This window comes from Pectobacterium polonicum (genome assembly GCF_005497185.1).
In the GTDB taxonomy this organism is placed as follows: domain Bacteria; phylum Pseudomonadota; class Gammaproteobacteria; order Enterobacterales; family Enterobacteriaceae; genus Pectobacterium; species Pectobacterium polonicum.
In genome coordinates this window covers 58288-112527 of sequence record NZ_RJTN01000013.1, presented here as the reverse complement: position 1 = coordinate 112527, position 54240 = coordinate 58288, and the positions used below count along the sequence as shown (strand labels likewise).

Here is a 54240-nt window from a genome sequence, read left to right as displayed (position 1 = left end):
TTATCGCCAACGCTCGCTACAGTTCTCTCGTTTACCCTACGAACCTAAGTCTAAATAGCGATTCCCCTCATTCCAGTCTAAGACTGTTTTTGCCGTGGAAAACATCCCTTTCCACGGGTTACATTCTTACACAGCAAAAATGATTTTCTACTTGCATATCGGCCCGCACAAGAGGTTAATAGAATGGCAACCTAATCTTTTATCACGCGAGGCAAGATATGAGTAAAGGACTGGATAGCAAAAAGAACAGTAAGAAGAAGCCTCTGAAAACGGCCGCAGAAAAACGCGCCGACAAAAGAGCAAAAAAACCACAAGCTGATATTACCTGAGTCCTAATATTACCCAAGTAATCTGTCATGCCGATCGGGTAAACCCGAAAGCGGGTTTACCCTCATAACCGCAGTTGCTAGCCCTTATTCATGACCATCCGCAACCATTTCAAGCACCATCAGCAAAAAAGCATATTCCAGCGCGATATCATCATAGCGTTTGAAGCGACCAGATTTTCCACCGTGCCCAGCATCCATATCGGTGTATAACAACACCAGACGATCGTCCGTTTTAACTTCCCGCAATTTTGCCACCCACTTTGCAGGTTCCCAATACTGAACCTGAGAGTCGTGTAACCCAGTAGTCACCAGTAAATGGGGATAGCGCTGAGCGGTCACACCGTCATAAGGGCTATATTGCTTGATGTAGTCATAATAGATTTGTTCATTCGGATCGCCCCACTCGTCATACTCTCCGGTCGTCAACGGGATAGACTCATCCAGCATTGTCGTCAGCACATCAACGAATGGAACCTGAGCAACGACGCCCTTAAATAAATCGGGAGCCATGTTCACTACCGCGCCCATTAATAGTCCGCCCGCACTGCCCCCCATGGCGAACATGTTGTCCCTATCGCCATAGCCTTTTTCTATCAATGCCTGAGACACATCGATGAAATCCGTGAAGGAATGCATCTTATTGAGCAACCGACCATCGTCATACCACCGCTGACCCAGTTCACCACCGCCACGAATGTGCGTTAAGGCAAAAACGAACCCTCTATCCAGCAAGCTCAGACGGCTAACGCTGAAATCTGGCTCCATGCTATTTCCATAGGCACCATAACCGTAAACCAGTATCGGGTTCTTACCAGGGCTGAAATGATCGCGGTGATAAACGAGGGAAACGGGTACATCGACACCGTCCCTGACGGTGATCCATAAACGTTCGCTCCGATAGTTATCCGGGGAAAAATCTTTTACCTCAGCTTGCTTAAGTAGCTGCTGTTCCCCCGAATCCAGATTCAATTCATACAGCGTGCTAGGCGTTGTCATTGATGAGTAACCATATCTCATCAATGCCGTTTCTGGCGTAGGATTGTACGACAGCCACGTCACATAGCTCGCATCATTGAAGGAGATCGTTTTTTCTTCCTGAGTATGCCAATGGATCTGACGTAATCGGGTTAAACCACGCTCTCTTTCTTCCACCACCAGCCAATCACGGAACAGTTCAAAACTCTCCAGAACACGGTGTTCACTTGGAGCAATCAGTGTTTCCAGCGTTTGTTCATCAGGCTTATCCGAACGGTAAAGGCCGAAATTTTTCCCTTCTCGGTTGGATCGCAGATAAAATCGCCCCTGATAGTGATCGATGCCATATTCATGATCTTTCCTGCGTGGAATGCATACCTGCGGCACAGCCCCTGGAATTGTCGCGTCGAGCAATAGCACCTCAGTCGTTGTAGTGCTGCTGAGATAAATAGTGATGTAGTGCTCTGATGTCGTTTTACTCAGGCTGACATAATAAGTGTCGTCTTTCTCTTCATATATCAGTTCATCTTGTGCCGGGTCGTTCCCCAAACGGTGACGGTAGACCTGATACGGCAACAGCGTTTGCTCATGTTTCCGCACGTAGTACAACACCGTCGAATCTGCCGACCATTCCGCCCCTGCGGTCACATTTTCGATCACATCAGGTAGCCACTCGCCGCTATTTAGATCGCGAAAACGAAGCGTGTACTGCCGACGGGATAAAAAATCCTCCGAGAACGCCAGTAGCGTGTTGTCAGGGCTAACCTCAAGCGTGCCGAGGCTATAAAACTCATGCCCCTCCGCACGTTGATTCCCATCCAGCAACGTTTCCCATGCGTCTGTGGCCTGCTCAGGCTGGCGCAGGTAGATGGCGTACTCTTTACCCTGCTCATAGCGACTTTGGTAGCGATAGCCTTTTCTAACATACGGCACCGACATATCCGTCGACGGAATCCGCTTGACCATTTCGTCATACAGCGACCGTTTGCGTGCTTCATGAGGTGCCATGACGGCTTCACTATAGGCATTTTCCTGCTCCAGGTAGGACAACACCTGCGGATCGGTACGCTGGTCATCACGCAGCCAGTAATAATGGTCGATACGCGTATCGCCATGTGTGCTTATCGCATGGGGCCTTTTTTCTGCTTGCGGTGTTTTCATCACGTCGGATCTCGTTGTCTTGGCATAAAATTTTCACTCTGTAAGAAGAGTGGCACGATTGCCCGGCAATGCCAAGCCACGTCCTTGTCTCTTGGTGCGCTTTTGCGTAATGCATTCCAGTGCCTGCCCTCTTTAATGCGCACGCAAACGTTTTCGTTTATACTGCGGCCATTTTTCACAACCCGATCAGGTATAAGGTTATGTTAACGATTGGAACCGCCCTGCGTGCGGATGCCACACGAGTGATGCTGCTTGGCTCCGGTGAATTAGGCAAAGAAGTGGCGATTGAGTGTCAGCGCCTTGGAATCGAAGTGATTGCGGTCGATCGCTATGCCGATGCTCCCGCTATGCAGGTTGCACATCGCAGCCACGTCATCAATATGCTGGATGGCGACGCATTAAAAGCGTTAGTTGAAGCAGAACGTCCTGATTATATCGTGCCGGAAATTGAAGCCATCGCCACCGATATGCTGGTGGCACTGGAAAAACAAGGCCACCATGTTGTCCCCTGTGCTGAAGCGACACGCCTGACGATGAACCGTGAAGGCATCCGTCGTCTGGCTGCCGAAACCCTCGGTGTGCCGACATCCACCTACCGTTTTGCCGACAGCAAAGAGAGCTTTTATCAGGCAGTAGAGGCCATTGGCTATCCCTGCATTGTGAAGCCAGTCATGAGTTCATCCGGCAAAGGGCAAAGCCTGATTCGTTCCGCTGAGCAGTTAGAGCAAGCATGGAACTACGCCCAACAGGGTGGCCGTGCAGGCAGCGGGCGCGTCATCGTTGAAGGGTTGGTAAATTTTGATTTTGAGATCACTCTGCTCACCATCCATGCGGTTGACGGCATTCATTTCTGTGCGCCAATCGGCCACAGACAGGAAGACGGTGACTATCGTGAATCCTGGCAGCCACAGCAGATGAGTGAACTGGCACGGGAACGCGCACAAAAGATGGCCAGCGATGTCGTAAAAGCGCTCGGTGGTTATGGCCTGTTCGGCGTTGAGCTGTTCGTCTGCGGTGATGACGTCATTTTTAGTGAAGTCTCCCCTCGCCCGCACGATACTGGCATGGTGACGATGATTTCTCAGGACTTGTCCGAGTTTGCGCTGCACGTTCGTGCTTTTCTGGGCCTGCCAATTGGCGCAGTTCGTCAGTATGGCGCATCGGCTTCCGCCGTGATTTTACCGGAATTGGATAGCAGCAACGTGCGTTATCAGGGACTGGAAAGCGCGCTCCTCCCTCATACGCAAATTCGCCTGTTTGGCAAACCGGATATCAGCGGCAAACGCCGTATGGGCGTTGCGTTAGCCAGTGCGGAAACCACGGACGATGCAGTGGCAATCGCCAAACGCGTCGCAGCGGGCGTAAAAGTCAGCGGCTGATACGTTCTATTGCTGACGGGTGAAATCAGACGTCTCTGACGACAGATAACACGCCTGCCATAAAAAAGGCCACTCGCAGTGAGTGGCCTTTGTCATTCAGTAACCAGCAAACTTACGCTTTTGCGCCTGCAACCGCTTCACGCGCCAGTTCAGTAATACGTGCGTAATCACCGCTTTCCAACGCATCGTTCGGCACCAGCCAAGAACCACCCACACACAGCACGCTTTTCAGCGCCAGATAATCGCGGTAGTTATTCGGCGTAATGCCACCGGTTGGGCAGAAACGGATCTGAGCAAACGGCCCCCCGATTGCCTGAAGCGCTTTCACGCCGCCGTTCGCTTCCGCAGGGAAGAATTTGAACTCGCGCAGACCGTAATCCATACCCAACATCAGTTCAGACACGGTGCTAATACCTGGAATCAACGGAATATTGCCTTCCGTTGCCGCTTTCAGCAGCGGCTCGGTCAATCCCGGACTAATGGCAAACTGCGCACCCGCGTCAACCACCGCAGCCAGTTGCTCAGGGTTTGTCACCGTACCCGCACCCACGATAGCTTCTGGTACTTCTTTGGCAATCGCACGGATCGCATCGATAGCACAGTCGGTACGCAATGTCAGTTCCAGAACGCGAACGCCGCCCGCGACTAACGCTTTTGCCATCGGCACCGCGTGTTCCAGTTTGTTGACCACAATCACAGGAACAACGGGACCCGTTGTCAAAATCTGTTCCGCGCTCGTTTTCCAGTTTTTCATCAAAAGTTATCTCCAGTCATGCCCGAAGGCATCATTAATTATATAGCGCGCCCCTGCCACAGGGATCTGCGTTGCCGCAGATGCCAACCGCACCGTAAGCCATACATTAAAACCGTGGAATGCTGGCATACTTCGGCATTCCAACTACTGACGTATTATCAAAAAATTACTCAAACTCATTCCAGGAACGACCATCGCGAGTGATCATCGCTACAGATGCCACAGGCCCCCAGCTTCCCGCCTGGTAAGGCTTCGGTGCATCGTTGTCCATCGCCCACGCATCCATGATGGAATCCACCCATTTCCAGGCTTCTTCAACTTCATCACGGCGGACGAACAGTGCCTGAATCCCGCGCATCGTTTCGAGCAGCAGACGCTCATAGGCATCTGCCAAATGCTGCTGATTAAAGGTTTCAGAGAAGCTCAAATCCAGCTTCACCGTTTGCAGGCGGTGCTTGTGCTCTAATCCTGGAATTTTATTCAGAATCTGGATTTCCACACCCTCATCCGGCTGTAAGCGAATGATCAGTTTGTTCTGCGGCAACTGCTGGTAAGAATCATGGAACAGATTCAACGCAGGATTTTTAAAGTACACCACCACTTCTGAGCACTTGGTCGGCAAGCGTTTACCCGTGCGCAGGTAGAACGGCACGCCAGACCAGCGCCAGTCATCGATGTCGACACGAATCGAGACAAAGGTTTCCGTGCTGCTGCTTTTATTCGCGCCTTCTTCTTCCAGATAGCCCGGTACTTTGTGGCCCTGAACAAAACCAGAAGTATATTGGCCGCGTACGGTGGTTTCGTGCACGTTGGAACGGTCAATACGACGCAGTGAACGCAACACTTTCACTTTTTCATCACGGATGCGGTCAGTCGTCAAATCAGACGGCGGAGACATCGCAATCATCGTCAAAATCTGTAACAGGTGATTCTGGATCATGTCGCGCATCTGGCCGGCTTTGTCAAAATAGCCCCAGCGCCCTTCAATCCCGACTTCTTCCGCTACCGTAATCTGTACATGGTCGATCGTCCGGTTGTCCCAGTTTGAGGAGAACAACGAGTTGGCAAAGCGCAGCGCCAACAGGTTTAGTACGGTTTCTTTACCCAGATAGTGGTCGATGCGGTAAACCTGGCATTCATTAAAGAATTCCGCGACCTGATCGTTAATCACACGCGAGGACGCCAAATCGGTACCCAGCGGTTTTTCCATCACCACGCGTGCCGGGTCTTTATTCAGCTCTGCGGCTCCCAACCCTTTGCAAATCGCGCCAAATGTGCTGGGCGGCATCGCAAAGTAGTTGATAGTGGTACGGTTTTTCTGGTCAAGCATCTTGCCCAGTTTGTTGAACGCTTTCGTGTCTTCCACATCGAGATTGCAGAAATCCAAACGACTGCTTAGCGTTTCCCACAACTTATCGTCGATGGCTTCTTTCATAAAGGTGTCAAGCGCTTCGCGCACGACGCGGGTATACTCCGCTTTATCCCAATCCGCACGACCCACTCCAATAATTTTGGTGTCCGCATGGATGTGCCCTGCTTTTTCCAACTGGTACAGGGAAGGCAGCAATTTACGGCGCGCCAGATCGCCCTTGGCACCGAAAATAACCAGATCGCACGCTTGGGCTGTTGAAGTTACCGCCATGTTCATCTCCTCGTTGCAGGATGCTGTAATTTTATTACAGCGCTAATGTACTCTTTTTGACTACAGCCAGTAAACCCACCATAAAAATGCCAAATAACGGGTGGTATTGACCGAAAACCACATATAAATCGGTCTGTGCCATGGTTGGAATCACGTATTGATTTGCCATAAACCGAAATTTTTCGTCGTTTTTGACAGTCGATTACTTTTCTGAAAGTTAGACACATGTCATGTTCTGGCAAAAAAAGGACCCAACTTAGCATGTTGCCCGCTGCCAACCACCACAGGGTCGTAGTATATTTTCATGACCTGCATTTTTTCACGTAATGCATGCCAGTTGTACCTTTAGTTGAAATTGGAAAAAACTTACATGGCCCTTGTCGTATGAATATGCTGGAAAAAATCCAGAGTCACTTAGAACTCTTGAGCAAATCAGAAAGAAAAGTGGCTGAAGTGATCCTGAGCACTCCGCAGACGGCCATTCACTCCAGCATCGCGACCTTGGCAAAAATGGCCGACGTCAGTGAACCAACGGTTAATCGTTTCTGTCGTCGCCTTGAAACTAAGGGTTTTCCCGATTTTAAACTACATCTGGCGCAAAGTCTGGCAAACGGTACACCGTATGTGAACCGTAACGTTGAAGAAGATGACAGCGTTGACGCCTATACCAGTAAAATTTTTGAATCCGCGATGGCGGGCTTAGAGCAGGTGAAATCCAGTCTGGATGTCACTGCCGTCAACCGCGCCGTGGATTTGCTCACGCAGGCAAAGAAAATCTCTTTCTTTGGCTTGGGTGCCTCCGCCGCCGTCGCACACGATGCGATGAACAAATTTTTCCGCTTCAATATCCCCGTCGTTTATTTCGATGACATCGTTATGCAGCGTATGAGCTGCATGAATTCCAGCGACGGCGACGTTGTCGTATTGATCTCCCATACTGGCAGAACCAAAAGTCTGGTCGAAATGGCGCAGTTGGCGCGCGAGAACGATGCAACCGTGATCGCCATTACCTCGGACGGCACGCCGCTGGCGCGTGAAGCCTCGCTAGCACTGCGGCTTGATGTACCTGAAGATACCGATGTCTATATGCCGATGGTGTCCCGTATCGCTCAGCTAACGCTGATCGATGTGCTGGCGACAGGATTTACTTTACGCCGCGGAGAAAAATTTCGTGATAACCTGAAACGGGTCAAAGAGGCCTTGCGAGAATCACGCTTTGATAAAGATGAGCGGTTGATCAATCCCTTCAGGTGATAGGTAAGTTTTAGATTGTGCTTTGTTTTTTAGTTATATTTTAAACCCTAAATAATTCGAGTTCCAGGCAGGCGGCAAGCGAGGGAGCCCCGATGAGCTTACTCAAGTAAGTGAGTCGGGTGACTGACAAATCTGCCTTTGGCTGGTTTGAACGCTGCTTGCAGCGGTTCCTACGGGGCGAGGTACACGTAAGTGTGTCGAGTAGCGTGGCCAACGCACATGCAACTTGAAGTATGACGGGTAATGAGAAATGAGCGGTATCATCTACCTGCCTCATCTCGACGTGACCAGAGACTACGGTCATGGAAAGATGACGGGGATTACCTGTACAGTATGATAATCAGACTCAACACGATGTTCGAATAACGCAGGTGAAATAGTTTTATTGTAAAGTGACATTTTACACCGTTATTCGACGCTTAATCGCAACACGACAGCTTCACAAGTGAACGGAGTTATACATGTCCAGACGGCTCAGAAGAACCAAGATTGTCACCACCCTGGGGCCCGCTACCGACCGTGATAATAATCTCGAAAAGATTATCAGTGCGGGCGCTAACGTAGTACGCATGAATTTTTCTCACGGCACAGCAGAAGACCATCAATTACGTGCCAACAAAGTTCGTGAAATTGCGGCAAAATTAGGCCGCCATGTTGCCATTCTTGGCGATCTACAGGGTCCAAAAATCCGTGTTTCTACCTTCAAAGAAGGTAAAATTTTCCTGAATGTCGGCGACAAATTCTTACTAGATGCCAATTTAGCGAAAGGCGAAGGCGATAAAGAAAAAGTCGGGATCGATTATAAAGGGTTGCCGAGCGACGTGGTGCCAGGCGATATCCTGCTATTGGATGATGGTCGGGTACAGTTGAAAGTCCTTCAGGTTGAAGGCCTGAAAGTGTATACCGAAGTCACCGTTGGTGGGCCGTTGTCTAACAACAAAGGTATCAACAAACTCGGTGGCGGCTTGTCTGCCGAAGCCCTGACGGAAAAAGATAAAGCTGACATTATTACTGCCGCAAAAATTGGCGTCGACTATCTGGCCGTCTCTTTCCCACGTACCGGCGAAGACCTCAACTACGCACGCCGACTCGCACGTGACGCTGGCTGTAACGCCAAGATCGTATCAAAAGTTGAACGTGCTGAAGCGGTTTGTTCAGATGCCGCAATGGATGACATTATTCTGGCTTCCGACGTAGTGATGGTCGCGAGGGGCGATCTGGGCGTCGAAATTGGCGACCCAGAACTGGTGGGGATTCAGAAGAAGTTGATTCGCCGCGCCCGTCAACTGAACCGTGCGGTTATTACCGCTACGCAGATGATGGAATCGATGATCACCAACCCGATGCCAACGCGCGCCGAGGTGATGGACGTCGCCAACGCCGTGCTCGATGGCACCGATGCCGTGATGCTGTCAGCAGAAACCGCTGCGGGTCAATATCCTGCGGAAACCGTCGCGGCTATGGCGAAAGTGTGTTTAGGCGCGGAGAAAATTCCAAGTATCAACGTATCCAAACACCGCCTTGACGTACAGTTTGATAACACGGAGGAATCCATTGCGATGTCTTCCATGTACGCGGCCAACCACCTGAAAGGGGTTACCGCGCTGATCGCCATGACGGAATCTGGTCGCACTGCGCTGATGATGTCCCGTATCAGTTCCGGTCTGCCAATTTTCGCCATGTCTCGTCATGAGCACACGCTGAATCTGACCGCACTGTATCGCGGCGTCACCCCTGTGCATTTCGATAGTTACACCGATGGCGTTGCCGCGGCCAATGATGCGGTGATCCGACTGCGCGATAAAGGCTTCCTGATGTCTGGGGATCTGGTCATCGTTACACAAGGTGACATCATGGGTACCGTGGGCACCACCAACACGATTCGCATTCTACGCGTGGAATAATCACTGCATGACCGATCCGCTACGCCGTGGTGGACGGTTCATTCGAGCAAAAAGCCGGACGATTTCTCGTCCGGCTTTTTTATCTATGCGGCCAGTTAGCCCGATCTTATCTACCGTATAAGCTAGTTGCGGTATAAATCATCTCGACAGTACGGTTCAATCTCACCCGGTTTGCGGGTTTTCAACAGCTTCAGAATCCAGGTGTACTGCTCAGGATTCGGTTTGACCAGAATTTCCACTTCTTCATTCATACGCCGCGCAATATATACGTCATCCGCATCCGCTAAATCGTCCATCGGCGGGCGAATAAACACATCCAGACAGCCGTCTTTAGCGTTATACACTGGGAACAGCGGCACGATATCAGCACGACACACTTTCATCAGCCGTCCGACGGCAGGCAGCGTTGCCTTATAGGTCGCGAAGAAATCAACAAACTCGCTGTGCTCAGGGCCGTGATCCTGATCGGGTAAGTAATACCCCCAGCACCCAGAGCGCACGGAACTGATAAATGGTTTAATACCATCGTTGCGGGCATGGATGCGTCCACCGAAGCGACGGCGTAACCGATTCCACCAATAATCCACCAGTGCATTCTTCTGGTTGTGGAACATCGCCGCCATACGCTGCCCGCGAGAGGTCAACAGCATCGCGGGGATATCAACGCCCCATCCATGCGGAACCAGAAAAATCACGTTCTTCTCTTGCGCTTTAATGCGCTCAAGAATGTCTTCACCATGCCAGCGCACATATTTCTCTATTTTCTTCGGGTTACGAATCCCCACTTCTACCATCATGATCATCGACTGAGGTGCCGTCGCAAACATGTCATCAATGATGGCTTCGCGCTGTGCTTCCGTTAACTCCGGCATACAATACAGCAGATTAATGCGAGCACGGCGGCGGGCACCTTTTGATATTCTCCCGACAAAACGCCCTAACCCACCCAGCACCGGATTTCTTAACCGTGCGGGAATATAGGCCGCGAGTGCCATCACACCAACGCCTAACCAAACGCCCCAATAGCGCGGATAAAAAAAGGCGCGTTGAAACTGGGGAACAAATTCAGCGTTCGATTTTTTTTCTTTTTCCATGCCTAAACTCTTCAGATCAATCAATAAACACCATCATAATTGCCGCTCAGCGTTTAGCAACACCCGCCAACAATGACGCAAAAACACGTCTGCTCGATAATAAAAAACCAAGAACCCGTGTTCGATAAAATGCTCTATAAATGAAAATGCCGGCAGCAAGCCACCGGCATAACATGCAGTCTATATCTATCCTAGATAATTCAAGTTGCATGAAGGCGGCAACCGCACACGCAGCTTGAAGTATGACGGATATCATTAATCAAACTTAAGCTGCGGTACCACTTCCTTCACCTGCGCCAGATAATCACGGCGCTCTTTACCTGCCAGCCCTTCAGAGCGCGGCAGTTGCGCGGTTAGCGGGTTAACGGCCTGCTGGTTGATCCAGAATTCGTAGTGCAGATGCGGCCCAGTGGAGCGCCCTGTATTACCAGATAACCCGATGCGATCGCCACGTTTCACTTTCTGCCCTGGCTTAACCAGAATACGATGCATGTGCATGTAGCGCGTGGTGTACTGGCGGCCGTGACGTATAGCGACATAATTCCCCGCAGCACCGCTACGCTTTGCAATCACCACTTCGCCATCCCCAACGGCCAGAACGGGTGACCCTACCGGCATAGCAAAATCGACACCTTTATGCGGTGCGACGCGCCCGGTCACCGGATTCAAACGACGTGGATTAAAGTTGGAGGAAATTCGGAACTGTTTCATGGTCGGGAAACGCATAAAGCCACGCGTCAGACCCGAACCTTCGCGATCGTAGAATTTACCGTCTTCCGCACGAATGGCGTAATAGTCTTTGCCACCGGTATTCAGGCGAACACCGACCAGCTCACTTTGTTCACTTTTGCCATCAAGCATTTCACGGGACATCAGCACAGAGAAGGTATCGTCTTTGCGTAATTTACGGAAATCCAACTGCCATTGCAGTGCTTTGATAACTTCACGCACTTCTGTGCTGGTCAAGCCAGCATTTTTTGCACTGCTGACAAAACTGCCATTCACCCGACCATTCAGTACGCTGTTGCGCCACTCGCCTTTCAGCGTTTCAATACGCTCTTTAAAATCCGTACCCACACGCTCATAAATGCGAGTTTCACGACGGGACATCTGCCAGGTCAAACTTTGCAGATCGCCGTTCTCTGCCAAATCCCAGGAGATTTGCTGACCGATTTTCAAGTTGCGCAAATCTTTATTCTGGTCTGCAAGCTGGGTGACGTCCGCGATATCAATGCCGTACTGCGTCAAAATGCTGCTTAAGGTATCGCCCGTCGAGACAATATACTCATGTACGCCGCCTTCATCGGCAGCCTTATCATCAAGCTCATCTTGCGGGATGTCATCATCAGGCGAGGGTTGATCTATCGGCTCACTGGCTTCAGGCGTCAGAGTACGCAGTTGGCTGGTTTCCAGATCGATATCTTTCACAATGACAGGTGCATCATCGACGTGGGGGTAAACAAAAGGCCGCCAAACAGCGACGGCCAATGTCACAACGGTAAGCGACCCCAGCATGACGCGATGGGGCCGTGGTAAACTGTTATACGCCAGAGCGATAGTTCGGACTATCTGCTGCACTTATTCGTATCCTCATAATTTTTCCTCCAGACAGCTCACATACTGGTTCGATAGCTGCAACAAGAAATCGGCATAGCTATCTCTACCCAGTGCAATATTGCTTCCCAATGGATCGAGCACACCCGAGCGCACGTCGGTTCCCTTGGCAACAGCATTAATAACGGCTGGCCTGAATTGTGGTTCAGCAAAAACGCATACGGCTTTGTGCTCAACCAACTGTGTTCGTATTTGATGTAAACGCTGTGCACCGGGCTGAATTTCGGGGTTAACCGTGAAGTAACCCAAGGGACTTAATCCATAGTGTTTCTCAAAATAGCCATAGGCATCATGAAACACGAAATAGCCTCTACCCTGCACAGGCGCTAGCATCTTAACAATTTTTTCATCTGCTTGTGCAATTTTATCCGTGAAATAAAGCAGATTCGCGTCTAGTTTGTCCTTATTCTGAGGCATAAGTTCCAATAATTTTGCATGAATGGCGATTGCCGCCTGTTTTGTCATCTCCGGCGATAGCCAAATGTGCATATTGTATTCACCATGATGGTGACCATCGTCGCCGTCATCATGGCTGTGCTCGTGACTTTTTTCGTGCTCATCGTGTGCCTGCTCATGGCCATCTTCATGATCGTGTTCGGCCTCTTTTTCCAGCGCAGATTTAATGCCGGGCAACGTGGAAAGCGCGATCTGCTTTGCTGGCGAAATTTTCGCTAACGGTTTCCCAAGAAAGGCTTCCATTTCCGGTCCAACCCAAATTACCAGGTCGGCAGACTGTAAACGCTGGACATCAGACGGGCGCAAGGCATAATCGTGAGGCGATGCACCATCAGGTAATAGAACCTCAGTTGGCGTCACGCCATCGGCAATCGCCGACGCAATGAATCCTAAAGGGCGAATTGACGTAATGACCGCAGCGGATGCCGCGCTGATTGACATCCCGCTTGCGAGTAGCGCGCTGGCAACAAACACACTTTTTAACCATTTTTTTTGCTGAATAGATTGCTGCATGAAAGTCGATCCCATCGATTTTTGTTGTGTTGTTTGTTATATTATAACGTTACATGAGTTATGCAAACCGAATTCTATGTCCACATTGGTATCACTTAATAATATTTCAGTTACATTTGGCAGCCGAAAGGTTCTGTCAGATATCTCTCTTACCTTGCAGGCAGGCCGAATTCTGACGCTGCTGGGGCCGAATGGCGCAGGGAAATCGACGCTGGTGCGCGTGGTATTAGGGCTACTTGCCCCCACCTCCGGTTCACTGGTGCGCGATCCTGCGCTGCGTATCGGCTACGTTCCGCAGAAGCTGCATCTGGATACCACCCTGCCCTTGACCGTCAGCCGCTTTATGCAACTGCGCCCCGGCGTAAAAAAGCAGGATATTTTACCGGCGCTCAAACGGGTTCAGGCTGCACATCTGCTGGAGCAACCGATGCAGAAGCTCTCCGGTGGCGAAACCCAGCGCGTCCTGTTGGCTCGTGCACTGCTCAACCAGCCCCAGCTTCTGGTGCTGGATGAACCGACACAGGGTGTCGACGTCAATGGGCAACTGGCGCTGTACGACCTGATTAATCAGCTACGGCAGGAATTCCACTGCGGCGTACTGATGGTGTCACACGATCTGCACTTGGTGATGGCGAAAACCGATGAAGTCCTCTGCCTTAATCAACATGTTTGCTGCTCCGGTACGCCCGAAGTGGTTTCCCTTCATCCCGAATTTTTAGCCATGTTTGGTCATCGTGGCACCGAGCAATTGGCCCTTTATCGCCATCACCATAATCATCGCCATGACCTACAAGGGCGCATCATTCTAAAAAGACAAGGGGGAAACGACGCATGATAGAGCTGCTGTTTCCCGGTTGGCTAGCGGGGATGTTACTGGCTATAGCCGCAGGCCCACTCGGCTCGTTCGTCGTCTGGCGGCGAATGTCTTACTTCGGCGATACGCTGGCGCACGCTTCATTGCTCGGCGTCGCGTTTGGTCTGCTGCTAAACATCAACCTTTTTTCTGCCGTGATTGCTGTAACGCTCATTCTGGCACTCGGATTGGTTTGGCTGGAGCGACGCCCCTATCTGGCCGTCGATACCTTACTCGGCATCATGGCACACAGTGCGCTCTCGCTGGGATTGGTTGTCGTTAGCCTGATGAACAACGTGCGCGTGGATTTGATGGCTTACCTGTTTGGCGATTTACTCTCCGTCACCACAGAAGATCTGTGGGTTATCAGCGCTGGCGTGATCGTCGTTGTCGCCGTCATGCGTTGGCAATGGCGCGCGCTGCTTTCCATGACGATTAGCCCGGAACTGGCGCACGTCGACGGCGTAAAACTCCAACGCACCAAGCTCCTTCTCATGCTGACGACTGCATTAACGATTGGCATTGCCATGAAATTTGTTGGCGCATTGATCATTACATCACTGCTGATCATTCCCGCCGCTAGCGCCAGACGTTTTGCACGGACGCCGGAACAGATGGCAAGCATCGCGATTATTGTTGGCATGATTGCCGTGACGGGCGGTTTGGCCTTCTCGGCCGGCTACAATACGCCTGCTGGGCCATCGGTGGTACTGTGCGCATCATTACTGTTTATTGTCAGTCTGGTTAAGCGCCAACCCGCTTAATCACTGGTAAAAAACCAAAAAGAAAAGCCCTTCTGATGCCGATATTCAGAAGGGCTTTATATTTTGCAGGCTGCGCGACCGGTTTCTATTTCCGGTTAGCCATATCTGGAATGATTAAATCGCCCCGTAAGACATACGAACCCAGTACATCCTGCGTTTTTTCATTGAGCCAAGACACAATTCTGGCTGCGACCGCATCCATCGAATATTCAATTGCCGGTATTGCCGGAATACCCGGAACATCGAGAGAACCGGCAAGACTGAATACCATAATGTCTTTTGGCACCGATTTATTAAACGCCTGAAGCTGTGCAATAACACGCTTGGCTTCCAGTTCATCCGCCACCAGCAACGCATTGAAATTCAGCGTCGTGCTGTTATTGAGCAGCACTTGCAGCGCTACCGACGACGATGAAGAGGCATCCATAAAAATCAGGTTGCGGTTAAACGGCAGAAAGTTATTTTCCAGCGCTCGCTTATATCCTAACAACACCTGTTCCGCCGAGCTGCTGGCGGCGGGATTAATCAGCGCGATTTGCCGTCTCCCTTGCCGAATCAGGTAATTACATGCTGTTTCTGTAGCAAAAGCATGATCGAATTGCAGGCTGTTGGTGGTATCCGCCTCCATGCAGTCGATCAGAATAATGTTCTTATCGGCCAGATTCAGAGGAAAGCGGGCACCGATGATTAAAATGTCATCACACAAACCGCTAGTCAGTTCATCCAGCACGTTCAGCACTTCCGCCCTACTGCTGGCAAACCGCAACAAGAGATGCTTTTGATGCCGACTAAAGTGTTTTTCCAGCGCATAGAGATAGCCGGTCGTCTGGTTGATGTTGTCCTGCGCGCAAATGACGCCAATACATCCGGTTGACTGACTTAACAGCGATTGAGCGATGACATTTGGCCGATATTTAAGCTCATCAACCGCTTTTAATACCGCAAGCCGGCTGGCTTCCTTTACGCCGCGTGAACCACTCAACACCCGGGAGACTGTGGCTTTGGACACCCCAGCTAAACGCGATACATCGTTGATTGTAGACATCATTTTGCCCCTGGAGAACGCTAAATCCGACTCGAAATCTGTGCACTGACCCTAAATTATATTGCCTTGCAGTATAACCGTTTCCATTCAGCATGGAAACCGATTATCCATTTAACAGCCAATAGACATTTCAGCCACTAAGATGTGATGTAAATCTAATTAATACCGCAGGAAATCGTCACACATTGACGGGCATCACAGTTCTCTTTTCTTTGCATGGAAAACGGTTTCCATATGATATCCAATCATCCTGGCAATAACTTTTTACATTCTGCTTAGAGAAAAATGCGATCCGTTGCGGAAGAAGCATAACGGTATAAGCCTATGTTCATAAAAGGTTGCAACACGCGACATTACCACCAGGCCTGTTAATACAATGGGTTATGAGATGTAATGTAGCGATAACGTACTTGATGATGATCTATCGCCGTCACGGCGATACATAAAAAGGTGTTCATATGAGTTCCTTATATCAATCAATGATTGCCGCTATCGAACAATCGATTACCCCACTGGCTGGGCGTTTAGGGCAACAAAAGTATGTGATCGCTATCCGCGATGGCTTTACCGCAGCACTCCCCTTTATGATCATCGGCTCGTTTATGTTGGTGTTTATTTTTCCCCCTTTCTCCGCCAATACCAGCGTCGGATTTGCACGCGTCTGGTTGGACTTTTCTATCACCTATCGCGAGCAATTGATGCTGCCTTTCGAGTTGAGCATGGGCATGATGACATTTTTCATCTCCGTGGGCGTGGGAGCCAGTCTGGGACGACAGCTTCAACTCGATTCCGTGATGTCTGGCCTGTTGGCATTTATGGCTTTCCTGCTCGTCGCGGCACCTTATGCAGATGACAAAATATCTACCGAGTATCTGTCAGGGCAAGGCATCTTTACCGCCTTACTTACGTCTATCTATGCCATTCGCGTTTATGCCGCTCTGAAACAGCACAACATTACGATTCGCCTGCCGAAAGAGGTGCCAACGGGAGTCGCCCGTTCATTTGAAATTCTCATTCCTGTGTTAGTGATTGTCGCCACACTGCACCCACTTAACCTCTTCGTTGAGGCGCAAACAGGCATGATCATTCCCGAAGCGATTATGCACCTGCTGGCACCGCTGGTTTCCGCCTCAGATTCTCTGCCCGCTATTCTGCTGTCCGTGCTGCTGTGCCAGCTTTTCTGGTTTTCGGGTATCCACGGTTCGCTGATTGTCACGGGCATCATGAATCCATTCTGGATGACTAACCTGGCCGTGAATCAGGCCGCGCTGGCGGCTGGTGAAGTACTGCCACATATCTATTTACAAGGATTTTGGGATCACTATCTGTTAATTGGTGGTGTCGGCTCAACGTTGCCCTTGGCATTTCTGCTGTTACGCAGCAAAGTCACGCACTTGCGCACCATCGGCAGAATGGGTGTTGTACCCAGTTTCTTTAACATCAACGAGCCGATCATGTTCGGCGCGCCGATCATCATGAACCCGATGCTGTTTCTCCCTTTCGTCTTCGTTCCGATGATCAATGCCGTACTGGCGTACACAGCAACCAAAATGGGCTGGCTGGCACAGGTCGTATCGCTCACACCATGGACGACACCGGCTCCCATTGGCGCATCGTGGGCAGCAAACTGGAGTTTCAGCCCGCTGATCATGTGCCTGCTGTGTATGGTGTTTTCCGCGCTAATGTATTTACCGTTCCTGCGTGCCTATGAACGTACGCTAATGAAAACTGAGGAACAAAAAATACAGGGCGATATTTCGCTGACGAAAACAGTGAGCAGTAATTAATGGGATTAATAAAAACAGCGATAGATATTAAATAGAAGAAAGAAAATAAAGCGTTTAGGGTCGGGATATTTTTATTATTCACTTTCATCGACCCGGACGACATTCAAGAACGCGGCATAGAAAATACGTGCTGCGAATATTCGTTCACATAAAAATAGGTCATATGATGATTACATTAGAAGATGCAGTAATGGAAATTATCGTCAATGCGGGACAGTCACGCAGTCTGTGTTTTGAGGCGCTACACGCTGCGCGTAAAGGTAACATTGATGAAGCCAAAAATCTGTTGAAGGAAGCAGATGGTTACGCGCGCAAAGCGCACCATATGCAGACCCAACTGATCGAACAGGATGCGGGAGAAGCCAGACAGCCGATGACATTAATTATGGTTCATGCTCAAGACCATTTAATGACATCACTGCTCGCCCGCGAATTATCGGAAGAGATTATTCATCTATATCAGCGGCAATAGTTCATTTTAATACCCTTATAAGGAGGGTCGATTACGTCAGTTATTTAATTACGCCATACCCGTTTAAAAAATAACAATCACCTTGTTCTGAGCGCCGTGTCATTATTCACGACAATCAGAGCGGGATGGTTATTGTCTGAAAATAACTTACCGAATTGAGATGACGATGAAAAATTGCAAAAAACTCCCCGTTACGCTGGCAGTGCTGGCCGCCCTTTGCTCCGGTTCCGCACTCGCACAAGAAACGATTACTCAGGAACAATTAGACCGAATTGTTGCTCAGGCAGTGGAAAAAGCGCTGGCAGAGCGTCAGGCTAAGTTAGACGCGATTGCCAGCAAACAGGTCGATCCGCTGACGACACCTGAGGCTCCAAAAACCCCTGACATGGCGATACCTTATGGTGTCGAATTCACTGGCTATGCACGTTACGGCGCGCAATTCCAGAGCGGTGACCAGAAGTATGTTGCGGTTGATGGTTCTTACAACGGTGGTTCCGCGCTGGGTCGTCTAGGCAACGAAGGCAACGGCGGTGAATTTCAGCTTTCCAAGGCTTTCAAAAGTAACAACGGCGCAATCTGGGATGTCGTCGTGATGATCGACCACTGGGGCGATGAAGTTAACCTGAAAAAAGCCTATGCAGGCGTCACCAACCTTTTTGCTTCTCAGCCAAATGCCTACCTTTGGGCCGGTCGTGATTTCCACCAGCGTCCACAGCAAGGCATCAACGACTACTTCTGGATGAACCACGACGGCCAGGGCGCGGGGATAAAGAATTTTGAACTCGGTGGTATTCAATTCGATGTGGCGGCCGTCGGTGCCGTGGAATCCTGTAACCCCCAAGTGTTAGCCAATAATGCGAACCCCTCACGCATCAGCTGTACCGGTGGCTCCGGCACGGGCGATAAAGGCAATTACGCCCTGACCTCCAAAGTACACGGCATCAAACTGGGGCCGTTGGATCTTGCGCTGTACGCTAACTACGGTTTTGACTCGAAAGCAGTGGATAGCGATGCACGTCTGAAAGCCTGGCAAGGCGGCGCGGTCCTGAGCCATACGGGGAAAAACAGCCTCAATCAGTTTATTACCCGCTATTCAAATAATGCGGACAACAGCGTTTACAACAAAACGGATAATCTGAAGACCTTCTATGCCAGCTTTGAAGGTAAATACAAATTCACACCGCAAACGCAGGTCGACTATCTGTTGGCCTATCACGACTACTCGAATGACTCTGCCAGTCAGGACGACCGTCGCAACTACAATGCTATCGTTCGCCCAATGTATTTCTGGAATGATGTGCATTCCACCTGGCTTGAAGCGGGCTATCAACACGTAGATTACGGTCAGGGCGGTGATAACAAAGGGTGGAAACTGACGCTTTCCCAGAATGTCTCGATCGCCATGGGACCGGAGTTCAGACCGATGCTGCGTTTCTATGTGACTGGCGGAGAAGTGGATAACAAACACACCGCGCGGACAACGACTGGCGTCAACACGCAGCTTGATTCGTTCAACGTTGGGGCAATGTGGGAAGCCTGGTTCTAACCAGATAAATTCAGGGAGACCATTTGGCCTCCCTGAATAGGGTCGATGTGGAAAAATATGCTCAGGCGATACTACTCTTCACGCGTTAAGCCAAAATGCCGATAGGCATGCTGCGTCGCCATGCGACCACGCGGTGTACGCTGAATAAACCCTTGTTGAATAAGAAACGGTTCCAATACATCTTCGATAGTTTCGCGCTCTTCGCCAATCGCTGCGGCCAAATTGTCCAGCCCGACAGGACCGCCCATGAATTTATCGATGATCGCCAACAGCAGCTTACGATCCATGTAGTCAAAACCTTCGGTATCCACCGCCAGCATATCCAACGCCTGCGTCGCTACGGCTCCGGTAATCGCACCTTCCGATTTAACCTCAGAGAAATCACGTACCCGGCGCAATAGCCGGTTAGCAATACGCGGCGTGCCACGCGCACGACGGGCCACTTCAAGGGAACCTTCCGGTGTCAGATCCAGCCCCAGGCACTGTGCGCTGCGGCCAACGATATACTGCAAATCCGCCACATTATAAAATTCCAGACGCTGCACAATGCCAAAACGATCGCGCAGCGGCGAGGTTAACGACCCCGCACGCGTCGTTGCGCCAATCAGCGTGAAAGGAGGTAAATCGAGTTTAATTGAGCGGGCCGCTGGCCCCTCGCCGATCATGATATCCAGTTGATAATCTTCCATCGCCGGATACAGCACTTCTTCCACCACAGGCGACAAGCGATGAATTTCATCGATAAACAAGACATCATGCGGTTCGAGATTGGTCAACAACGCAGCAAGGTCGCCCGCTTTTTCCAGCACCGGGCCCGACGTGGTGCGCATATTCACGCCCATCTCATTGGCGACAATATTCGCCAGCGTCGTTTTGCCCAAGCCAGGAGGACCAAAAATTAGCAGGTGATCCAGCGCATCCCCACGTTTGCGAGCGGCTTGAATGAAAATTTCCATCTGCTCACGCACCTGTGGCTGGCCCACATACTCTTTCAGCAGCTTAGGGCGCATTGCGCGGTCGAGAAATTCTTCTTCGGGAATAGCGTCAGCGGAAATTAAACGATCGGCTTCTATCATGAATACCTCACAGCGCTGCGCGCAGTGCATCCCTGATCAGGGTTTCACAGTCAGCATCAGGACGCGCGATCTTGGAAATCATACGGCTGGCTTCCTGCGGCTTATAGCCCAGCGCCACCAGCGCCGCGGCCGCTTCCGATTCGGGATCGCTGGCACGGCTTTCTGTGCTAGCTGGCGATGCCAACGGAATATCGCTGACCGGATTAAACAGATCGCCGCTCAAGCCCTTGAAGCGATCTTTCATTTCCACCACCAGGCGTTCAGCCGTTTTCTTACCGACGCCTGGGAGTTTAACCAACGCACCGATCTCTTCACGCTCGACCGCACTGACAAACTGCGTCGCCGACATGCCAGAGAGAATCGCCAGCGCCAGCTTCGGCCCAACGCCATTCACTTTAATCAGCTCGCGGAACAGTGCCCTCTCCTGCTTATCATTAAAGCCGTACAGCAGTTGCGCATCTTCGCGAACCACAAACTGGGTAAAAATAATCGCTTCCTGATTGAGTTCAGGAAGCTCGTAAAAGCACGTCATCGGCATATGGACTTCATAACCCACACCGTTAGCTTCTATCAGCACCTGCGGTGGCTGTTTTTCCAGAATAATGCCTCTGAGACGACCTATCACGTTGCGCTTCCTTTTACGTAGGGAATGAATGGCTTGAAGTATGACGAGTATATAACATAAAAAAGGCTGGATGAATATCCAGCCTCCTGTTTCAACGCAGTCGTCCTGCCAGCGGGTTAACTTTCACCGCCGCAGTTCGCAGCAGGCTCTGGTTAAAGTGGCAATGTGTAATGGCAATCGCCAAGGCATCTGCGGCATCTGCCTGCGGACTGGCCGACAGTTTCAGCAGCGAGCGCACCATGTGCTGCACCTGCTTTTTATCCGCCGCGCCCGTTCCCACCACGGTTTGCTTGACCAACCGCGCCGCGTATTCAAACACGGGTAAATCCTGATTCACACCGGCGACGATAGCCACACCGCGCGCCTGCCCCAGCTTCAAGGCCGAATCCGGGTTTTTCGCCATGAAAACCTGCTCAATCGCCATACAGTCTGGGCGAAATTGCGTAATGATTTCACTGACGCCCGCGTAAATCAGCTTAAGCCGTGTGGGCATATCATCAACCACGGTACGGATACAGCCGCTGCCGAGATACGTCAGATGACGCCCCTGCTGACGGATAATGCCATAACCCGTCACGCGCGAACCGGGGTCAATGCCGACTATGATTGTCATAGTGCTACAATTATCATCATACCGCTCCGCCGATTCGCCCGTGTGGATAGCTGTTGCTACGTTGCATTACCGACCTGCCATTACAGCAGTTCAGCCACCTCATCGGAGATCTCACCGTTGTGGTAAACCTCCTGAACATCGTCGCAGTCTTCCAGCATGTCGATCAGACGCATCAATTTCGGTGCCGTTTCTGCATCCATATCCGCTTTGGTAGACGGAATCATCGACACTTCAGCCGACTCTGCTTTCAGACCAGCTGCGTCTAATGCGTCCTTCACATCACCGAACGTTTCCCACGGCGTGAAGACGTCAATCGCACCGTCGTCATACGTCACGACATCATCAGCACCGGCTTCCAGCGCCGCATCCATCACCGCATCTTCATCCAGACCCGGCGCGTAAGAAATGACGCCTTTCTTGGTGAAGAGGTATGAAACGGAACCATCAGTCCCCAGATTACCGCCGGTTTTGGTAAACGCATGGCGCACTTCGGAAACGGTACGGTTGCGGTTGTCACTCAGGCATTCCACCATGACAGCAGTACCACCTGGGCCGTAGCCTTCATAAATGATGGTTTCCATGTTGGCATCATCATCACCGCCGACACCACGGGCAATCGCGCGGTTCAGCGTATCGCGCGTCATGTTGTTGGACAGTGCTTTATCGATCGCAGCGCGCAGACGTGGGTTAGAACCCGGATCGCCACCGCCCAAACGGGCTGCGGTTACCAGTTCGCGGATAATCTTGGTAAAGATTTTACCGCGTTTGGCGTCCTGTGCTGCTTTACGATGCTTTGTGTTAGCCCACTTACTATGACCTGCCATAAAAATCTCCGAAAAAAGCCTGTTCAGGCCGGATAAATAACAAATTCCTCAATCGCCTGCCGGTTGCTCCAGGACTTGGTCAACTGCGCCGCATGGGGCACATCCAGCCACTGGTAAGCAAGATGCTCGGATAATTGCACCTCGCGCTCAGCAGGTAACGCCAGACAAAACCAGTGTTCGGTATTGTGCGTGACCCCCGGCGCATAGCGACGTCTCAAATGAGCAAATAGCTCAAACTCAATACAGCGCTGACAGTCAAAGAGTGATAACGCTTCCGCGGATATATCAATGTTAACTTCTTCTTTGACTTCACGCTGTGCAGCATACGGCGCACTTTCCCCTTCTTCTATACTCCCCGTCACGGATTGCCAGAATTCAGGATCGTCACGCCGTTGCAACATCAGCACCCGCCCGGTGTCACGGGCATAGATCACCACCAGAACCGAAACGGGTCGCTTGTATACCATCTTATTCGTTCTCGGATTTTCCATCCTGAGCCGCTTTCCCTTTCACAACAACCGCAATGGCAAGCTCTTCCAGCGAAGCCGGGTTGGCGAAACTTGGCGCTTCCGTCATCAGACACGCCGCCGCCGTCGTTTTCGGGAAGGCGATAACGTCACGAATGTTATCGGTGCCCGTCAGCAACATCACCAGACGGTCAAGACCAAACGCCAGACCCGCGTGCGGCGGTGTACCGTATTTCAGCGCGTCCAGCAGGAAGCCAAATTTCTCACGCTGTTCTTGCTCGGTAATGCCCAGAATACCGAACACCGTTTGCTGCATTTCACCACTGTGAATACGCACGGAGCCGCCGCCCACTTCATAACCGTTAATCACCATGTCATACGCGTTGGCGATCGCCGAAACCGGGTTAGCCGCCAATTCGGAAGGCAGCATGTCGCGCGGCGCAGTAAACGGATGGTGCATCGCAGCAAGACCGCCTTCGCCATCTTCTTCAAACATCGGGAAATCGACCACCCACAGCGGTTCCCAACTGTTGTCTTTCGTCAGGCTCAGATCGCGACCCAGTTTAAGGCGCAGCGCCCCCAGCGCATCGGTCACCACTTTCGCGCTATCCGCGCCGAAGAACAGAATGTCGCCATCTTGCGCCGCAGTGCGTTCCAACAATGCAGACAGCACGTCTTCATTCAGGAATTTCGCTACCGGGCTTTGTACGCCTTCCAGCCCCTTGGCGCGCTCGTTGACCTTGATGTAGGCCAGGCCTTTCGCACCGTAGATTTCAATAAACTTGCCGTATTCATCAATCTGCTTACGGCTCAGCTGTGCGCCGCCCGGTACGCGGATCGCAGCCACGCGGCCTTTGGCGTCGTTTGCCGGGCCGGAGAACACTTTAAAGTCGATGTTTTTAACCAGGTCGGCAACGTCAACCAGTTCCAGCGGGTTGCGCAGATCGGGCTTATCGGAACCAAAACGACGCATGGCTTCTGCGAACGTCATGATCGGGAAATCGCCCAGATCGACACCTTTCACATCCAGCCACAGCTCACGCACCAGCTTCTCCATCACTTCACGCACTTGCGGCGCAGTCATGAAAGAGGTTTCCACATCGATCTGGGTAAATTCAGGCTGTCTGTCGGCGCGTAGGTCTTCGTCACGGAAGCATTTGACTACCTGATAGTAGCGGTCAAAACCGGACATCATCAGCAGCTGTTTGAACAGCTGTGGGGACTGCGGCAGCGCATAAAATTTGCCTTTATGTACGCGGCTCGGCACCAGATAGTCACGCGCGCCTTCCGGCGTCGCTTTCGTCAACATCGGGGTTTCAATGTCCAGAAAACCGTGATCGTCCATAAAGCGGCGAACAAAACTGGTGATACGAGCACGCGTTTTCAGGCGTTGCGCCATTTCAGGGCGGCGTAAATCCAGATAGCGAAATTTGAGACGCGCTTCTTCAGTGTTGGTTTGGTTGGAATCCAGCGGCAATGCCTCAGAACGGTTAACGATCGTCAGAGCATTGGCAAAAATCTCGACTTCGCCCGTCGCCATATCTTTGTTGATTTGGCTTTCTGGACGTGCACGTACCACACCGGTAAGTTGGATGCAGAACTCGTTACGCAACTCGGATGCCAGTTTAAATGCGTCCTGACGATCCGGGTCAAAGAACACTTGAACCAACCCTTCACGGTCACGCATATCAATAAAAATCAAACCACCCAGATCGCGGCGGCGGTTAACCCAACCGCACAATGTCACTTCCTGGCCCACATGGGACGAATCCAACTGCCCGCAATAATTAGTACGCATCACGATGTCCTTTTACTCATCCGCCAGCTCACACGTTTTCACGGTTGATCACGCTTCACGGTAGATCACAATGCAAAAACCGTGGCATTTTCGCTGCGCGGTATGGTTTTTCTGGGTTACTGTTCGGTGAAAAAAGGCGGCTATTATAAAGGATAATAGCGCGGACGATAAGCATGAAGGTAACGCTCTACGATGCAGGTGCCTACTCTTTTTACGAAATTTCTCTGCTGGTTAACGAAATGTTCACCGATCAGGACAGTGTTGTTGCAAAACGCAGCACCATAACGCCCAAAGGGCATCACTTCGCAGCGATGTCGACGTGAAGCCACTTACGTTTTCCCCCTCCCAGCCCACCGCACAAGGATTTATGGAAACCCGCCTTCCCTTTTAATAAAACCTGCTAAAGTTAATAAGTAACTCATTATTTTTATAAAAATTTTAATAAAAAGCGCTTTCCCATTATTGGCTAATGCGTATGGTTTACATGGAGAACAACTATGTATTCATTTGTTGCCCGTCAACCTATTTTAAATCAGCACCTACAAACCGTTGCCTACGAGCTACTTTTTCGCATGGACATCACCAATAAATTTCCTGATGTCAGCCCTGAATTTGCGACCGCACAGCTTATTTCCGATCAGTTCTTGACCAACCCACTGACAAAATCTGTCGTAGAGCAACCGTACTATATTAATTTTCCCCATCAGATGCTGATCAATGGCCAGGCAGAAGTATTGCCACAGGAAAAGGTCGTGATCGAAATCCTTGAGAATGCGATACCTAATGATGATCTCTTTACTGCTGTAAAAAGGCTGAAAAGAAAAGGCTTCAGAATTGCACTTGATGATTTTTCAATGGGCTCAGAATGGGATCGATTTTTGCCTTACATTGATATCATCAAATTCGATTTAACCCTGTCGACTTTTGGCGACATTGAAAATTTCATCAAAAGAACCACACAGCGCAAGTTAATCTACCTGGCTGAAAAAGTAGAGACACATGAGCAATATCTGCAAAGCAAAAAGCTGGGAGTCTCCCTGTTTCAGGGATATTTCTTCAGCCGTCCTGAAATGATTAAGTCGAAAAAATTAGTTAATAACTCCAGCAACACCGTCAGGTTGCTGAGAGAAGTCAATAAACCTGAGATCAACTATGCCACGATCGAAGAATTGGTCTGTGCCGATCTGTCGCTTTATTATAAATTGATGCGCCACATCACCAATATCAAATACAACACGCGCTTTGGCATCACCGCGACCTCGATGTCTTTCCGCGCGATGGCGATGCTGCTTGGACAGCGAGAACTTAAACGTTTTGTGTCATTAATTAGCATTACCAACAGTAATGAGAATAAACCCAGCGAGCTTTATCGTACCAGCTTAATTCGCGCCAGATTTTTTGAATTATTGTATGCCTCCTTTAATGTGAAGGAAGATACCACTGAAGCGTTTCTCTGCGGATTATTATCGCTGCTTGATGCCGTGCTCGATTCCCCCATGCCGCTGCTGCTTTCACAAATCGCACTATCCGAAAAAATTAACCAGAGCTTATTAGAAAACACCGGCGAACTAGCAATTTATCTGACGTTAATTGCTAAATACGAACAGCAAGAATGGGAAGAACTTGAACACCTCTTAAACCAGTTAGGTGTCGATGAAGAAAACTTCTTTACCATGATAATGGAAGCCACACAGTGGGCGGATGAGATTTTATAAACGATTTCCCTCGGCTCACTCGCGCTCCCCTGTCAATTACGCAATAATGGCAAACATCCTATTGAGGCTCAATGACGTGATGGTGCAGTAGATGTACATCGGATTACCACAATGGCAGCACCCAGCCTGGAGTCGGTTGGGGTTAAACGATCTTGCCGACTACAGCCGCTATTTTACCTGTGTTGAAGGTAACACGACCTTTTATGCGTTGCCTTCACGCGAGGTTGTCGGGCGCTGGCGTGATATGACGCATGACAATTTCCGCTTTTGCTTCAAATTTCCCTCAACGATCAGTCATAAAGCCGCCTTGCAACACTGTGACAGCGATGTTAGCCTTTTTTATCAATGCCTTGAGCCGATTGCGCACCGTATCGGACAGCTATGGCTACAACTTCCTGCCGTCTTCAGCCCCGCACAATTGCCCGTTTTGTGGCGCTTTCTTGACGCCTTACCGCAGGAATTTAGCTACGGATTAGAAGTGCGCCACCCGCTATTTTTTGCTAAAGGTGATGAGGAACGTGCGCTCAATCAGGGGCTACAGCAGCGCGGCGTCAATCGTGTGATTTTAGACAGCCGCCCAGTTCATCACGCCACACCAGATAGTGCGGCTATGCGCGAAGCACAGCGTAAAAAGCCGCGCGTACCGGTACACGCCGTACTGACTGGCACGCAGCCGCTGATCCGCTTTATTGGCAGTGAAACACAGGAAGAAAACCTGCGCTGGTTCGAGTCATGGCGTAATAAGCTGCCGCAGTGGCCTGAGGCAAATCCCTTCTTCTTTATTCACACGCCGGATATTGGCGATGCCCCACCGCTGGCACAACTGCTTTGGCCCTTACTCGCCGATATCGACCCAACATTGCCACCGCAACCGGATTGGCCACAGCAGGCAACACTTTTTTGATCCAGCAAACAGGGGATGTGTTAGTTCGTTTAGTTATAAATACTCCTTCAACGTAACCCATTTCCGCTAAAAAAATTGGGCTTTACAGGCGACAGGTGCGCCAGGTAAAGCTATTATTCTGCAAGCCGTTTTCGGTTAGGTCACGGAGTAAAAAATGGTAAGTGCGCTCTATATCGTGCTCGGCGCAATCTTGTTGATAAAGCTGTCTATTGATGTTGTAAAACTGAGAATGCAGTATCGCGTGGCGTATGGCGACGGTGGATTTTATGAGTTACAAACCGCAATCCGAGTACATGGCAATGCGGTGGAATATATTCCGATTGCGGCGATTTTGCTGGTGCTGATGGAAATGAATGGCGCGCTTATCATCATGATCCATTTTTGCGGTATTTTATTGATCGCCGGGCGCTTAGTTCACTACTACGGCCTTCGGCATCGCGAATTCCGTTGGCGACGTTCAGGCATGGCAGCAACCTATGCCTCGCTCATTCTGATGATTGCAGCAAACCTCTATTACCTTCCCTGGGATCTGGTTTTCACGCTGTATTGATATCGTGAAACAAGAACGAGACCAGTTCCTCCCGGACGCGCGGAATTTATGCGTCCGGGAATCAAAAACCGCGTCCATACCCTGTGGACGATGAAGGTCATATACCCTAAATAATTCGAGTTTCAGGACAAAACGTTAACGTTTTGAACAACGCAAAGCGTTGGCCCCTTAGGGCAAGGCGCATTTATGGGCCTTGTAACGTGGCAAGTGAGGAAATCCCGATGAGCTTACTCAAGTAAGTGATTCGGGTGACTGACAAATCTGCCAGAGGCAGGTTTGAACGCTGCTTGCAGCGGCCCTTTAGGGCGAGGCCTACGACGGGCCGAGTAGTGAAGCCAACGCACATGCAACTTGAAGTATGACGGGTATAGCGTATTCTGCTAGAATGCGCGCCTCTTTATTACTCAGTGCACTTTCTGCCATGCCAAACCGCGATATGCTTTTTTCTGTGCCAATTGCCAATTTAGGCGACTGGACATTCGACGAACGCGTTGCCGACGTATTTCCCGATATGATCCAACGTTCTGTACCCGGCTATTCCAACATCATTTCGATGATTGGCATGCTGGCAGAGCGGTTCGCCCGCCCGGATAGCCTTGTGTACGATCTAGGATGTTCGCTAGGTGCAGCCACGCTATCCATGCGACGTAATATCAACGTGCCGGGTTGCAAAATTATCGCGGTAGATAATTCTCCGGCAATGGTGAAACGCTGCCGTAGCCACATTGATGCTTTCCGCTCCAATACCCCTGTCGAGATTGTCGAAGCAGATATCCTGAACATCGATATTGAAAATGCTTCCATGGTTGTGCTGAATTTCACCCTTCAATTTCTGGAACCTTCTCAGCGTCAGGTGCTTATCGAACGTATTTACCAGGGATTAAATCCCGGCGGCGTACTGGTGCTTTCAGAGAAGTTCAACTTTGCAGACAAAGACGTCGGTGAATTGCTGTTCAATATGCATCTCGATTTCAAACGGGCCAATGGTTACAGCGAGTTAGAAATCAGTCAGAAACGCAGTATGCTGGAAAACGTCATGCTGACCGACTCGGTAGAAACCCATAAGGCTCGACTGGCAGATGCTGGCTTTGAGCACAGTGAAGTGTGGTTTCAGTGTTTTAATTTTGGTTCGTTATTAGCCGTGAAAGCAGAGGAAAAGGCGTGATCGATTTCGGCAATTTTTATCAGCAAATCGCAAAGGGTCCGCTCAGCCACTGGCTTAATACGCTGCCTTCACAGCTCAGCAGTTGGCAGCAAGAATCCTTACACGGCAAGTTCAAGTTATGGTTTAACTCGCTGGAACATCTTCCCTCGCTGACGCCGACCTCGCTGGACTTGAACGACAGCGTCACAGCGCGTATTGAGCCCGATATTTCCGTCGGTCAGCGTGAAGGCATTGAAAAACTGCTGCGTAATCTGATGCCATGGCGCAAAGGCCCGTTTTCGCTTTACGGCGTGGACATCAACACGGAATGGCGTTCAGATTGGAAATGGCAGCGCGTTCTGCCGCACATCAGCCCGCTGAAGAATCGCCTAATTCTGGATGTAGGCTGTGGTAGCGGCTATCACCTGTGGCGAATGGTCGGAGAAGGCGCCACGATGGCGGTCGGCATCGATCCCATGCAGCTATTTTTATGCCAGTTTGAAGCCGTGCGTAAACTGCTCGGCGACGATCAGCGTGCGCACGTTCTGCCGCTCGGCATTGAGCAACTCCCCGAACTTGCTGCGTTTGACACCGTGTTTTCTATGGGCGTGCTATACCACCGTCGCTCCCCGCTCGATCACCTGTGGCAATTGAAGAATCAGTTGGTGGAAGGTGGCGAACTGGTGCTGGAAACGCTGGTCATTGAAGGCGATGAGAATCAGGTGTTAGTGCCAGGAGAACGTTACGCGCAAATGCGCAATGTGTACTTCATTCCGTCCGCGGCGGCCTTAACCACGTGGCTTGAGAAATGTGGGTTCGTAAATGTCCGTATCGTCGATAGTTGTGTCACCACGACGCAGGAACAACGCCGAACAGATTGGATGACAACGGAGTCACTGGCAGAGTTTCTCGATCCAGACGATCCAACAAAAACGGTAGAAGGTTACCCTGCCCCAGTACGGGCGGTATTGGTTGCCAATAAACCGGGTATCTATCAGTAGCGCGTATCGCGTGAGACTAGAGAAGAAGGAGGCGAGGTCGCCCTCGCCTCCTCCTGCGGCAATAGTACGTTGATAACATCTATATATTATTTGACTTTGCCAGCACGGCAACCTCACGGCGACGTACTGCGACTTTCACCAGCCAGTAGAATAGAGGGCAACCGAACCCGACCCGATCATCCAAGGAAAAATTCAGTGATTGGGAAAATACTCGTTATTACTTTCCATGTATTTTTCTGTCGCTCACTTATAAAGATATAGCCCCCTGAACGCGGAAAGTAGACTTTAAAAAACGTAAATATTTGAAAACATCCTTGTCTATTTATAAAAAAAGAGAAAATATAATGATACTTTACTATATCTAATATTTTTATCGCAGTGATGTCAGTCGAAAAATATAGCGCATATAATATATTTTCACCGCTATATCCATTTACTCCATCTAAACAGGCTTAACAAAATGCATAAGGATAAATAAATGAAAACAATACAAATCGATGCCAAATTAAATCAAATAGAGGAAGTGATTAAAGAAAATTCCGAAGGAACTCTCGGGCACCTTCAAGGTAGAAATATTAAGAAGGGGCTTGATAAAATTTACAGTGAAATCGAAAAGCTGAATGATTCAGAAAAGAAAGAAAAACGGGCTAAATCCTCTCAATTACAAGCTAAGCTCAAGATTTTAGATGAAAAAAAAATCTTGAGAGAAAATTGCGAAGGATACTCAGTTTTAATAATCCCCAAGAAGAGATTATAATATCAATCACTCTAGTGAGAATGCAGAATTACTCAAAACATCCCACCTTTAATTAAGGTGCTTTAATCATCAGATTGTTAGCCAGACAGTTATCCGCAACTGTATCTTACTCCTGCTGGCTGACTGTTTTAAAACTAAGCGTTAAACGCGTTATGTGGCTCAAAGCATTAATGTTTTATTCTGAATAATAAAATTATTGGAGTATATAATCTATTATTCAACCTAGTTTTACCGCTATTTTATGTTGAAAAAAAGCCCCAGCAACACGCTGGGGCCTGGTACTTGCCATGCAAACCTGATGGTATGCGGCGCGGCAAAATTGAAGAATGACGATGTGGCGTTTATCGCAATACGGTCCATTCCTATACTGTGAAATTTCTTACGTTATGACGCATACTGCGTTTCACAATCTGGGCTGACCGCCCGCTTCATTGCTGCGACCACGTCACCATCTACACAGTACTGACTAAATTCATCTAACTCCGCGTCAGAACACATCGACACACCGATCTTGCGATAACGCATAGGCGATGGAGCCCACTGCCCAGCAGAGCTATGTAACTCCCGGATACCCGCTTGCTGAAATTTATGCACGTTGGTTAACCGCACGCCGGAACCCGCCATAATAATAGGACCGCGACTGGCCTGCGTTAGTTCACGCAACAGCCGTAATCCATTTTCCGCAGTCTGCTGCTGCCCAGAACTCAATATGCGCGATACGCCAAAATCGGTAAGTTGTTCTAATGCAATATAAGGGTTCAGGCACATATCAAATGCTCGATGGAAGGTTACTGCCATCCCCTGAGCCACCGCCATGATTTCGCGCATTTTGGGCAAATCAATGTGTCCTTCCTCATTGAGTACGCCGACAACGACGCCGGGAAACCCCATCTCGCGAATCTGCTCAATGTCATATTTGATAGCAGCAAACTCCGTCGGGCTGTAGCAAAAATCCCCTCCTCTCGGGCGTACAATCGGGTGAACAGGAATCGCGACCTTTTCACTAGCACCACGCAGCGCACCATAGGATGGCGTTAATCCCCCCTCTCGCTGTCCTGCGCAGAGTTCAATTCTGTCGGCCCCAGACTGCGCTGCCGTTATCGCACAATCAACGCTATAACAGCATACTTCCAGTTTCGTCATCGCGACTCCTCCATGTAAACCCCCAGACTCTTTTTCTCAATCATCGAAAATCGACGAACCATCGCGCCGATTAAAGTCATAACTATGGCATTCACATTCATGTCGTGAGGAGACAGGAGTCACAATGAACACGATACATTAGCGAAATAAACATGACATAAACCACAACTTTATTAATATGTTCTACAGCAAAAGCAATTGGCATGAATAACGCGATATCGCATTTTATCTTTCAGCCATGGTTATCTTTCTGATTACGTTATGTTCAGGCTATTTACTATTTTCTTTCTATAGAGAAGATCTTTCGCTCGCGACGACATCTCGTATGTCACATGGGTGAAATTTTATTGTCACTTTCCCATTGGTTATCGCCAATGTTGGGTTAGGAATTCGTTCTTTTTCGCCTTGCGGAGCGCTAAATTTAAGCTTGATGCCCGGTGTACGCAATGCGTCATCAGACAAGCAGGCTAGCGCACGCTGATGCAACGTTTCCGCATCGCCAGGCAGTACCAGTTCTACATGCTCCCAGCCTTCATGGGGATAGTACTTCTGTCCTGGCCACGGCAGCTCAATACACGTAATCTGCCAAGGGCCAATCAGGATGGCTTTATCCAGTATAAACAAACAGATTGGGCGACCATTGATACGGTTTTCAGACAACAGACTGCCCGCTTTTAGTAACGCTGTTTTCCATGATTCAGCCGTCGTATTCTGATGGCAACGCAAAGAAATATGGTCAGCCTGAAATGCATGCAAATCCAGCTGTAGCGCACCAGCGAATTCCTGTAGTTCTTGCTCAAAACGCGCTAAATCTGTTATCAAATCATCGGGCAACATATCAGGTAAGGCTCCTCGCAACATCTCACGTATCAACGGCTATTCACGCAGCGAGAATATCACATTCATAACATTTTCTAATTAAATTATACGTTCCTCTCAAATGTATTGACTTACACTGTTGCCACATAAAACGCATTAAATGCAAAGAAAAGAAAATCATGCCACTCAGTTAATAAACGGCAATGTTTTTTACCTGACGTTAATTTGAGATACTTTTCGCAATCTATTCTGGGAAGAATCTTAAATAAGACCTAGACCATTGAACATCAGAATGGAAAAGTATAAATTAAGCAATCAAATAATAACATAGAGATATCACTATGGTTTTACTCATTATATCTATCGTGCTTATTGCTATTGCGGCATATGCTATTTTTCGTCATTTTAAAACCAGAGACTCACATAAAATTGGTGTAAATAATCGTTCAAGAAAACGTTAAGAGCGCGACTTCTATTTATTTTCATTCTGCCTAACGTTACTTTCTCTTTTTTCGTGTTCTCCTTGTTCCTTGTTTTTTTTCATATCCCCCTCTTTTTCATCCCTCGCTCGCGGGCATTTTTCATCTGAATATCTCTCAGTTCACCCCCGCCCGTCTGCTGACGGGGAAAGGCAAATATGGTATAAGCAAGGCTTGATTTTTTATTTAAGGTAAACCGGTGAATATTCAGGCTCTTCTCTCCGAAAAAGTCAGCCAGGCGTTAACTGCGGCAGGCGCGCCAGCAGACAGCGAAGCTCAGATCCGCCAGTCGGCAAAGGCACAGTTTGGTGATTATCAGGCTAATGGCGTCATGGCCGTGGCAAAAAAACTCGGCATGCCGCCGCGACAATTGGCCGAAAAAGTCGTCCAGCTTTTGGAACTGGAGGGCATTGCGGAAAAAACAGAAATCGCAGGCCCGGGATTTATTAATATCTTTCTCGATAAGCAGTGGGTTGCGAGCCAGGTTGAGAACGCCCTGAATGCACCAAAACTGGGTTTAACACCCGTTGAACAACAAACGATCGTGATTGACTACTCCGCCCCCAACGTCGCGAAGGAAATGCACGTCGGCCATCTACGTTCAACCATTATTGGTGATGCAGCCGCCCGTACGCTGGAGTTTTTAGGCCACAACATCATTCGTGCTAATCACGTTGGCGATTGGGGTACGCAGTTTGGCATGCTGATCGCGTATCTTGAAAAAATGCAAAACGAAAGCGCCAGCGAAATGGATCTGTCCGATCTCGAAGCGTTTTATCGTGAAGCAAAGAAACACTACGATGAAGATGCCGATTTCGCCGAGCGCGCACGCGGTTACGTAGTGAAATTACAGGGTGGTGATGAATATTGCCGTCAAATGTGGCGTAAGCTCGTCGATATCACCATGACGCAGAACCAGATCAACTATGAACGTCTTAACGTCACGCTGACTAAACAGGATGTAATGGGTGAAAGCCTGTATAACAGCATGCTGCCGGGCATCGTTGCCGATCTGAAAGCAAAAGGTTTAGCGGTTGAAAGCGAAGGCGCAACGGTGGTTTTCCTCGATGAATATAAAAACAAGGAAGGCGAACCAATGGGCGTCATCATCCAGAAAAAGGATGGTGGCTACCTCTATACCACGACGGATATCGCCTGTGCCAAATACCGTTATGAAACCCTGAACGCCGATCGTGTGCTTTACTATATCGATTCTCGCCAGCATCAGCATTTGATGCAAGCTTGGACCATCGTGCGTAAAGCCGGCTACGTGCCTGACTCTGTCAGCCTGGAACACCATATGTTCGGTATGATGCTGGGCAAAGACGGTAAACCATTCAAAACGCGTGCAGGTGGAACGATCAAGCTGTCCGAACTGTTAGACGAAGCCTACGATCGTGCACTGAAACTCATCGCAGAAAAAAATCCACAGATGGAAAGCAATGAGTTAGAAACGTTGGCGAAAGTGGTTTCTATCGGCGCAATTAAATACGCTGACCTGTCGAAGAGTCGCACCACAGACTACGTTTTTGATTGGGACAATATGCTGGCGTTTGAGGGCAATACCGCGCCGTATATGCAATACGCCTATACGCGTGTCGCGTCCATTTTCAAGCGTGCAGGAATACAGGAAGACACCTTAACGCAGCCGATTACGCTGAGCGATGAGCGTGAATTTGCGCTTGCCACACGCCTGCTGCAATTTGAAGAAACCATCACCACCGTCGCCCGTGAAGGCACGCCGCATGTGATGTGTAGCTACCTGTACGATCTGGCTGGCCTGTTCTCTGGTTTCTACGAGCACTGTCCGATTCTTAATGCCGAAAATGACGACGTGCGTCAGAGCCGTCTGAGACTGGCGCTGCTTACCGCAAAAACGCTGAAGCAAGGCCTGGATACGCTGGGGATCGAAACCGTCGAGAAGATGTAATTCTCCATCGACTGAAAACTTATCTATCGACTGAAAACAAAAACGCCATGGATGCAACACCCATGGCGTTTTTTTATGATGGACATCCTTGTCCGTCACCCTGCGGGCCGTTGCTGCGCAACGTTGAAAAACATTCCCTACGTTTTTTAATTCCGCAATATCGGAATGTGATTACACGCTACGGCGGGCGAAATCCCGGGGGCGGAATCCCAACAGCGCCAGCGTGGCAAAATAGGAACCCGCTCCTGCGACGACAACCAGCAGCAAGCGCAGGATGCGCATCGTCATATTGCCGTCATCCCATGCGGGCATCCACCACAGCATGCCGAGTAAAACCACCGACATCACGATAACCGCGGCCAACAGGCGAATCAAAAAACCGCCCCAACCCGGCAGCGGTCGGAAAATATCCTGCTTACGCAGTTGCCAGTACAGCAATCCTGCGTTCAGGCAGGAGGCCAGACCGATGGACAACGCCAGACCCGCATGTTGCAGCGGCCCGATAAAGATCAGGTTCATCACTTGCGTCAAGATCAGCGTGACTATCGCAATTTTTACCGGCGTCTTGATATCCTGCCGGGAATAGAAACCGGGCACTAGCACTTTGACGACAATCAACCCCATTAACCCAATCGAGTAAGCAACCAGCGCACGTTGAGTCATCAATGCGTCAAAGGCACTAAACTTGCCGTACTGGAACAGCGATACGGTTAACGGTTTAGCCAAAATACCTAATGCTACCGCGCTTGGCAGCGCCAGCAGGAAACACAAACGGAGCCCCCAATCCATTAGACGGGAGTAGTCATCGTGATTGCCACTGGCAAAACTTTTCGCCAGCGACGGCAGTAAAATCGTCCCTAACGCCACACCCAGCACGCCAGAAGGAAATTCCATCAGACGATCGGCGTAATACATCCATGACACCGCTCCCTCGCTAAGGAAGGAGGCGAAAATAGTGTTGATGATCAGCGAAATCTGGCTCACCGATACGCCTAAAACCGCGGGGCCCATCAGCTTCATGACTCGCCAGACACTGGGGTCACGCCATTTCAGGCGTGGCAAGACCAACATGCCAATCTTTTTCAGATGCGGTAATTGATAGCCGAGTTGCAATAAGCCACCCACTAATACCGCCCAGGCCAGCGCCATAACGGGAGGATTAAAATACGGCGCAGCAAACAGCGAGAAACCAATCATGCTGACATTAAGCAGCGTCGGCGCAAATGCGGGTACCGAGAAACGGTTCCAGGTGTTCAGCACCGAACCTACCATGGAGGTCAGTGAGATCAGCAGGATATAGGGAAACGTGACTCTCAGTAGATTAGAGGTCAGCTCAAAGCGTTCAGGCGTCGCGGCAAAGCCAGGAGCCGTGACCATAATGACCCAAGGGGCGGCAACCATCCCCGCTACGGTAACCAACGCCAAAATCAGCGTCAGCATACCGGAAACATAAGCAAGAAACGTTCGCGTAGCCTCATCGCCCTGCTGGCTTTTATATTCGGCGAGAATAGGCACGAACGCCTGTGAAAATGCGCCTTCCGCGAAAATACGGCGCAGCAGGTTGGGGAGTTTGAACGCCACAAAGAAGGCGTCTGTCGCCATGCCCGCACCAAAAATGCGGGCGACGATAGCATCGCGCACAAACCCTAACACGCGCGATAACATGGTCATGGAACTGACGGCAGCCAGTGATTTAAGTAAATTCATCCGATTATGTTCTGAACGGTTCAGGGGTGATTATTGACCCGTTGAGGTCATCCTGATTGCGAGGTGCGACTAGTCTACGCATTGCGCGTGTAATAGCTACCTAACATTGCCATAACCGTTGAACTTTTCAGCTTTTTCCCAGCAATTTCTCAATCATACGCTGGGACAGTAACGCCTGATTACCTGATGTTTCCGCTGGTTTCCGTTGTTCAATCGCCGTCATAAAATGCTGTACCGCACCGACAAACCCGCGTTGTTCCAACGTAGTTTGCCAGGATGGCACCGCTGGGCTGAACGTCATCCCCTCACGATCTTCACGCCATGCACGCATCTCATCCACCTGATATAAGCCTCCCTTAGCAACAGCCTGAACCCATTCCCGCTGGCTACCGGCCTGACGATGCATGCTGGTCGTTACCTGGCAGTTGCCGCTCTGGAAATGGTGCTCGGCATACAGCAGTTGACCGTCCGCATTCGCATGCAGGACACCATCAACCAACTGAGCGTCGCTGCCTGCGAGCCATAGCGCAGTATCCACCACATGCAGATAGTCATCCAGTAAGGTAAAACGTACATCCTGTGGCCCGACGCTATCAATACGGTGTTTATCCATACGCAAAGATGCGGGTTGATCCAACCGCTGTTTTAGCTGCTGATAACACGGCGCAAAACGGCGATTAAAGCCGACCATCAGAATTTTTTGTTGTTGATCCGCCAATTCGACGAGCGCTTCTGCCTGCTCCAGCGTCTCTGCCAGCGGTTTATCCACATAAACATCGACACCCGCTTTAAGTAGTTGGCTCACGACAGAGAAATGGCTCGCGGTGCTGCTGTGAACGAAAACGGCATCACAGTGTGCCGCTAACTCATCCAACGCAGAGAAACCCGCCATCCGATAGTGCTGGCAAATTCGTTGCGTTTTTTGCTGGTCAGGAGAATAGGCACCGACCAGTTCCCAGCGCTCGGCCTGACTGAGAATGGGCAAATAAGCTTTCTGGGCGATGGCTCCCAGCCCGATGACACCGATACGAGGGCGTCGGGTGGATACAATAGGCTCTGCGATGCTTTCTACGGATGACAACTGAGGCTTCATGGCTGGTATTCTCCCAGGTACAAATTCATTACGCTAACAGCGCGGCAAGCTGGCGTTTGAGTTCAGCGACCTCTTTTTCCAATGCCTCAACCCGCTCGGTAAGCGGATGAGAATTGTCGCTCGCACTTTCTTCCTCTGAAACCGCTATATCACTAACCTCACCGCTGAAAAGATGTTGATAGCGACTTTCCCGTTTACCCGCTTCCCGCGCGAGTCTGACCACAAATGGGCCATCATCCCGCCGTTGCAGTTGCTCAAGGGTGGACTCAGCTTCGCTCACATCGGAGAATTCATACAATCGAGCAGCACGCGTACGCAGTTCACCCGGAGTCTGTGAGCCACGGAGAAGAAGCGTGGTTACCAGCGCCACTTCCGCAGGAGAGAGTTTCAGGTCGCCAAATTCAGAATTACAAAAACGATGTTCGTACTTCACAACACGGTTACCAAAGCCACTGAGCGTACGCAGGAAGTGTTTTTTCACGAGCAAATCCAGCGTTTGCTGCACCTCGCTTTCGTTCAGTTCCATCACTGGCTCGCGGTTGGTTTTCTGATTGCAGGCCGTGGTGATGCCGTTTAACGACATAGGGTATTGATCCGGCGTGGTGATTTGCTTTTCCAACATACAGCCGATCACGCGGGCTTCACGAGCATCTAATTGGTATTTCATCATTACTCCTTAACGCGGAGACTTCCACTCGGCGTTGGTCAGCGCGGTTAATACATGATCCTGCCATTTCCCATCAATAAGCAGATAGTCTTTCGCATAGCCTTCACGTTCAAACCCCAAACGCGTCAATAAATTCCCACTGCGCTGGTTATGCGGCATATAGTTAGCCATGATGCGGTGCATATGCTGTTGACGCTGCATATAACGCAGCGCGGGCTGCAACGCTTCATACATCAGCCCCTGCCCCTGCCATTTCTGGCCGAGGGAATAGCCCAGATAGCAGGCGTGGAACGAACCCCGTAACACATTGCTAAAATTAGCCACGCCACACACTTCGTTTTCATTCGGATCTAACAGGAGGAAGTAATAGGCACTGCCCTGTTTATGCATATCGTTAATCACGCTCAGCCGCGCCTGCCAGCCTGATGGATAACAATGACTCGCGTCCCTCACGGGCTCCCACGGTTTGAGAAAATCACGATTTTCAGAATAGTATTCAGCCAGACGCCATGCATCGCGTTCATGGGCCAGACGCACCACCAGCCTGTCGGTTGTCAACTGCACTCTTGCTGGTGTTGAACGATAGCCAAACATTTTTCCCCCTACCTCTCCATGTTGTCGATAAGTAAAATTCATCGGCACTGAAAAAATCGTTATTCTACAATAAGCACAAAATATCGGTATTTCCGATAATCCTTACTATAACCGCATAAATTCATAGACGTAAAATCCTCATCGCCGAGTTATTGCGCAATTGAATCAGGAAAGCCATTTTTTCTCGCCAAAATGCTACTCGCATAACGTTAAATCGATAAAAAAATATTATCCAACAATAGGCTATACCAAAGTCGAATTAGAGTACAAAATAGTCACGTCTGTTATTTTCCTTCTTTTTTTGTTGTGGTGAAACATGCCTCTGATGTCGCAAGCTCGGAGCTTGGGTAAATATTTTTTATTACTAGATAATATGCTGGTGGTTTTAGGGTTCTTCGTTGTTTTTCCCCTTATTTCCATTCGTTTTGTTGACGATCTCGGCTGGGCTGCATTATTAGTCGGTATCGCCTTGGGATTACGCCAGTTTATTCAGCAAGGGCTCGGTATTTTCGGCGGGGCTATCGCCGATCGTTTTGGCGCCAAGCCGATGATCATTACCGGGATGCTGCTACGCGCCTCCGGTTTTGTGTTCATGGCCATTGCCGACGAACCCTGGCTGCTCTGGTTGTCTTGTGCGCTATCCGGCCTTGGTGGCACGTTATTCGATCCACCGCGTACCGCCCTGGTTATCAAATTGGTTCGTCCGCAGGAACGTGGGCGTTTTTACTCTCTGTTAATGATGCAGGACAGCGCAGGTGCGGTTATCGGTGCCCTCATCGGCAGTTGGTTGCTTCAGTACGATTTCGAAATTGTCTGCTGGGCGGGAGCAGTCATCTTCGTGCTTGCGGCTGCGCTCAATGCCTGGTTGCTGCCAGCCTATCGCATTTCGACGGTAAGAACACCGATCGGGGAAGGTCTGATGCGTGTGATTCGCGACCGCCGTTTCCTGATGTATGTATTAACGCTGACGGGCTATTACATGCTGGCCGTGCAGGTTCTGTTGATGCTCCCTATTATGGTCAACCAACTCGCCGGAACGCCATCTGCCGTGAAATGGATGTACGCCATTGAAGCGACGCTGTCGCTGACGCTGCTTTATCCCATCGCCCGCTGGAGCGAGAAACACTTCCGGCTGGAACAGCGCCTAATGGCAGGACTTTTCATCATGTCCGTCAGCATGTTTCCAATCGGGATGACGACAGAGCTTCAAACACTGCTGATGCTTATCAGCCTGTTTTATATTGGCTCGATTATCGCCGAGCCCGCACGCGAAACCTTGAGTGCCTCACTGGCAGACGCCAGAGCAAGAGGCAGCTATATGGGTTTCAGTCGGCTTGGATTAGCGCTTGGTGGCGCGATTGGCTACAGCGGCGGCGGCTGGCTATTTGATACCGGGCATGCGCTGAATCAACCGGAGCTGCCGTGGTTCATGCTCGGCACCATCGGACTCCTGACGCTAGCCGCACTGTACTGGCAGTTCAACCAACGTCGCATCGAACCTGCGATGTTGGGTGGTCATTAGTTTGAATATTACCGACGAGTTTGATCTCGTCGGTAAAGCCCTTCTATACTTTCCTAATACATTCAAATAATTGTTTCGTCGCGAGCCTTCTCGCACACCCGATTGACCTTGTTTGATGATGAGTTACACGCGTGGCCGCACTGCGGCCTTTGTCTATGCCCTGTAATTTAGGAGACGACGAATGAAGCTCTACATTTACGATCACTGCCCCTACTGCGTTAAAGCACGCATGATCTTCGGCCTGAAAAATATCCCTGTCGAACTGCAAATATTAGCGAATGATGACGTTGAGACGCCAGAGCGACTGATCGGCCAGAAAATGGTGCCCATCCTGCAAAAAGACGACGGCGGTTACATGCCTGAAAGTATGGACATCGTGCATTTTATCGATAATTACGACCACAAACCGCTGTTGACAGGTTCAACCAATCCGGCAATCTCCGCTTGGCTACGCAAAGTTACGGAATATACGCCGCGTTTGATTATTCCCCGCTTTGCTCAGGCAGCCTTTGAAGAATTTGCCTCCGCTTCCGCTCGGCAGTATTTTGTTAATAAGAAGGAAGCCCAGCTAGGCAATTTTGCCGACCATCTGGGTCATTCTCAGGGACTGATTAAGAAACTGAACAATGATTTACAGGATCTTGATCCGCTGATTGCCCAGCCGAATGCCTGTAACGGCGTGTTATCAACGGATGATATCGACCTCTTCCCACTGCTCCGTTCGCTGTCTATCGTTGCGGGTGTTACGCCACCTTCTCGCGTTGCGGACTACCGCAATAACATGGCGAAACAAACCCAAGTAACGTTACTCAGCAGCCTGGCAATCTAATCACTCAGTTTTACTCCGCCGCTTCGTCCCGAAGCGGCATTATCGGCTATTTCAGTGCTATCCTATTGTTTACTCTGTGTATCGGGCGCACGCTATCCATGCGGAACGATGTTGATTGTTCATATAAATAGATCGCCCGCGTAAAGAAATTGCCCGTATGAATAAATCGTGCGCATAAATGGCATTAAGAGGTCAGAATAATGAAAAAATCAGGATGGATAGCAGCGGCAGCTGTACTGCTCGCCTTTACACTCAGCGGCTGTAATAAACTCACCCAATACACGCTCAGTGAACAGGAAGTGAATGAGTACCTGCAAAAACACAATGACTATCAGAAACAGCTGGGCGTACCTGGCGTAGTGGATGCACATATCGTGTTAACCGAACTATCCAGCCAGATTGGTCGCGCAGAGCCGGGGAAAGTGACTCTAACGGGTAATGCGAAGGTCGATATCTCCTCTCTGTTGGGCAATCAGGCTGCGGATATGAAGCTTACACTGAAAGCACAACCGGTATTTGATAAAACGCAGGGCGCGATTTATCTGAAGGACATGGAACTGATTGATTACACCGTGCAACCGGAAAAAATGCAGACGGTAATGAAAACACTGAGCCCTTACCTCAATCAATCGCTAAAAAGCTATTTTGATCAAAAACCGGCCTATGTGCTGAATGCGGATAAAAGCACAACAGAATCGCTGGCGAAGAAGATGGCGAAAGGTATCGAAATCAAGCCAGGCCAGATCGTTATCCTGTTTACTGACTAATGTTCACTCGCCGATAGCACACATGACGTCTGCTATCGGCGCACCAGGTTTCATACTGCGGGGTGTCATCCCACCGTGTTATTCTTCCGTTTCCGATTCGTCATCGTCTTCTTCGCTTTCGCCCAGCTCATCCCGCATGGCTTCCAGCGCTTCGCGGCACACTATCGCCAATGTACGATAGAATGCGGTGGTAGCATGACTTTCTACTTTGCCGAGGAAACGATCGCTCCACGGTAAGAGATATTCATCAAACAGCGTAATTTGCGCCGCAGTTTCATCTTCTTGTGCCTGATCTTCCAACCATGATGCCGCCAGCAGCAAGCTACCAAAATGACCCACTGCGCCGTCATTTAACGGCATGCCGCGCTGTTGCAGAAAGGTACGAATTTCCGCATCGTCGGCATCGTTTTCATAGGACGAGCGCAACGGTGAAACCGACCCGTTCTCTTGATCGAACAACGCCTGATAATCTGCCGCCATTGCAGGCAAATCCAGACCTTTTTGCAACCGTGCTAACAAAGCATCCTGATCCAGCGGCCAGTGCTGCGCCAGCTTCCCTTCTTTAATCAACGCAAATACCGGTGTCAGCAAGGCATCCTGTGGCTGGCGATAAAACAGCGTGCCCAACAGACGGCACACAATAGAAAACTCGTTCATTCATAATCCTATTTATTTTTAAGTAACACTATTTTTAAGTAACGATTTTTAAGTGACGGCGTCACAAATCAGCCAATTCAGCGATTGCAGGCATCCCACGTTGCTCAAGGAAATTCAACACACGACGAGGGCTGACATTTAATATCCGATCCTGTGGGAAATTCACTTCCTGCAAAATACGCTCACAGTGGGTAAAGTCCCCCAGAGAAAACGCGATATGGGAATCAGAACCTAAAGAAAGTAGTCCACCGGCGTCACGTACCGCTTCAGCAATCGCCCGACAGTTTGGTTCACTGCCTTTGCGTGAATGCATAAAAGAAGAGTTATTCAGCTCCAATGCCACATTGTATTTTGCCGCCGCTTCCGCAATTGCGCGAATATCAACAGGAAATTTCGGATTGCCGGGATGGCTAATGATATGCGCATCGCCGCGCGCCATAGTCGCGATCATTGCAGCGGTATGCGTTTCTTTATCCTGCGGTGGAAAAACCGGTTCATGAAAGCCCGCAATAATCACATCCACCTGCTCCAACATCGGCCCGGTACAGTCGATATCGCCTTCGATATTTTTAATATTCGCTTCGATACCGCGCAAGATACCTACGCCATCAACTAAACGCGGCCAAACGCGCATATTCATGAAATGCCAGTAATGCGGTGCATCCGCCATATCTGGCCCATGATCGGTAATGGCAAACAGACGAATATTCTTCTGCTGCGCCTCGACGATGTAATCATGCAGAGTACTGTAAGCATGTGTACTGGCAACGGTGTGCATATGTAAATCGACGGGATACATAGATTCTCCTGAGTCAACGAGTGCAAGTTAGCATACCATTTTCAGGGGTATTCCGCAGCCAATAAGCGGAATTACAACGAATGATTAACACAAATGAAACATTGTTTTTTGAAACAACGTAGGGTAATAAACGAGTACAGACGTAAAAAACGGAGAGAAAAGCAACAAATTGCGTTAACTTTGGCTCATTGCGCACATTGGGTGCAGAAGTTTGTTGACGCTGTTCAGCAATTTCCCTACATTAGCGCCGTCCACCAGCATGACATACGGCGAGACCACGGTGAGGTGTCCGAGAGGCTGAAGGAGCACGCCTGGAAAGTGTGTATACGTGAAAACGTATCAAGGGTTCGAATCCCTTCCTCACCGCCATACATTAAACAAAATCAATGAATTAAGTATCACATTTGGTTTTGTACTGCATAAAGTAATACATAAAAAGTTCGCTTCGGCGGACTTTTTTGTTGTGCCCAGAAAACCCCCAGCTAGGCTGGGGGTTCAGTAAAGCTTTCAGCTTTGGGCCAGTTATAAAAACCCCTTTTGATTTGTTAAAACAGTTTGCGGTCTGGCAACTGCAAACGTTCAACAAGAAATCAAAAGGGGGTCCCAATGAGGGACGAAAAGAGCTTAGCGCACACCCGATGGAACTGTAAATATCACATAGTTTTTGCGCCGAAGTACCGAAGACAGGTGTTCTACGGGGAAAAACGCAAAGCGATTGGCAGTATTTTAAGAAAGCTGTGCGAATGGAAAAACGTGAATATTCTGGAAGCAGAATGCTGTGTGGATCACATCCATATGCTTCTGGAAATCCCGCCGAAGATGAGTGTCTCGGGATTTATGGGGTATCTGAAGGGAAAGAGCAGCCTGATGCTTTATGAGCAGTTTGGCGATTTGAAGTTCAAATACCGTAACAGGGAGTTTTGGTGCCGAGGGTATTACGTTGATACGGTAGGGAAAAACACGGTCAAGATACAAGAATACATAAAGCACCAACTGGAAGAGGATAAAATGGGTGAGCAACTCTCGATCCCATATTCTGGTAGCCCGTTTACGGGCCGTAAGTAATCCATAGATGCAAATGTCAGATCGCGATGCGCCTGTTAGGGCGCGGCTGGTAAGAGAGCCTTATAGGCGCATATGAAAAACCTCCGGCTATGCCGGAGGATATTTTTTTGTGCATGGGTGACATGATCTATTTTATGACATGGTGCAATCAGGCCGTTCCACGTTTGCGCAAAATTTTCTCGCGCAGCTGTTGCTTTTCTTGCTCGCTGATAAACGCAATGTTCAGGCCATTCTCCTGCGCTTTACGGGTTTCGACTTCCGTCAGGCCTGCAAGGGGAGCTGCGACTTCATATTCATGACGGATTTCAATGCCTTGAACCGCAGGATCGTCTGTGTTGATGGTGGCTGGAATGCCGTAACGCAGGAAGTGAATCAACGGATGTTTATCCAGTGACTCCACCGTACTGGTCTGGATGTTGGATGTCAGACAGGATTCAATGCCAATCCCATTTTCCGCCATGTGTGTCATCAGGCGAGGATCGATAATCGCAGTAACGCCATGTCCAATGCGCTCGGCGCCCAAATGATTAATCGCCTGCCAAATACTTTCTGGCCCGGCGGCTTCACCCGCGTGAACGGTGATGTGCCAGCCAGCATCGCGAGCCTGTTGGAAATGGGAAGTAAACTGCGCGCCAGGGTGCCCCAGTTCATCACCCGCCAAATCGAGCGCCACGATACGATCGCGTTGGGACAACAGGGCATCCAGTTCTTGCTGACAAGCCTCAGTGCCGAATGTCCGGCTCATGATGCCAATCAGGCGAATGTCGGTATCGAAATCACGACTACCTGCGGTAATACCGTCGATTACCGCTTCAACAACGCCAGCAATCGGTAGTTTATGATTCATCGCCATATAGTAAGGAGAGAAACGCAGTTCGGCGTAATCCAACCCGGCTTTCATCGCATCTTCAACGTTCTCATAGGCGATACGGCGACAGGCGTCCAGTGAACCGAGCACGGCGACACCCCAGTCGAGTTTTTGTAAAAAACTCAGTAAGTCTGGCTCGTTTTTAGTGATCTGAACATGAGGGCGGAGTGCCTCAAGATCGTTGGCAGGTAATGCAATATTGAACTGACGTCCAAGCTCCAGAATACTCTGGGCGCGGATATTGCCATCCAAGTGGCGGTGGATATCCGCCAGTGGCAGGAGTGAATCAATCATAATGTTATTGTCTGATTACTGTTTTTCATACGACAAAGTATAAAAAGAAATCGAGGTAAATAGCTAATTGTTACCGCTAAAATCCAAGCATTCTGGACAATCATTGAGCAAAAACAATCTGTTATTGTTTTTTTTGCTCTGTTTCTGGCGCATTTAACCTAGGGATAACCCGGATATAAATAAGCTCGCTGAGTAGCTCGACTAAGGTTTGGCTGACGATCACGGCCGGAAGTAGCGGCAACGCGCCCGGTATCGCCAACGCGAGCGGTAGAATAACCAAAGAATTGCGCGTGCTGGCACTAAACGCCACGGACCTCCCTCCAGCAGAATCCAACCGGAACGCGCGGCTAGTCAACCAGCCGAGCAACGGTGCCAATAGTGCGAAAAGCAGATAAAACGGTACGGCGAGTAAAACCACCGCCCAAGTGGTTCGCAACAGGAGAATGACTGCCACAACCACAATAAACAGTACCAACGCGGTAGCGGGAACAGGCAGATAACTCAACGCATCCGAAAATACTGCCATCGTACGCTGGCGTGGTGCTAGCCATTGTAGAAGGGCAGCCAGCGCTAAAGGCACGGCAATCAACCAGATAAATGCGTCGATAAAGGGCGAGAAAGCGATAAGCTCAGCGGCATCATGGCCAAGGAATAACGTCAAATAAACGGGCAACGCCAGCATTTGTAGTATCAACAGTATGGGGGTTGCGGCCAACAGGCGGCCGGCATCGGCACGCCCCAAATGCGCGAATGTCACCACGTAGTCAATACACGGTGCAAGTAACACCAATATGATGCCCAGTTTGACCAACGGTTCGGCAGGAATAAAGGGTAGCAGTGCCGCGACCAGCAAGGGGATTACGACGAAGTTAGCGACGAGCAGTGCGCCAATGAACCTAATCTGAGTGATGCTTTTTCCGATCGTAGTCAACGGAACTTGCAGGAACGTGACAAACAGCATCAGTGCCAGCGCCGGATTAATCACGACATCCAGTCGCTCTGTGTTCGGTAGAACTATGGCTGTTGCCACTGCGGCTATTACCGCAAAAAAGTAGATCGCGGCCTGATAGGTTTCCATAAGCGGTTTCAGCGCGGACATGACGTTATCTCAATATCAAGCAGAAGATGCGGGGCAGAAAAAACGGTGGACGAAAGGGCGTCCACCGTGTGTTTTAACGCGTAATGCTATCGAACGCTGGATTACTGCGCTGGTGGCGTAACAGGTTCTTCTTGTGCACCGGGCAGAGACTCTTCACCTTCTTCCGTGGGAACGGAGAAATAAGGTGCGATGAAATCGGCTAGCGATATTTTGTTGCCATTGAAGTCAATTTGACCATCAGCGTAGTGCAGTGAACTGGTAATTGCATTGTCTTTGGTGACGCTCAACTGATTTCCCTGACCGATCTCGGCCATCATATTAACCTGTTGTTTCGCCATATCCTCCAGTTGCTTTTGCTCTTCCGCATTGGCCGTTTTGGGGCTGATTTGTACCATCAACTCCGTCAGCATATCCAGAGGGACATTGAGTTTAGCATCGAGCTTTTTGACAGACTGACGAATGATTTTTTCTTCATCCGATACCGCCGCGTCAGCGGCTTTATCTGTGCTCTGCAATGGATCGGTTAAATCCAGCACCAGGGTGAATGCCCCTTCGCCTTTGCTGTTTTTCCAACTGACGGGAGAGATTTCAACGCTCGGGTTGCCTTTCAGCAACTGTGGCAGATATTGCAGAACCGACATGGCAACGTCGTGCTGATAAGCATCGGGGTCAATCGTGCTCGGGTCTTGCAACAGTTTCTGTACTCTTGCCTGATAGGCCGCGAGGAATTGCTTCGTGCCTTCGCCATCAAGCTGCGAAATAGACATCTTCACGTTACCTGAGCCCAGATTGCGGTCGCCGATAATTAAGGAATCCAGCGTAATGGCTATTTTGGCTGCCAAATTTTTGTCATCTTCTGTCGCGCTGCTTTGCAGAGAGAAGTTGTTAAGTTTAACGGGCTCGCCACCTTCTACGGTAAACGTCATGGATTTAAGGGATAGGGCGCCATCACCTAAATCAAGGTCGAATTTGCCTTTCTGATTGGTCCCCTTGATGGAGAAATCGGTGACATCGACATTTTCTGTCTGGCCCCAGGCATTCTTCCTTTCCATCTTCACGCTGCCGATGGTGGTATCTATCTTGCTGCTGCGCAGGTCGTGCCCGATATCCAGCAAGATATCCGCACCGCTGAAGGAAAATTTCTGTTCTGGCGTTTGATGGTCGATCGGCACCAGCGTAATAAGTGACTGTGTGTCACCGCTGTAGGCGACGCGGGTTTCTGCCGTAAAGAACGGCTTATCTTTAGTCAGTTCAAACCAGGCTTTGACGGCCGGCGTGTTAGCCAACTCGGTATGGACAGAGCCCATCGCCGGTGCGAGGTTGAATTTCTTGAGCTGTGCCAACGGGAACGGTCCATGAGAGACGGTTTCGTTGAAGACAAGTTCTTCACCGGGCGCAAGGAATTGTGTGCCTTTTGCTGTGCCATCGCTCTGTAATACATAGGCTAGCGTGCTGCTGAATACGCCACCCTGATAGTCACGATAAACGACTTTCAATCCTGAATTTGGGTAGGCCTGTTTAATCTGGGTATTCAACGTATCGGTAAAACCATCAATCTGCTGAGCCAACTGCTTGCCGGTGTACCAGGATGCACCGGTCCAGATGGCACCCAGAGCGACAATAACGCCTACGGCGACTAGCGATTTCTTCATCTTTATTCATCCTTTAGTAAAAAATGCGCGTTTTCAACGCGAAACGCAGATAATTTTTCATGCGATACACGGGTAATTTTCAGCGCTATACCCGTGTAACAACAGTGTACGGAACGCGTTATCGGTTAAATACGCGAGCGAGACGCCCTTGTCCCTCAACCGTTATCGGTGACTCACTGGCGGAAATAAAGCACGATTCTCCTGGGCGTAGCGAGAGTCGCTGCTCATTTTTTTGCAGGACGGCATGACCGTCAACGCAAAATACAATAGCAGCACTGTTTTGGCTGAGCGTTTGTGGATTCTCGCTCAGTTCATGCAGTGAAAAAGCAAAATCATCAACCGGGATAGGGAAATGTAGTTCATTTCCCCTGCGGTGTGGCGTCGTCAGTAATTGGTTTGCCGGCTTGGCCTCAAACACAACATTTTCCAGTAGCTCTGGAATATCAATGTATTTCGGTGTTAACCCTGCACGCAATACGTTATCCGAGTTAGCCATGACTTCTAATGCCACGCCTTTCAGGTAGGCATGCGGCGTTTGAGCAAACAGGAACATGGCTTCGCCAGGCTGAAGCGTAACCACGTTTAGCAGCAGTGGGGAGAACAACCCGCTGTCATCGGAATAATAGTGTGTAATCGCGCGGATCGTCGCCCAGGGTTCACCGTTCTGACTGTTGAGCGCGGCTTTCAATACGCCGAGCGCCCGTGATTTTTGTTCGCCTTCCATGCTGAGTAGATTGGTGAACAGCATGGCGAGATTTTTCGCGTCGGGCTGTTGTAAAAACGCGACGATTGACGGATGTGCACTGGCTATCGGCTCGAGTAGATGCACAATTTCAGATAATTCTCGAAACCCGTTCATCGCCTGAAAAGGCGTTAACGCGTAGACCAATTCTGGTTTGTGATTGGCATCTTTATAGTTTCTTTCCGCTGCATTCAGCGCGATACCGGCCGCATTCTCTTTCTCAAAGCCTTGTTCTGCTGCTGATTTACTTGGATGAACCTGAATGGAGAGTGGTTGCTCTGCGCATAACACCTTAAACAAAAAGGGTAATTCACCAAAACGCTGCGTAACCGCTGCGCCAAGATGAGTTATGGCGTCTTCGGCAATGACGTCACGTAGGCTGCGAGTGTTGCCTTTTTCATCAATGATCGCTGAACTACTTTTGGGATGGGCGCCCATCCACAGTTCTGCCATCGGTAAATCATTAGGGTTATCAATGCTATAAAGCTCAGTTAAGGCGTGCTTGCTGCCCCAGGCGTAGTGCTGGACGCAATTGAGCATTTTTTGCATGTCGGCTCCCTGCTATTGCATTAAATTGTTAATTTTTGTGATGCCAGCTGTTAACTACTTGAATGATTATGAATACACTGCATCTTCTTCGCTTCATGGTAATGTTTTATGTAGCGCGATACCAGACCGTGTTAGTAGACACAATAAGTGTTATAGGCCAGTCAGTGTTATCAGAATAGGCCCAGCGATGTGATTCGATGTCTTCTACTATTTGAATCTGTGTTTTAAGGAGGAAAGGTAATGAGCACGACGCGTAGTGAAAAAGACTCAATGGGGCCAATTGATGTTCCTGCTGAACGTTTATGGGGAGCTCAAACGCAACGGTCACTGGAGCATTTCCGTATTTCTGAAGAGAAAATGCCACAAGCGCTGATTTATGCGTTGGCGCAAACCAAGCGTGCAGCGGCTCGTGTCAACATGGACCTCGCGCTTCTGCCTGCCGAACGAGGAAATGCGATTATTCAGGCTGCGGATGAAGTGTTAGCGGGTAAACACGCGAGAGAATTCCCGCTAGCGATCTGGCAGACGGGGTCTGGCACGCAAAGCAATATGAATATGAATGAAGTGTTGGCTAATCGTGCCAGTGAGCTACTGGGGGGAGAGCGAGGCAACAATCGGCTGGTTCATCCGAACGATGATGTCAACAAAAGTCAGAGCTCTAACGATGTGTTCCCGACGGCGATGCATGTTGCGGCCGTGGTTGCGATCAACGAACATCTGATTCCTGAACTGAAAGCATTGCACGCTACGCTAGCGTCGAAGGCTGAGCAGTTTAAAGATATTGTCAAAATCGGTCGTACGCATTTACAGGACGCAACACCGCTAACATTAGGGCAGGAAATCTCTGGCTGGGCGGCGATGTTACAGCATAACCTGAAGCACATCGAAAACAGCGTGCCGCATATTTGCGAGCTGGCACTGGGCGGTACGGCGGTAGGAACCGGATTAAACACGCATCCTGAATATGCGGTACGTGTGGCGGCGGAGTTGGCTGAACTCACCGGCCAGCCATTTGTTACCTCACCGAATAAATTTGAAGCGCTGGCGACCTGTGACGCACTGGTCCATGGGCATGGTGCCTTGAAGGGGTTGGCAGCATCGTTAATGAAGATTGCTAACGATGTGCGTTGGCTGGCATCTGGCCCGCGCTGTGGCATCGGTGAACTGAGTATTCCTGAAAACGAACCGGGCAGTTCAATCATGCCGGGCAAGGTCAATCCGACCCAGTGTGAAGCGCTGACAATGCTGTGTTGCCAGGTGATGGGCAATGACGTCGCCGTGAATATTGGTGGCGCTTCTGGTAACTTTGAGCTGAATGTGTACCGCCCAATGGTGATTCATAACTTCCTGCAATCGATTCGCCTGTTGGCTGACGGTATGAAGAGCTTCGATGAGCACTGTGCAGTGGGGATTGAGCCTAACCACGATCGCATTACCCAACTGTTGAACGAATCGTTGATGCTGGTAACCGCGCTCAACACGCATATTGGCTATGACAAAGCGGCAGAAATTGCCAAAAAAGCGCATAAAGAAGGGCTGACGCTGAAGGCGGCGGCGCTCAAATTGAACTACCTCACCGAAGCACAATTTGATGAGTGGGTTCGACCGGAAGAGATGGTCGGTAGCCTGAAAAAGTAATGGCGCGATAGTCAGCGTTTTATCCTGTAGCCTGCCGGTGTTTACTCGCAGGCTTTTTCTTTTTTATTCCGGTGCATCGGTATACAGATGCAAACGCGGGATGAGCAAGCGCAGTTCGGCTGCTTTCGGTTTGTGCTTATGTTTGATGTTGTTGGCGTCATAAGGATTCAGTTCGCCGATGATCGGCACCTCGCCGCCGGGTTCCTGCTGACAAAGCACGAGCAGAGGAGACGGGCAGGGATGCTGTACCTGTTTCTGCTGCTCGGGATACCACACGCGTGCGATGGGCTGCACTTTTACCGGACGCTTGATCTTCAATACCGCCTCTTCCGGCAGCGGCAATACGGCATCCATCTCCTGTTCAACATGCTCAATCCACTGCGCTTTGGTATATGGCGCCACATGCTTTGCTGCGTTCAGGCTTTTGGTCAGTTTCTCCAGCACCTCGCCACGCGTCATGTTTTTGATGATGTGCTTATTCGCCCAGCCAAACCGGACTGATGCCGGATTCGTTATGAGCGTTAACGAACGGTAAGCGCTGAGCGTGATCAACCCCTTCAAATGCGTATGGACGAACTCAAAGCGTTGTTCCGGCTCTAGCCCGGACTCGACGGTAATCATCTTCTCCAGATCCTTTTTCAGCGCATTAATTTCCGCGATGAGTGACTGCGCCTGTTGATATTGTGCGACGTTTACCGAAAAGCAGAGTGCACCCGGTAAACGAATCGCACTTTTGCTACTGAGCGTTTCCGGGTAGTGGTGAATGAACAGACGCTGAAAATGCGCCAAGCCTCTATCGCACGCTTCTTGGCCAACGTACTGTGTAACGGCTATTCGCTCGACAGGATCATGCTCCGTTCCTTTTTCCACATTAGGAAGCGCGTAGACGCGACCTGCCAGCAGTCGATACGCAGAGAATTGTTTCTGCATCACGGCTAGTTTTGTCTCTAAGGTTTGGAAACAGCGGTTCATGCGTTCGATGAGTGCGTAGCGATTCATATATAAACTCAATTTAGTTACAACATACTTAAGTTTATACTGTTAAACACACACTTCAGCAATCGTGATTATCATTATTTTCAAGCAGCGTATTAGGGGATATATAATGAGGAGTTTACCCTGGTTAGGTAAACTCCTATAAGAAAAGGGGTTAAAGGCGGCGTTTCAGTATCAGGCTGACTCCCAGTGCGAGGAATAAGAGTGTCGCAAGAAACACAGTAATCCCCATCCATCCAAATGAATGCCAGAAGAATCCCCCCAACGTACCAGCCAGGCTCGACCCCAGATAGTAAGAAAAAAGATACATGGATGAAGCCTGTCCTTTGGCGCGTCTTGCCCGTTGACCAATCCAACTACTGGCCACCGAGTGAGCAGCGAAAAAGCCGGCGGTAAAGAGCATCATCCCGCCAAAGATAGCGAATACGGGTGTTAGTGCCGTTATTCCCAGTCCTGTCAACATCAGAAGGATCGCAATACTCAACACCGGGCCACGGCCGTAGCGGGAAGTCAACGCGCCAGCTTTTGGTGAACTGTAACTTCCAGTGAGATAGACCACGGAAAGTAAACCAACCACTGCCTGGCTGAGCAAATATGGCGAAGCTAAAAGCCGATACCCGATGTAGTTAAACAGGGTAACGAATGCGCCCATCAACAAAAATCCCTCAAGGAACAGCAGCGGTAAACCCGCATCTCGCCAGTGTAGTTTACTATTTAACAGCAACGTTTTCGGGCGCAGTGAACCGGGGCGGAAATGGCGTGATTCCGGCAGAATGCGCCAGAACGTTATCGCCGCAATGAGCGCCAGTACGCCGATTGCACCAATGGCAACCCGCCACGGGAAATAATCCGTTAATACGCCGCTGACTAAACGTCCACTCATCCCGCCGATCGAGTTACCGCTGATGTATAACCCCATCGAAAATGCCAGTACGCTGGGGTGAATTTCTTCACTCAGGTAGCTCATCGCGACGGCTGCGACGCCGCTTAGCGACAGGCCGATCATCGCTCGCATAATCAATACGCCGTTCCAACTGGTCATGAACGCGCAAATCACAGTACAGATTGCTGCCAGCATCAGCGACACGACCATCACATTTTTACGACCCAGCGTGTCGGAGAGTGGGCCGGTGAACAGCAGCCCAAATGCCAACATCACCGTTGAAACAGAAAGCGACAGGCTGCTGGTTGCTGGAGAAATACCAAAATCCTGAGATAACACCGGCAACAGGGGTTGTACGCAATATAGCAGGGCAAACGTGGCTAACCCGGCAGAAAATAGCGCCAGCGTGACACGCATAAATTGCGGTGTACC

At 49.9% G+C, this 54240-nt stretch carries 49 protein-coding genes and 1 tRNA gene; 23 read left to right on the top strand and 27 right to left on the bottom strand.

Going from position 1 to position 54240, the window contains the following annotated elements:
• Window positions 1-413 precede the first annotated feature (413 nt).
• The gene (locus EDI29_RS14210) at window positions 414-2465 is read right to left on the bottom strand and encodes a S9 family peptidase (protein ID WP_137741404.1); all 2052 of its coding nucleotides are present in this window, start codon (window positions 2463-2465) and stop codon (window positions 414-416) included.
• A gap of 200 nt (window positions 2466-2665) precedes the next feature.
• On the opposite strand from EDI29_RS14210, the gene purT reads away from it, so the two are divergent.
• The gene (gene purT / locus EDI29_RS14205; RefSeq protein ID WP_137741403.1) at window positions 2666-3844 is read left to right on the top strand and encodes a formate-dependent phosphoribosylglycinamide formyltransferase; all 1179 of its coding nucleotides are present in this window, start codon (window positions 2666-2668) and stop codon (window positions 3842-3844) included.
• Window positions 3845-3956: 112 nt separating this feature from the next.
• On the opposite strand, the gene EDI29_RS14200 is transcribed toward purT, so the two are convergent.
• Window positions 3957-4598, bottom strand: a complete 642-nt coding sequence (locus EDI29_RS14200; protein WP_137741402.1) for a bifunctional 4-hydroxy-2-oxoglutarate aldolase/2-dehydro-3-deoxy-phosphogluconate aldolase — start codon at window positions 4596-4598, stop codon at window positions 3957-3959.
• 166 nt (window positions 4599-4764) lie between these two features.
• Window positions 4765-6240, bottom strand: a complete 1476-nt coding sequence (gene zwf / locus EDI29_RS14195; RefSeq protein ID WP_137741401.1) for a glucose-6-phosphate dehydrogenase — start codon at window positions 6238-6240, stop codon at window positions 4765-4767.
• A gap of 384 nt (window positions 6241-6624) precedes the next feature.
• Here zwf and EDI29_RS14190 point away from each other — a divergent pair, with 384 nt between their 5' ends.
• Window positions 6625-7494 (top strand): MurR/RpiR family transcriptional regulator, encoded by an 870-nt coding sequence (locus EDI29_RS14190; RefSeq protein ID WP_010275858.1) that lies wholly within the window; start codon window positions 6625-6627, stop codon window positions 7492-7494.
• A gap of 461 nt (window positions 7495-7955) precedes the next feature.
• Window positions 7956-9398 (top strand): pyruvate kinase, encoded by a 1443-nt coding sequence (pyk, locus tag EDI29_RS14185; RefSeq protein ID WP_107170657.1) that lies wholly within the window; start codon window positions 7956-7958, stop codon window positions 9396-9398.
• A 122-nt stretch (window positions 9399-9520) separates the two neighbouring features.
• Here the strand turns inward: pyk and lpxM are convergent, their stop codons facing one another.
• From lpxM to znuA, 3 genes are all read right to left on the bottom strand, one after another.
• Complete coding sequence (gene lpxM / locus EDI29_RS14180; RefSeq protein WP_137741400.1) at window positions 9521-10492, bottom strand: lauroyl-Kdo(2)-lipid IV(A) myristoyltransferase; 972 nt, start codon at window positions 10490-10492, stop codon at window positions 9521-9523.
• A 255-nt stretch (window positions 10493-10747) separates the two neighbouring features.
• Complete coding sequence (gene mepM, locus EDI29_RS14175) at window positions 10748-12070, bottom strand: murein DD-endopeptidase MepM (RefSeq protein WP_137741399.1); 1323 nt, start codon at window positions 12068-12070, stop codon at window positions 10748-10750.
• Between the two features lie 12 nt (window positions 12071-12082).
• Entirely contained in the window at window positions 12083-13075 is a 993-nt protein-coding gene (znuA, locus tag EDI29_RS14170) for a zinc ABC transporter substrate-binding protein ZnuA (RefSeq protein WP_137741398.1), read from the bottom strand.
• Between the two features lie 76 nt (window positions 13076-13151).
• On the opposite strand from znuA, the gene znuC reads away from it, so the two are divergent.
• Complete coding sequence (gene znuC / locus EDI29_RS14165; protein WP_137741397.1) at window positions 13152-13910, top strand: zinc ABC transporter ATP-binding protein ZnuC; 759 nt, start codon at window positions 13152-13154, stop codon at window positions 13908-13910.
• Window positions 13907-14692 carry a zinc ABC transporter permease subunit ZnuB gene (gene znuB / locus EDI29_RS14160; RefSeq protein ID WP_137741396.1) on the top strand — a complete coding sequence of 262 codons (786 nt, stop codon included), beginning with the start codon at window positions 13907-13909 and terminating at the stop codon, window positions 14690-14692. The genes znuC and znuB overlap by 4 nt, the downstream gene beginning before the upstream one ends.
• Window positions 14693-14777: 85 nt before the next feature.
• Here the strand turns inward: znuB and EDI29_RS14155 are convergent, their stop codons facing one another.
• A complete protein-coding gene (locus EDI29_RS14155; RefSeq protein WP_137741421.1) occupies window positions 14778-15737 on the bottom strand; it encodes a LacI family DNA-binding transcriptional regulator in 960 nt (319 codons plus the stop codon).
• Window positions 15738-16195: 458 nt separating this feature from the next.
• On the opposite strand from EDI29_RS14155, the gene EDI29_RS14150 reads away from it, so the two are divergent.
• The 3 genes from EDI29_RS14150 to EDI29_RS14140 all read left to right on the top strand — a co-directional run bounded on the left by EDI29_RS14150 (window position 16196) and on the right by EDI29_RS14140 (window position 19542).
• Window positions 16196-17524, top strand: a complete 1329-nt coding sequence (locus EDI29_RS14150) for a PTS sugar transporter subunit IIC (protein WP_137741395.1) — start codon at window positions 16196-16198, stop codon at window positions 17522-17524.
• A gap of 166 nt (window positions 17525-17690) precedes the next feature.
• The gene (locus tag EDI29_RS14145) at window positions 17691-17996 is read left to right on the top strand and encodes a PTS lactose/cellobiose transporter subunit IIA (RefSeq protein ID WP_005967750.1); all 306 of its coding nucleotides are present in this window, start codon (window positions 17691-17693) and stop codon (window positions 17994-17996) included.
• A 166-nt stretch (window positions 17997-18162) separates the two neighbouring features.
• A complete protein-coding gene (locus EDI29_RS14140; RefSeq protein WP_137741394.1) occupies window positions 18163-19542 on the top strand; it encodes a carbohydrate porin in 1380 nt (459 codons plus the stop codon).
• 71 nt (window positions 19543-19613) lie between these two features.
• Here EDI29_RS14140 and ruvB read toward each other — a convergent pair whose 3' ends face one another.
• The 6 genes from ruvB to aspS form a co-directional block, all read right to left on the bottom strand.
• Window positions 19614-20618, bottom strand: coding sequence for a Holliday junction branch migration DNA helicase RuvB (ruvB, locus tag EDI29_RS14135; protein WP_137741393.1), 1005 nt, complete (start codon window positions 20616-20618; stop codon window positions 19614-19616).
• 7 nt (window positions 20619-20625) lie between these two features.
• Complete coding sequence (ruvA, locus tag EDI29_RS14130; RefSeq protein WP_137741392.1) at window positions 20626-21243, bottom strand: Holliday junction branch migration protein RuvA; 618 nt, start codon at window positions 21241-21243, stop codon at window positions 20626-20628.
• A 91-nt stretch (window positions 21244-21334) separates the two neighbouring features.
• Window positions 21335-21856: a crossover junction endodeoxyribonuclease RuvC gene (ruvC, locus tag EDI29_RS14125; protein ID WP_005967743.1), complete on the bottom strand. Its 522-nt coding sequence runs from the start codon at window positions 21854-21856 to the stop codon at window positions 21335-21337.
• An 80-nt stretch (window positions 21857-21936) separates the two neighbouring features.
• Window positions 21937-22680 carry a YebC/PmpR family DNA-binding transcriptional regulator gene (locus EDI29_RS14120; protein WP_010275900.1) on the bottom strand — a complete coding sequence of 248 codons (744 nt, stop codon included), beginning with the start codon at window positions 22678-22680 and terminating at the stop codon, window positions 21937-21939.
• 23 nt (window positions 22681-22703) lie between these two features.
• Window positions 22704-23147 carry a dihydroneopterin triphosphate diphosphatase gene (gene nudB, locus EDI29_RS14115; RefSeq protein ID WP_010275904.1) on the bottom strand — a complete coding sequence of 148 codons (444 nt, stop codon included), beginning with the start codon at window positions 23145-23147 and terminating at the stop codon, window positions 22704-22706.
• 1 nt (window position 23148) lies between these two features.
• Window positions 23149-24945: an aspartate--tRNA ligase gene (gene aspS, locus EDI29_RS14110; RefSeq protein WP_137741391.1), complete on the bottom strand. Its 1797-nt coding sequence runs from the start codon at window positions 24943-24945 to the stop codon at window positions 23149-23151.
• Window positions 24946-25118: 173 nt separating this feature from the next.
• On the opposite strand from aspS, the gene EDI29_RS22775 reads away from it, so the two are divergent.
• From EDI29_RS22775 to EDI29_RS14080, 7 genes are all read left to right on the top strand, one after another.
• Window positions 25119-25268: a hypothetical protein gene (locus EDI29_RS22775; RefSeq protein ID WP_167494512.1), complete on the top strand. Its 150-nt coding sequence runs from the start codon at window positions 25119-25121 to the stop codon at window positions 25266-25268.
• A 174-nt stretch (window positions 25269-25442) separates the two neighbouring features.
• Window positions 25443-26660, top strand: coding sequence for an EAL and HDOD domain-containing protein (locus EDI29_RS14105; RefSeq protein ID WP_137741390.1), 1218 nt, complete (start codon window positions 25443-25445; stop codon window positions 26658-26660).
• Window positions 26661-26751: 91 nt separating this feature from the next.
• The gene (locus EDI29_RS14100; protein WP_137741389.1) at window positions 26752-27564 is read left to right on the top strand and encodes a DUF72 domain-containing protein; all 813 of its coding nucleotides are present in this window, start codon (window positions 26752-26754) and stop codon (window positions 27562-27564) included.
• 154 nt (window positions 27565-27718) lie between these two features.
• On the top strand, window positions 27719-28114 hold the full coding sequence (locus tag EDI29_RS14095) for an MAPEG family protein (protein ID WP_010275916.1): 396 nt from the start codon (window positions 27719-27721) through the stop codon (window positions 28112-28114).
• Between the two features lie 421 nt (window positions 28115-28535).
• On the top strand, window positions 28536-29279 hold the full coding sequence (cmoA, locus tag EDI29_RS14090; protein WP_137741420.1) for a carboxy-S-adenosyl-L-methionine synthase CmoA: 744 nt from the start codon (window positions 28536-28538) through the stop codon (window positions 29277-29279).
• Window positions 29276-30259: a tRNA 5-methoxyuridine(34)/uridine 5-oxyacetic acid(34) synthase CmoB gene (gene cmoB / locus EDI29_RS14085; protein ID WP_137741388.1), complete on the top strand. Its 984-nt coding sequence runs from the start codon at window positions 29276-29278 to the stop codon at window positions 30257-30259. Before cmoA ends, cmoB begins: the two co-directional genes overlap by 4 nt.
• A 478-nt stretch (window positions 30260-30737) precedes the next feature.
• A complete protein-coding gene (locus tag EDI29_RS14080; protein ID WP_137741387.1) occupies window positions 30738-31016 on the top strand; it encodes a hypothetical protein in 279 nt (92 codons plus the stop codon).
• A 384-nt stretch (window positions 31017-31400) separates the two neighbouring features.
• On the opposite strand, the gene cutC is transcribed toward EDI29_RS14080, so the two are convergent.
• Together cutC and EDI29_RS14070 are read right to left on the bottom strand one after the other, a co-directional pair.
• Complete coding sequence (gene cutC / locus EDI29_RS14075; RefSeq protein WP_137741386.1) at window positions 31401-32159, bottom strand: copper homeostasis protein CutC; 759 nt, start codon at window positions 32157-32159, stop codon at window positions 31401-31403.
• A 288-nt stretch (window positions 32160-32447) separates the two neighbouring features.
• Window positions 32448-32996 (bottom strand): VOC family protein, encoded by a 549-nt coding sequence (locus EDI29_RS14070; protein ID WP_137741385.1) that lies wholly within the window; start codon window positions 32994-32996, stop codon window positions 32448-32450.
• 660 nt (window positions 32997-33656) lie between these two features.
• On the opposite strand from EDI29_RS14070, the gene argS reads away from it, so the two are divergent.
• On the top strand, window positions 33657-35387 hold the full coding sequence (gene argS, locus EDI29_RS14065; RefSeq protein WP_137741384.1) for an arginine--tRNA ligase: 1731 nt from the start codon (window positions 33657-33659) through the stop codon (window positions 35385-35387).
• Window positions 35388-35558: 171 nt separating this feature from the next.
• On the opposite strand, the gene murJ is transcribed toward argS, so the two are convergent.
• The 4 genes from murJ to rimJ form a co-directional block, all read right to left on the bottom strand.
• The gene (murJ, locus tag EDI29_RS14060; RefSeq protein ID WP_137741383.1) at window positions 35559-37094 is read right to left on the bottom strand and encodes a murein biosynthesis integral membrane protein MurJ; all 1536 of its coding nucleotides are present in this window, start codon (window positions 37092-37094) and stop codon (window positions 35559-35561) included.
• Between the two features lie 127 nt (window positions 37095-37221).
• Complete coding sequence (locus tag EDI29_RS14055; protein WP_137741382.1) at window positions 37222-38187, bottom strand: Gfo/Idh/MocA family protein; 966 nt, start codon at window positions 38185-38187, stop codon at window positions 37222-37224.
• A 28-nt stretch (window positions 38188-38215) separates the two neighbouring features.
• Window positions 38216-38854 carry a YceH family protein gene (locus tag EDI29_RS14050; protein ID WP_137741381.1) on the bottom strand — a complete coding sequence of 213 codons (639 nt, stop codon included), beginning with the start codon at window positions 38852-38854 and terminating at the stop codon, window positions 38216-38218.
• Between the two features lie 9 nt (window positions 38855-38863).
• The gene (gene rimJ / locus EDI29_RS14045; RefSeq protein ID WP_137741380.1) at window positions 38864-39448 is read right to left on the bottom strand and encodes a ribosomal protein S5-alanine N-acetyltransferase; all 585 of its coding nucleotides are present in this window, start codon (window positions 39446-39448) and stop codon (window positions 38864-38866) included.
• Between the two features lie 316 nt (window positions 39449-39764).
• On the opposite strand from rimJ, the gene mdtH reads away from it, so the two are divergent.
• The 3 genes from mdtH to EDI29_RS14030 all read left to right on the top strand — a co-directional run bounded on the left by mdtH (window position 39765) and on the right by EDI29_RS14030 (window position 42566).
• The gene (gene mdtH, locus EDI29_RS14040; RefSeq protein WP_137741379.1) at window positions 39765-40970 is read left to right on the top strand and encodes a multidrug efflux MFS transporter MdtH; all 1206 of its coding nucleotides are present in this window, start codon (window positions 39765-39767) and stop codon (window positions 40968-40970) included.
• A 181-nt stretch (window positions 40971-41151) separates the two neighbouring features.
• Window positions 41152-41799: a glutaredoxin 2 gene (gene grxB / locus EDI29_RS14035; protein ID WP_137741378.1), complete on the top strand. Its 648-nt coding sequence runs from the start codon at window positions 41152-41154 to the stop codon at window positions 41797-41799.
• A gap of 200 nt (window positions 41800-41999) precedes the next feature.
• Entirely contained in the window at window positions 42000-42566 is a 567-nt protein-coding gene (locus EDI29_RS14030) for a lipoprotein (protein ID WP_137741377.1), read from the top strand.
• Between the two features lie 78 nt (window positions 42567-42644).
• On the opposite strand, the gene EDI29_RS14025 is transcribed toward EDI29_RS14030, so the two are convergent.
• Together EDI29_RS14025 and EDI29_RS14020 are read right to left on the bottom strand one after the other, a co-directional pair.
• Window positions 42645-43223: a TorD/DmsD family molecular chaperone gene (locus tag EDI29_RS14025; protein ID WP_137741376.1), complete on the bottom strand. Its 579-nt coding sequence runs from the start codon at window positions 43221-43223 to the stop codon at window positions 42645-42647.
• Between the two features lie 61 nt (window positions 43224-43284).
• On the bottom strand, window positions 43285-44022 hold the full coding sequence (locus EDI29_RS14020) for a phosphatase (RefSeq protein ID WP_137741375.1): 738 nt from the start codon (window positions 44020-44022) through the stop codon (window positions 43285-43287).
• Between the two features lie 279 nt (window positions 44023-44301).
• On the opposite strand from EDI29_RS14020, the gene EDI29_RS14015 reads away from it, so the two are divergent.
• Both EDI29_RS14015 and tnpA read left to right on the top strand, forming a co-directional pair.
• A tRNA-Ser gene (locus tag EDI29_RS14015) sits at window positions 44302-44391 on the top strand.
• A gap of 237 nt (window positions 44392-44628) precedes the next feature.
• Entirely contained in the window at window positions 44629-45087 is a 459-nt protein-coding gene (tnpA, locus tag EDI29_RS14010; RefSeq protein WP_137739705.1) for an IS200/IS605 family transposase, read from the top strand.
• 148 nt (window positions 45088-45235) lie between these two features.
• Here tnpA and add read toward each other — a convergent pair whose 3' ends face one another.
• A complete protein-coding gene (add, locus tag EDI29_RS14005; RefSeq protein ID WP_137741374.1) occupies window positions 45236-46249 on the bottom strand; it encodes an adenosine deaminase in 1014 nt (337 codons plus the stop codon).
• Window positions 46250-46370: 121 nt separating this feature from the next.
• Window positions 46371-47348 (bottom strand): arsenic resistance protein, encoded by a 978-nt coding sequence (locus EDI29_RS14000; protein WP_137741373.1) that lies wholly within the window; start codon window positions 47346-47348, stop codon window positions 46371-46373.
• On the opposite strand from EDI29_RS14000, the gene EDI29_RS23130 reads away from it, so the two are divergent.
• Window positions 47347-47469 carry a hypothetical protein gene (locus tag EDI29_RS23130; RefSeq protein ID WP_277751452.1) on the top strand — a complete coding sequence of 41 codons (123 nt, stop codon included), beginning with the start codon at window positions 47347-47349 and terminating at the stop codon, window positions 47467-47469. The two genes, EDI29_RS14000 and EDI29_RS23130, sit on opposite strands and share 2 nt — an antisense overlap.
• On the opposite strand, the gene EDI29_RS13995 is transcribed toward EDI29_RS23130, so the two are convergent.
• Both EDI29_RS13995 and manA read right to left on the bottom strand, forming a co-directional pair.
• Window positions 47450-49000 (bottom strand): YdgA family protein, encoded by a 1551-nt coding sequence (locus EDI29_RS13995; RefSeq protein ID WP_137741372.1) that lies wholly within the window; start codon window positions 48998-49000, stop codon window positions 47450-47452. The genes EDI29_RS23130 and EDI29_RS13995 overlap by 20 nt on opposite strands.
• 118 nt (window positions 49001-49118) lie before the next feature.
• Entirely contained in the window at window positions 49119-50291 is a 1173-nt protein-coding gene (gene manA / locus EDI29_RS13990; protein WP_137741371.1) for a mannose-6-phosphate isomerase, read from the bottom strand.
• A gap of 240 nt (window positions 50292-50531) precedes the next feature.
• Here manA and fumC point away from each other — a divergent pair, with 240 nt between their 5' ends.
• Window positions 50532-51929 (top strand): class II fumarate hydratase, encoded by a 1398-nt coding sequence (fumC, locus tag EDI29_RS13985; protein ID WP_137741370.1) that lies wholly within the window; start codon window positions 50532-50534, stop codon window positions 51927-51929.
• Window positions 51930-51992: 63 nt separating this feature from the next.
• Here fumC and tus read toward each other — a convergent pair whose 3' ends face one another.
• Window positions 51993-52928 (bottom strand): DNA replication terminus site-binding protein, encoded by a 936-nt coding sequence (gene tus / locus EDI29_RS13980; protein WP_137741369.1) that lies wholly within the window; start codon window positions 52926-52928, stop codon window positions 51993-51995.
• 151 nt (window positions 52929-53079) lie between these two features.
• Window positions 53080-54240 (bottom strand): MFS transporter (locus tag EDI29_RS13975; protein WP_137741419.1); only part of this gene is annotated, 1161 nt, incomplete at its 5' end.

Excerpts from the sequence above, each read along its gene's own strand:
- EDI29_RS14210 (WP_137741404.1), bottom strand. The coding sequence starts at position 2,465 with ATGAAAACACCGCAAGCAGAAAAAAGGCCCCATGCGATAAGCACACAT.
- purT (WP_137741403.1), top strand. The coding sequence starts at position 2,666 with ATGTTAACGATTGGAACCGCCCTGCGTGCGGATGCCACACGAGTGATG.
- EDI29_RS14200 (WP_137741402.1), bottom strand. The coding sequence starts at position 4,598 with ATGAAAAACTGGAAAACGAGCGCGGAACAGATTTTGACAACGGGTCCC.
- zwf (WP_137741401.1), bottom strand. The coding sequence starts at position 6,240 with ATGGCGGTAACTTCAACAGCCCAAGCGTGCGATCTGGTTATTTTCGGT.
- EDI29_RS14190 (WP_010275858.1), top strand. The coding sequence starts at position 6,625 with ATGAATATGCTGGAAAAAATCCAGAGTCACTTAGAACTCTTGAGCAAA.
- pyk (WP_107170657.1), top strand. The coding sequence starts at position 7,956 with ATGTCCAGACGGCTCAGAAGAACCAAGATTGTCACCACCCTGGGGCCC.
- lpxM (WP_137741400.1), bottom strand. The coding sequence starts at position 10,492 with ATGGAAAAAGAAAAAAAATCGAACGCTGAATTTGTTCCCCAGTTTCAA.
- znuA (WP_137741398.1), bottom strand. The coding sequence starts at position 13,075 with ATGCAGCAATCTATTCAGCAAAAAAAATGGTTAAAAAGTGTGTTTGTT.
- znuC (WP_137741397.1), top strand. The coding sequence starts at position 13,152 with ATGTCCACATTGGTATCACTTAATAATATTTCAGTTACATTTGGCAGC.
- znuB (WP_137741396.1), top strand. The coding sequence starts at position 13,907 with ATGATAGAGCTGCTGTTTCCCGGTTGGCTAGCGGGGATGTTACTGGCT.
- EDI29_RS14155 (WP_137741421.1), bottom strand. The coding sequence starts at position 15,737 with ATGTCTACAATCAACGATGTATCGCGTTTAGCTGGGGTGTCCAAAGCC.
- EDI29_RS14150 (WP_137741395.1), top strand. The coding sequence starts at position 16,196 with ATGAGTTCCTTATATCAATCAATGATTGCCGCTATCGAACAATCGATT.
- EDI29_RS14145 (WP_005967750.1), top strand. The coding sequence starts at position 17,691 with ATGATTACATTAGAAGATGCAGTAATGGAAATTATCGTCAATGCGGGA.
- EDI29_RS14140 (WP_137741394.1), top strand. The coding sequence starts at position 18,163 with ATGAAAAATTGCAAAAAACTCCCCGTTACGCTGGCAGTGCTGGCCGCC.
- ruvB (WP_137741393.1), bottom strand. The coding sequence starts at position 20,618 with ATGATAGAAGCCGATCGTTTAATTTCCGCTGACGCTATTCCCGAAGAA.
- ruvC (WP_005967743.1), bottom strand. The coding sequence starts at position 21,856 with ATGACAATCATAGTCGGCATTGACCCCGGTTCGCGCGTGACGGGTTAT.
- EDI29_RS14120 (WP_010275900.1), bottom strand. The coding sequence starts at position 22,680 with ATGGCAGGTCATAGTAAGTGGGCTAACACAAAGCATCGTAAAGCAGCA.
- nudB (WP_010275904.1), bottom strand. The coding sequence starts at position 23,147 with ATGGTATACAAGCGACCCGTTTCGGTTCTGGTGGTGATCTATGCCCGT.
- aspS (WP_137741391.1), bottom strand. The coding sequence starts at position 24,945 with ATGCGTACTAATTATTGCGGGCAGTTGGATTCGTCCCATGTGGGCCAG.
- EDI29_RS22775 (WP_167494512.1), top strand. The coding sequence starts at position 25,119 with ATGAAGGTAACGCTCTACGATGCAGGTGCCTACTCTTTTTACGAAATT.
- EDI29_RS14105 (WP_137741390.1), top strand. The coding sequence starts at position 25,443 with ATGTATTCATTTGTTGCCCGTCAACCTATTTTAAATCAGCACCTACAA.
- EDI29_RS14100 (WP_137741389.1), top strand. The coding sequence starts at position 26,752 with ATGTACATCGGATTACCACAATGGCAGCACCCAGCCTGGAGTCGGTTG.
- EDI29_RS14095 (WP_010275916.1), top strand. The coding sequence starts at position 27,719 with ATGGTAAGTGCGCTCTATATCGTGCTCGGCGCAATCTTGTTGATAAAG.
- cmoA (WP_137741420.1), top strand. The coding sequence starts at position 28,536 with ATGCCAAACCGCGATATGCTTTTTTCTGTGCCAATTGCCAATTTAGGC.
- EDI29_RS14080 (WP_137741387.1), top strand. The coding sequence starts at position 30,738 with ATGAAAACAATACAAATCGATGCCAAATTAAATCAAATAGAGGAAGTG.
- cutC (WP_137741386.1), bottom strand. The coding sequence starts at position 32,159 with ATGACGAAACTGGAAGTATGCTGTTATAGCGTTGATTGTGCGATAACG.
- EDI29_RS14070 (WP_137741385.1), bottom strand. The coding sequence starts at position 32,996 with ATGTTGCCCGATGATTTGATAACAGATTTAGCGCGTTTTGAGCAAGAA.
- murJ (WP_137741383.1), bottom strand. The coding sequence starts at position 37,094 with ATGAATTTACTTAAATCACTGGCTGCCGTCAGTTCCATGACCATGTTA.
- EDI29_RS14055 (WP_137741382.1), bottom strand. The coding sequence starts at position 38,187 with ATGAAGCCTCAGTTGTCATCCGTAGAAAGCATCGCAGAGCCTATTGTA.
- EDI29_RS14050 (WP_137741381.1), bottom strand. The coding sequence starts at position 38,854 with ATGAAATACCAATTAGATGCTCGTGAAGCCCGCGTGATCGGCTGTATG.
- rimJ (WP_137741380.1), bottom strand. The coding sequence starts at position 39,448 with ATGTTTGGCTATCGTTCAACACCAGCAAGAGTGCAGTTGACAACCGAC.
- mdtH (WP_137741379.1), top strand. The coding sequence starts at position 39,765 with ATGCCTCTGATGTCGCAAGCTCGGAGCTTGGGTAAATATTTTTTATTA.
- grxB (WP_137741378.1), top strand. The coding sequence starts at position 41,152 with ATGAAGCTCTACATTTACGATCACTGCCCCTACTGCGTTAAAGCACGC.
- EDI29_RS14030 (WP_137741377.1), top strand. The coding sequence starts at position 42,000 with ATGAAAAAATCAGGATGGATAGCAGCGGCAGCTGTACTGCTCGCCTTT.
- EDI29_RS14025 (WP_137741376.1), bottom strand. The coding sequence starts at position 43,223 with ATGAACGAGTTTTCTATTGTGTGCCGTCTGTTGGGCACGCTGTTTTAT.
- EDI29_RS14020 (WP_137741375.1), bottom strand. The coding sequence starts at position 44,022 with ATGTATCCCGTCGATTTACATATGCACACCGTTGCCAGTACACATGCT.
- tnpA (WP_137739705.1), top strand. The coding sequence starts at position 44,629 with ATGAGGGACGAAAAGAGCTTAGCGCACACCCGATGGAACTGTAAATAT.
- add (WP_137741374.1), bottom strand. The coding sequence starts at position 46,249 with ATGATTGATTCACTCCTGCCACTGGCGGATATCCACCGCCACTTGGAT.
- EDI29_RS23130 (WP_277751452.1), top strand. The coding sequence starts at position 47,347 with ATGACGTTATCTCAATATCAAGCAGAAGATGCGGGGCAGAAAAAACGG.
- EDI29_RS14000 (WP_137741373.1), bottom strand. The coding sequence starts at position 47,348 with ATGTCCGCGCTGAAACCGCTTATGGAAACCTATCAGGCCGCGATCTAC.
- EDI29_RS13995 (WP_137741372.1), bottom strand. The coding sequence starts at position 49,000 with ATGAAGAAATCGCTAGTCGCCGTAGGCGTTATTGTCGCTCTGGGTGCC.
- manA (WP_137741371.1), bottom strand. The coding sequence starts at position 50,291 with ATGCAAAAAATGCTCAATTGCGTCCAGCACTACGCCTGGGGCAGCAAG.
- fumC (WP_137741370.1), top strand. The coding sequence starts at position 50,532 with ATGAGCACGACGCGTAGTGAAAAAGACTCAATGGGGCCAATTGATGTT.
- tus (WP_137741369.1), bottom strand. The coding sequence starts at position 52,928 with ATGAATCGCTACGCACTCATCGAACGCATGAACCGCTGTTTCCAAACC.